The organism is Streptomyces sp. NPDC046203 (assembly GCF_040646255.1).
In the GTDB taxonomy this organism is placed as follows: Bacteria; Actinomycetota; Actinomycetes; order Streptomycetales; family Streptomycetaceae; genus Streptomyces.
Genome location: NZ_JBEYZX010000002.1, coordinates 172,788 through 230,458, shown reverse-complemented (window position 1 = coordinate 230,458; position 57,671 = coordinate 172,788). Strand labels below are relative to the sequence as shown.

Here is a 57,671-nt window from a genome sequence, read left to right as displayed (position 1 = left end):
GCGCCTCGTGCGCGAACCACGCCTCGCCCTGGCCGCGTACGGCCATCAGCGCCAGGCCCTCGCCGGTCACGGCCCGCTTGAGCAGGCCGCCCAGGCCCTGGCTCTTGTGCTCGAACTGAAGGTTCCCCCGGAACGCGACCATCGAGCCCTGCCGGGCGTGCATCTCCCCGTTGACGGCGTACTTGACCGACTTGGTGTTCTGCAGGGTCATGCCCGGCACCGTGGCGGCCTCGGCAAGGTGCTCACTCGCGAACAAATCACTCTTCATGACAGGCATCCTGTCCCGTACGCACCGGATCCCACAAGGAAAACCCGGGGCAGGCTCCGCCGGGCACGGTGGCAGACTTGCCGGGTGAGCAGCAACGACACCGAAGCCCGCGAGGACCACACCGACCGCGAAGACCGCGAAGGTCACGACCTCCGCGACGAGAAGCCCGAGTTCGTCCTCCCCCTGGTGGTACGGATCGAGCGCGGCGCGCCCCCGGCCCGTACCGACGCCCTGGAGACGTCCGCCCGCGCGGTCCTGACGATCCTGTCCGACGAGCGGTCGCTCGGTGAGGGACCGTGGGCCCAGGCCATGACGGACTGGCAGGACGCCCGGATCCGCAAGGTGGTACGGCGGGCGCGCGGCGCGGAGTGGCGCAAGGCGACGACGCTGCCCGGCATCACGGTGACGGGCGCCACGACGGGCACGGCGGTGGCGGACGCGGCGAGCGCCGGGAACACCGGCGGGACGGACGGGACCGGCGAGCCGAGCGAGGCAGAGGGGACGAACGAGCCGAGCACGACGGAGGCTCCGGCGGCGGCCGAGGTTCGGGTCTTCCCGCCGGTCCCACTGGACGGCTGGCCCAAGGAGCTGATCAAGCTCCAGGTGTCGGGTACCGACCTCGACGACCCGGCCGAGCCGGGCCCCGTCCCGGACGGCGCGGCGGTGCTGTGGCTGAACCCGGAGCTCGCCATGTCGGCGGGCAAGACGATGGCCCAGACCGGGCACGGCGCCCAGCTCCTGTGGTGGCGCCTGCCGGACCCCGCCCGCGCGGCCTGGCGCGCGGCCGGTTTCCCGCTCGCCGTCCGCACCGCCACTCCGGAGCGCTGGGCGCGCCTGACGGCGAGCGACCTCCCGATGGTCCGGGACGCCGGCTTCACGGAGATCGCGCCCAATTCGATGACGGTGATCTCGGAGTTCCCGGCGGCGGGCGTCGCAGCACGCTGACCCGCCGGGGCCGGGCTCGGGCGAGGCGCGCCGTACCTGCGACTCCAGTGCGGCATCCGACAGGTGTACGGAGTCGGATCCGCCGGACGGGCGGCAGCGGGCCCGCGCCCACGGCGGCGCGGGGCTCATGGGGCTCGCGGGGCCCCCGAGGCGTACACAGCGGCGAACCTCAAATGAAGCTCTGAACGTCTCTTGATCCGGATTCGAACGCGTGCTTCCGGGCCATCAGGTCTGGGACCGTACCGGCCGAGAAGGGGGACGACGGCATGGGGGAGACGGAACGGAAGCGGGCGCCGGGAGCGCCGGCGCAGTTGGGGGTCGGGATCGGGTGGCGGCCGGAGATCGCGGACGCGGTCGAGGCCCTGCCGGGGATCGACTGGGTCGAGGTCGTCGCCGAGAACCTGTGCGCCGACCATCTGCCGGACTCGCTGGTCCGGTTGCGGGCCCGCGGGACGACCGTCGTACCGCACGGCGTGTCGCTGGGCCTCGGCGGCGCCGACCGGCCGGACGCCGGGCGGCTCGCCGCGCTCGCGCGGAAGGCGGAACTGCTGGGCGCGCCGCTGGTGACGGAACATGTGGCGTTCGTACGGGCCGGGGGGCCGCTGACCGCCACACCGCGCCTGGAGGCGGGGCACCTGCTGCCCGTGCCGCGCACCCGGGACGCGCTCGACGTGCTGTGCGAGAACGTACGGATCGCCCAGGACGCACTCCCGGTGCCGCTCGCCCTGGAGAACATCGCGGCCCTGATCGCCTGGCCCGACGAGGAGCTGACGGAGGCGCAGTTCCTCTCGGAACTGGTGGAGCGTACGGGAGTACGACTCCTGATCGACGTCGCCAATCTGCACACCAACCACGTCAACCGGGGCGAGACCCCCGCCCAGGCGCTGGCCGGGCTGCCGCTGGACGCGCTCGCGTACGTACACGTGGCGGGCGGTCTGGAACGGGACGGGGTGTGGCACGACACGCACGCCCACCCGGTGCCCGAGCCGGTCCTCGACATCCTGGCGGACCTCGCCGCCCGGGTCGCCCCGCCGGGCGTCCTGCTGGAACGCGACGACAACTTCCCCACGCGCGAGGAACTCGCCGCCGAACTCGCCACGATCCGCACGACGGTGGCCGCCGCGCGGCCACGACCGCTACTGATCGGCGCGGGCGCCCGGGTCTCGGGCGGCGCGATGCCGGACCCGGCTCCGGTCCGGGTCACGTCTGTCCCCCCGGCCACGCCGGTCGCACAACCCTCGCCCGTACCCGCGCCCGCGCCCGCAAGGGACCACGGGCGGGATCACGGCCGGGTCGGCACCCTGCGTGCCCGGCAACGGGTCGGGGTCGCCCAGACCGCGCTGCTGTCGTCGCTGGTCGCGGGCACTCCGGCGCCCGAGGGGTTCGACGCCCGGCGGCTCGGGGTGCAGAGCCGGGCGCTGACGGGCAAACGGGCCGACGTGGTGGGGAAGGTGGCACCGGAGCTGCCGGAGATCCTCGGCGCGGAGTACCGGCCGGCGTTCCTCGCGTACGCCCGCAACCGGCCCATGACCGACGGCTACCGCCACGACGCCCTCGACTTCGCCGAGGAACTGCTGTTCGCCGGCCGCCCCGAGGATCCGGCCACACGCCGACGGCTCGCCGCGTGGTGGCGGGAGCGCGCGGGCACCCGGCCCCCGGGGCCGATCGCCCGGCTCGCCCACCGGATCCGTACGAGACTGCGCCCGCACCGGGCCTGACGGGCCGGGGCCGACAGACCGAGGGAAGGGGTCGGTCCGCTCTTCGCCGAGGGGCGGCCGGGTAGCGGTACCCGGCCCTCCCTCGGCCCTCCCCAGCCTTCAAGTCCCCAGCCCGGACGGCACATCGAGGACCCGCCCCGCCGCCCGGCCCGAGAACGTCCGCGACCTGCCGACCGGGCCGCCACCACGCGGACGGACAACGAGCGGATCCAGGGTGCCGACGGCGAGACGACCGACGCACGGGACTCACCGAGCGCGGCGGTCGTCCGTACCCTCCCCAGCCCTCAGCCCCAGGACGGCGGTGGCGGTCAGTGCCACCGCGCGGTCCTCGTCCTCGGCCAGCTCTTCGAGGGCGTGCGTGGCCGCGGGCCCGGGGATGTCGGCGAGCGCCTGGGTGAGCCGCCGGCGCGCGGGGGGTTCCAGGGTGCCGGTGGCGAGGCGGCCGACGAGCGCGGCCGTGACGCGTTCCGGTGGTACGGGTCCGCCGGCCAGCGCGCTCAGCGCGTCGGCGGCGTCGACATCGCCCCGGCCCTCGACGACCAGATCGACGAGGGCCGGTACGGCGTCGGCCACGCCCCGCGTCCCGAGCGCCAGGGCCGCGTACCCGCGCACCGCGCCGTCGGGATGCCCGAGAGCGTCCCGGAGCAGGGCGGTCGCCGTGTCGCCCGGGATCTCGGCGAGGGACCGGACGGCCCGGACGCGTACCTCGGCCTCCGCCGCGCCGAGGCCCTGGGCCAGCAGCACGGCCGCTTCCCCGCCCGAGGGCGCGAGGGCCCAGCGGAGGGCTCCGGCGACGTTCGGTTCCGGCTCCCTCAGGACCGCCTCGACCAGCGCCTCCACCGGCACGGGCACCTCCTCGGCCGCGGCCAGGGCCGCGCGCTGACGTGCCTTCGGGTTCTTCGAGCCGAGCGCCTGGAGCAGTGCGGTGACCTGGAGGACGTCCTCCCAGGCGGCGGGTTCGGCGGCGTCGATCCGGCGCAGCCGGGTCAGCAGTTCCGTCTCCGCCGCGATGCGCTCTCGCGTACGGCGGACGAGGTCGTCGACGAGCCCGGCGGGCGTGAAGTCCGGGTCGTCGAGCGCGCGCCCCACCTCGCGCAGCGACAGGCCCAGGGAGCGCAGGCTCTCGATGTGGAAGATCCGCCGGATGTTCTCGGCGGAGTACTCCCGGTAGTCGGAGCCGGTCCGCCCGGTCGGCCGCACCAGGCCGAGCGCCTCGTAGTGCCGCAGCATGCGGGCGCTCACCCCGGACCGCCGCGCGACCTCACCGATCAGCACCGTCCACCGTCCTTCCGCCATACCGTCCGGGTTCCGTCCGGGTTCCGTCCGAGACCCCACCCGAGGCACCGGCCCCACCTTCGGGCCCACCGCCCTCAGGCCCACCGCCTCCGCCTCCGCCTACCCAGCCTCGGGCACGTCAGCCGCGCCTTCTCCCCCGGACTCGTCTCCGGCCCCGTCTCCGGGCTCGTCTCCCGACTCGCCCCCGGCCCCGTCGTCGCCCCGCCCGCCGAGGGCCACGATCCGCTTCGCCTCCTCGATCGCGGACGCGAAACCGGCGTCCGGGTCGTGCCACAGACGTTCCGTCGCCTTCGCGTGCGTGCGCACCCCGGGCTCGGGGGCGTTCCCCGCGGCGGCCAGCAGCGGCTGGATCACCTCGCCGAGCGCGATCAGCGCCCGGCTGAGGCTGAGTTGCGTCTCGTGCCCGCCCCACCCGAGCCGTTTCGCCAACTCTACGGCGAGCGCGTGCTCCTCCCCCTCGGGTACGAGCGCGACCGCCGCCCGCCACGCGGTACGGGCCACCTCGTCGTCGGGGTCCGCCAGGAGCGCCGGGGTGATCACCGGCCAGGCCCGCCGGTCCCCGATCTTGGACAGGGTGTGCAGCGCCTGGCTCCGCGCCCGTGGCACGTCCGAGCGCACCTCGCCGACGAGCAGCGGAACCGTCTCGTCCGCCGCGTGCCGGGTCAGCGCCCAGGTCAACGTCTCCCGTACGGAGAAGTCGGGTTCCTCTCGGCACCGCTCCACGAGCGTCCCGACGTACCCCGGGTCGGGCCGCGATCCGATCTCCAGCGCCGCCCGTACCCGGACCGACAGGTCCCTGTGCTCCAGCGCCCGGAGAAACGGTGCCCTGGATGTGTCCGCCTCCGATGCCGACATGGTCATGGGGCCACCTCCTCGGGACCCAGCCAAAGGCTTGTCACCGTGTCAAGGTCAAGCGCGACCTCGCCCCTTCCACCGGAACCGGAGCAGCCCCGACCGCCCCCGACCGTCCCCGCCCACACCCGGCGCCCCCACACCCACCCGCCCCCGCCCCACACCCGGCGGAGCGCGAGGGAAGCGCGCGGCCGGTGCGCGGGCCCGGCCGCGCCCCCGCCGCGCGTACGGCGTTCGGGGACAGTCCGGCGACACCCGCCCCCGGTGCTTTACACCGGCCCCCGGGCGGCGAACCCTCCCCCTGGGAGGCGTCTGTCCCGCCCCCGCCGGAAGGTCTCCTCGAAGGATCCCCCATGAAACCGGTCGCGCTGCTGTTGTCCGCCCTCCTCACCCCGGCCGCCGTCGCCACCCCCACCGCGGCCGCGCCGGGCGGGCCGGCCCCGTCCCCCGAGAGCCTGGGCGTCGCGGTCGCGACGCGGGTCGCCGAGACGCGGGGCATCCGGTTCGGGGCGTGTCCGGCGGCCGAGAAACTGCCGAAGACGGTGGAGTGCGGGACCGTGGAGGTCCCGCTGGACTACGCGCACCCGGACGGCACCCGTATCCCGCTCACCGTCAGCCGGATCAAGGCGTCCGGCCCGGCCGGGCAGCGGCAGGGCGCCCTGGTCTTCAACCCGGGCGGGCCCGGCGCCTCCTCCACGTCCTTCCCGCTCGCCGCCGAGCTGCCCGCCTGGCAGCGGATCGCCGCCGCGTACGACCTGGTCGGCTACGCCCCGCGCGGCGTCGGCCGGTCCGCGCCGGTGTCCTGCGAGGACCCGGCCCGCCGCCCCCAGGAGCCGACGCTCGCGCCGACGCACCCCTCCGAGGACTTCAAGCGGGAGCGGATCGAGCGCGCCAAGGCGTACGCGCGGGGCTGCGCCGAGCGCACCGGCCCGGGGCTGCGGCACTACCACTCGCTGAACAACGCCCGCGACCTGGAGGTGCTGCGGGCGGCGCTCGGCGAGCGGCAGCTGACGTACATGGGCGGGTCGTACGGCACGTACTTCGGCGCCCTGTACGCGACCCTGTTCCCGCAGCGGGTGCGGCGGATGGTCCTCGACGCGCCCGTGAACCCGACGCCGGGCAAGATCTGGTACGAGAGCAATCTCGACCAGTCGCTCGCCTTCGAGCAGCGCTGGGCGGACTTCCGTACCTGGGCGGCGAAGCACGACCGGGTGTACGGCCTCGGGAAGACGGCCGCCGAGGTGGCCGCGAGTTACGAGAAGGTGCGCGCGAAGCTCGCCGCCACGCCCGCCGGCGACCGGGTCGGGCCGGGGCAGCTGCACCGGGCGATGCTCGCGGGGATGTACAGCGACCGGTACTGGCCGGCCCGGGCGGGCGCGCTCGGCGCGTATCTGAAGGGCGACCCGAAGCCACTGGTGGAACAGGCCGCGCCCGCGCCCCACGACACCGAGGCCGCCAAGGACGGCGAGGACGCCCAGGGCCGCAAGAACGGCAAGGGCGGCGAGGACGCCAAGAGCGACAAGGCCGGCGACGGCCCGGCGAGCGACCCCGGCAACGGAACCGCCGTCTACACGGCGGTGGAGTGCAACGACGGCCCCTGGCCGGAGGACTTCGCCGTCTGGGACCACGACAACACGCTGCTCGCGCGCCGCGCGCCGTTCGAGACCTGGGACAACGTGTGGGCGAACCTGCCCTGCGCCTACTGGCCGGCCCCGCGCCAGACGCCGCTGGACGTGCGCACCGGTCCGGGAGTGCTGCCGCCGGTACTGATCCTCGCGGCCGAGCGGGACGCGGCCACTCCGTACGAGGGGGCGCTCGAACTGCACCGCCGGCTCGCGGGGTCCGCGCTGGTCACCGAGCGGGGTGCCGGGACGCACGGGACGGGGGGCGGCCCCAACGCCTGTGTGAACAGCTATCTGGAGCGCTACCTGCTCACGGGCGAGGTGCCCGACGAGGCCGTGGGCGGCGACGGGGTGAGCACCGAGGAAGAGACCGAGGTGCCGGCGGCCACGGCCGCGGGGCCGCTCGCGGATCCGTCCGCGTACACGGCCCAGAAGACGCCGGTGCGGCGCGCGTCATGCGCGCCGCACCCGGAGCCGGACCCGGTGTCGCTGGAGCGGCAGGCGGATTCCCGCGAGCCGTCTGATCTTCCGGGTCAAGGGGTCACCGCCCGGCTGGGCGCCGGACGGTGACCGGGTCGGTGGGGCTGGAAGGCCGTCAGGCCAGGCCCGCCACCAGCTCGGCGACACTGCGGCGCCGGCCGGTGTAGAACGGGATCTCCTCGCGGACGTGCAGTCGCGCTTCGGAGCCCCGCAGGTGACGCATGAGGTCGACGATACGGTGCAGCTCGTCGGCCTCGAACGCCAGGATCCACTCGTAGTCGCCGAGCGAGAACGAGGCGACCGTGTTGGCGCGCACGTCCGGGTAGCCGCGGGCCATCTTGCCGTGGTCGGCGAGCATCCGGCGGCGGTCCTCGTCCGGCAGCACGTACCAGTCGTACGAGCGGACGAACGGGTACACCGACACGTAGTTGCGCGGAGTCTCGTCGGCCAGGAAGGCCGGGATGTGCGACTTGTTGAACTCGGCGGGACGGTGCAGCGCCATGTTCGACCACACCGGCTCCAGGGCACGGCCCAGCTTGGTGCGGCGGAACAGGTTGTACGCGTCCTGGAGCTCGTCGCTCGTCTCGGCGTGCCACCAAATCATGAGATCGGCGTCGGCGCGCAGCCCGGAGAGGTCGTAGGTGCCACGGATGGTGATGTCCTTGGCGGCGAGCTGGTCGAACAGCTCCTGGACCTCTTCGGCGTAGCCGGCCCGATCCTCTGGAAGAACATCGCGCAGCTTGAAGACGGACCACAAGGTGTAGCGGATGACCTCGTTGAGGTCCTTCGCCTTCTTACCGGCGTTCGGGATCTTTTCGGGCGCACTCATGGCTCTATTCTCGCCCTTCACCGAGAGTGCCCCGCACCGGGGTCACCCGTTTCCGACGTGGCGATGATCTCGTCCGCGGCGCGTTCGCCCGAGGCGACGCACGCGGGGATTCCGACGCCCTCGTAGACGGCGCCCGCCAGGGCCAGACCGGGCAGATCCGCGACGGCGGCGCGGATCCGGTCGACCCGGGCCAGGTGACCCACCGGGTACTGGGGCAGACCGCCGATCCACCGGGTGACGGTGGAGGCGACGGGCCGGGCGGCCAGCCCGGTGGCGGCGCCCAGGTCCTTCAGGGAGACGTCGACCAGGTCGGCGTCCTCGCGTCCGACCTGCTCGGCCTCGCCGTGCCGGCCGACGGAGGTGCGCAGCACGAAGAGGTCGGGGGCCCCGTCGGAGATCCACTGCCACTTCTGGCTGGCGAAGGTGGACGCCTTGATGGTGTGGCCGTCGACCGGCGGGACGAGGAAGCCGGAGCCGGGCAGGGCGGGCAGGTCCGCACGCCGGAAGGCCAGGGTGATCAGGGCCATGGAGGCGTACTCGACGGAGCCCAGCTCGGCGGAGGCGGCGGGCGCGAGCGAGGCGAGCAGCTCGGCGGCGGGCCCGGCGGGGGTGGCGAGCACGACGGCGCCGGCGGTCAGGACGCGGTCCGGGGTGGTGATCTCCCAGCCGGTGGGGTCAGTGGATCCCGTGGGGCCAGTGGAGCCCGTGGAGCCGGTGGAACCCGTGGGGCCGATGCGGCGCAGGCCCGTGACCGGGGTACGGGTCAGGATCGTGCCGCCCGCGGCGCGTACGGCGTCGGCGACCGCGCCGGGGAGCGTGCCGACACCGCCCCGGATGCCGGCGAACGCGGATCCGCCGAGGCCGGGGGCGGAGCCGGATGCGGCGGTGGTGCCGGGACCGGTGCCGGAGCCGAGGCCGGTGCCGGCGCCCGCGGCGTCGCTCGGGGTGGCGGCGCCCGCCCGCTGGACGGCCTTGACGGCCTCGGCGAGCGTGGCGTTCTCCCGGGCGGCGCGGAACAGCGCGGGAACGGCGGCACGCATCGAGATGCGGTAGGCGTCACCCGCGTACACCCCGCCGAGGAGCGGCTCGACGAGCCGGTCGACGACCTCGTGGCCCATGCGTTCGGCGACGTACGCGCCGATGGCGATGTCGTCGCCGATCTCGGTGGGCGGCAGCTCGCGGTCGAGGCCGATACGGGCCACGGCCTCGGCGGACAGCAGGCCCTCGACGGCGCGGCCGTCGCCGGGGACGCCCATGACGTGGCCCTTGGGCATGGGCACGAGCGCGCCGCGGGACCAGACGGAGGCGGTGGTGGTGGCGGGGGCCTGGAGGCGGTCGCCGAGACCGACCCGCTCGGCGAGCGCGATGGCCTCGGGGCGACGGGCGAGCAGGGATTCGGCACCGAGATCGACGGGGGCGCCGGCGATCTCGCCGGCCATCAGCTTGCCGCCGAGCCGGTCGCCGGCTTCGAGGAGGGTGACCCGCTTGCCGGCCGTGACGAGGCGGTGGGCGGCGGCGAGTCCTGCGATGCCGCCGCCGATGACCACGACGTCCGGTGCGTCCGTTGTCTGCGCGTTCGCGTTCATGGTCCCACTCTCTCAAACGGCTTCGGCGCTTCGATCCGAGGCCTGACCGTGACCACTTCGCGACCGGGAAAGGGCAACCGGCGGACGGGCCCCATCCGTCAAACCCGCGCCACGACACATCGGACGACCGCCTTGGGGGGCCTTGATGCACGGCTCGATTGTGGAAACGAACGCGGAATCGAACGCGGAGACGGGGGAAGCGCGAGGAAGACGGGAAGCGGGGGACGTACGGGGGACCTGGGACACCGGGGACGCACGAGGCGCACGGGACACGGGGGATGTACGAGGTGCCCGGGATACGGGAGACGCACGAGGTGCGCGGGAAGCGCGGCGGAAGAGGCACCGGGCGGCGGCGCGGGCGGGGGCCGGCGCGGCGGCGGCACTGCTGACGGGCTCGCTGGTGCTCACCGGCTGCGCCGGGTCCGGCGGCGCCTCCGATGCCTCCGACGCCCCGGCGAACGCGAAGGCGGTCCAGCCCGCGCAGGGCGCCGAGGGAGCGGCGGCGGACCGGGCGGCCGGCCCCGGTCAGGCGGCAGCGGCGACGAAGCCTCCGACCGGGAGCAAGGGCGCGCCCTCGTCCCGTACGCCGGTGGCGGAGCGGCAGCACATCATCCGTACCGCCGAACTGTCCGTCCGGGTCCGCAGCGTGGAAGCCTCGGCGGCGTCCGCCCGCGAGCTCGCGGCGAAGGCGGGCGGCCGGGTCGAGACGGAGACGACCCAGCGCGAGGACGGCGACCTCCGCCACAGTGACGAGAGCCAGGCCATATCCCGGTTGGTGCTGCGCGTCCCGGAGGACCGTTACGACGAGATCCTCGCCGAACTCGCGGGCAGCGGCGAGCTGTTGTCGCGCAAGGCGGACGCGAAGGACGTCACCGACCAGGTGGTGGACGTCGAGAGCCGGATCGCGACCCAGCGGGCGAGTGTCGCGCGGGTACGGAAGCTGATGGACCAGGCGACGCGGCTGAGCGACGTGGTCTCCCTGGAGGGCGAACTCAGCAGGCGTCAGGCCGACTTGGAGGCGCTGCTCGCCCAGCAGACCTCGCTGAAGGACCAGACGTCCCTGGCGACGATCACCCTGATGCTGAGCGAGAAGCGGACCGGCGCGGCCACCGGGAAGGACGACGACGGCGACCGGCCCGGGATCGTCGACTCGCTGGCCGGCGGCTGGCACGCGCTGGTCGCCTCGGTCGGCTGGCTCCTGGTCGTCCTCGCCGCCCTCGCACCGTGGCTCGGGGTGGCGGCGCTCGCGTACGCGGTGTGGCGGTGGCTGGTCCGGCCCCGGCTGCGGCGCCGCCCGCGTCCGGCATTCGCGGGACCGGCGGCGGGAGTTCCCGGCGCGCCGCTCGCCGGGTCGGGGCTGCCGCACTGGCCCGGTCACGGCCCGGCCAGGGCGGCGGACCCGGCCCCGACGCCGACCCCGACCCCGGCCCCGGCCCCGGCCCCGGCCCCGGCCCCGGCGGATCCCAAGGCGGAAGCGCACGGAAAGGCAGCGCCCGGGGCGGAAACGCCCGTCAAGGGCTCGCCCGGGGCCGCCGGCGTGACCGACGTGGCCGACGTGGCCGACGTGGCCGACGTGGCCGGATCACCCGACTCCGCCGGGCCCTCCGCGCCCGCCTCCGGCGGGGAGTCCGCAGAATGACCCCATGAGCGAACGCCTTGTGGTCATCGGCGGGGACGCGGCAGGCATGTCCGCCGCGTCACAGGCCCGCAGGCTGAGGAAGCCCGGGGAACTGGAGATCGTCGCCTTCGAGCGCGGCCACTTCAGCTCGTACTCGGCCTGCGGGATCCCGTACTGGGTCGGCGGTGACGTCCCGGTCCGGGACGCGCTGATCGCGCGCGCCCCGGAGGAGCACCGCGCGCGGGACATCGATCTGCGGATGCGGACCGAGGTGACCGAGCTGGATCTGCCCGGGCAGCGGGTGCGGACCGTGGACCTGGAGTCGGGCGCGGAGGCGTGGACCGGCTTCGACAAGCTGGTGATCGCGACCGGCGCCCGCCCGGAACGGCCGGCGCTGCCCGGGATCGACGCGCCGGGCGTGCACGGGGTGCAGACCCTGGACGACGGACAGGCGCTGATCGAGTCGCTGTCCCGGGCGCGCGGCCGGCGGGCCGTGGTCGTCGGCGCCGGGTACATCGGCGTGGAGATGGCGGAGGCGCTGCTCGGCCACGGCTTCGAGGTGACGGTCCTCAACCGGGGCGAGCAGCCGATGGCGACCCTCGACCCGGACATGGGTCGTCTGGTGCACCGGGCGATGGACGGCATGGGCATCCGTACGGTCGGCTCGTCGCCGGTGACCGGGATCCTGACCGGCGACGACGGCCGGGTCCGGGCGGTGACGACGGCCGCCGGCGAGTATCCGGCCGACGTGGTCGTCCTGGGCATGGGTGTGGCGCCGGAGACCACGCTCGCGCGGGCGGCGGGGCTGCCGCTGGGGACGTCCGGCGGTCTGCTCACCGATCTGTCGATGCGGGTGCGCGGGCAGCAGAACGTCTGGGCGGGAGGTGACTGCGTGGAGGTCCTGGACCTGGTGTCGGGCAAGGAGCGGCACATCCCGCTGGGCACCCACGCCAACAAGCACGGCCAGGTGATCGGCTCGAACGTGGGCGGCGACTACGCGACGTTCCCGGGCGTGGTGGGCACGGCGGTGTCGAAGGTGTGCGACCTGGAGATCGCCCGGACCGGTCTGCGGGAGAAGGACGCCCGGGCGGTGGGGCTCCAGTACGTGACGGTGACCGTCGAGTCCACGAGCCGGGCGGGCTACTACCCGGGGGCGGCGCCGATGACGGTGAAGATGCTGGCCGAGCGGCGGACGGGACGGCTGCTCGGGGTGCAGATCGTGGGCCGCGAGGGTGCGGCGAAGCGGGTGGACATCGCGGCGGTGGCGCTGACGGCCGGAATGACGGTGGAGCGGATGACGGCCCTGGACCTGGGGTACGCGCCGCCGTTCTCCCCGGTGTGGGACCCGGTCCTGGTGGCGGCGCGCAAGGCCGTCGCGGCGGTACGGGCGGCGGGCTGAGGCCCCGGCCCCGCGCGGGGCCGTACCGCCGTACCACCGGGGCCCTGCCCCGATCCGTACCGCCGGAAGACACGGAACCGCGCCGGGGACCTCGTCCCCGGCGTGGTTCCGGTCGCCTCAGCGGACGGTGTGGGTCCGGATCAGCGGGCGGTTCAGCGAGCGGTGCGGGTGTGCACGTAGTCGACGAGCCGGGTCAGGGCGTCCGGGTCGGTGGTCGGCATGACGCCGTGACCCAGGTTGAAGACATGGCCTTCCAGGCCCTGCGCGGCGGCCAGCACCTCGTCCGTCTTGGCCTCGACGGCTTCGCGGGTGGAGAACAGGACGGCCGGGTCGAGGTTGCCCTGGAGCGCCTTGCCGGGGCCGACGCGGCGGGCGGCCTCGTCGAGCGGAACCCGCCAGTCGACGCCGACCACGTCGGCGCCCGCCTCGCCCATGAGGCCGAGCAGCTCGCCCGTACCGACACCGAAGTGGATGCGCGGGACGCCGTAGCCGGCGACGGACTCGAAGACCTTGACCGAGGACGGCATCACCGAGCGGCGGTAGTCGGCGGGCGCGAGCGCGCCGACCCAGGAGTCGAAGAGCTGGACGGCGGAGGCGCCGGCCTCGATCTGCACCTTGAGGAAGGCGGAGGTGATCTCGGCGAGGCGGTCCAGCAGGTCGGCCCACAGCTGCGGGTCGCCGTACATGAGCGCCTTGGTGTGCTCGTGGTTGCGCGACGGGCCGCCCTCGACGAGGTAGCTCGCGAGGGTGAACGGCGCGCCGGCGAAGCCGATGAGCGGGGTGGAGCCCAGCTCGCCGGTCAGCATGCCGATGGCCTCGGTGACGTACGACACGTCTTCCGGGGTGAGGTCGCGCAGCCGCGCGAGGTCGGCGCGGGTGCGGATGGGCTCGGCGATGACCGGGCCGACACCGGGCTTGATGTCGAGGTCGATGCCGATGGCCTTGAGGGGGACGACGATGTCGCTGAAGTAGATGGCGGCGTCGACCTTGTGCCGGCGGACCGGCTGAAGGGTGATCTCGGTGACCAGCTCGGGTCGCATGCACGACTCGAGCATGGGGATGCCCTCGCGGACCTTCAGGTACTCGGGCAGGGACCGCCCCGCCTGCCGCATGAACCAGACCGGCGTATGCGGCACCGGCTCGCGCCGGCACGCCTTCAGGAACGCGGAGTCGTAGGTCTGCGGCTGGTGCTTCGTCTGCTGCTGGCCCGTAGGGCGATCCATGGCACTCACGCCCAGAATCTTCGCATGTGGCGAGAAGCCGCTCGCCCGGCCCGGGTGTCCCTCCCCGCACGAGGGCCCCGTTCCGCCTACTCTTCCCCGCATGGCTGCGGCTCAGGGACATTTTTCCGATCATTCCGACGGCATTCGAGGGACAGAAGGGACAGAGACGGGGACGGGGAAGACGGCGGGCGACGACAAGGTGGATGCCACGGACCCGGTTGCCTCGGGAAGCGCCACGGAGAGTGCTGCGGGAAGTGCCGCGGGGAGTGCTGCGGGGAGCGGGTCCGGGAGCCCGTCGGGGAGCGGGTCCGGGACCCCCGCGAAGAGCCCGTCGGGGAAGACGGCCGCGAGCACGACAGGAAGCACGTCGGGGAACGCCTCGGGTAGTGCCGCCGAGCCGGACGCGGTGCCGTCCGCCTTCCGGCGGGCGGTCGAGGGGCTGCGCGCGGTGCGGCTGCGGCCGGAGATCGAGGCCGACCCGACCCGGCCGCCGCAGCGGCTGGCCCCGTACGCGTACGCGCTGGAGGCGGCGGTCATGGACGGCGAGGACGAGCTCGCCGACGGACGCCTGGTGCTGCTGCACGACCCGGCCGGGCACGACGCCTGGAAAGGGACGTTCCGGCTGGTCACACTGGTGCGGGCGGAGCTGGAGCCGGAGATGGCGGCGGACCCGCTGCTGCCGGAGGTGTGCTGGTCCTGGCTGACCGGGGCGTTCGAGGCGCGCGGTCTCGCGTACGAGGAGGCCAGCGGCACCGTCACGATGGCGGGCTCGCACTACTTCGGCGGGCTCGCGGAGCGGGCGCCGGCGACCCAGATCGAGATCCGCGCCTCGTGGACGCCCCGGGAGGGGGCGGGCGGGGTACCGGACACCGGGACGCACCTGGCGGCCTGGTGCGATCTGCTGTGCCAGGTCGCGGGGCTGCCGCCGTCGCCGCCGGAGTCGCCGAAGGGCCCCGGCGCGGGGACCACGTCCGGCGCGGGGGTCGTGTCGCTGCCGCAGCGACGGGGTCCGCAGCAGCAGTGACCCGGTAGCGGGCAGGGCCGGGCCGCTGGGCCGGGACCTCCGAGCCGGGGTCGGGGCCGGGGTCGGGACCTCTGGGCCGGGGCGCCGATTCCCGCGTAGCGCACGACATCTACCGGCGCCCGCAAGACCCGCGCCTGGGCGGCACCGTGCCGCGACACGCGCGGGACACCCGGGCCCGCATGCGGGGGCCGGGCCGTGGGCAGGGACAGGGGCGGGAACGAAGACAGGGACCCGGGGCGGGTGCCTGGGGACGAGCCCCGGGACTGGGCCCGGGAACAGGGGCCGGGAACAGGGGCCGGGGACAGGGACCGGAGCGGGGACGGACCGGAGAACGGGCACAGGGGCCGGGACGGAGTCGGCCCAGGAGCCGGGCCGAGGCGATCCGAGGTGGCCCGGGGTGATCCGAGGCGGCCCGAGGGGATCCGAGGCGGCCCGAGGGGATCCGAGGCGGCCCGAGGGGATCCGAGGCGGCCCGAGGGGATCCGAGGCGGCCCGAGGGACTCCGGAGCGGCGGCGGGACAGGGGTGCGGACGGGGCTGGGGCGGCCCGAGGGGATCCGGCGCGGGTCCGAGTCCGGCGACGGGGTCAGCGCGGGCCCGTGGACACGCCCCGCGACACGCCCGGGATGCAGATGTGGCGAGGACACGCCGAGGGGCACTTTTCGGACACTTTCGAGCGAGCCTGGGCCAGGGAACGGCACAAGGCTCGTACGATGACCGATCACGCGTCCGATTTGCCCCCCTTGTCGCTCACCAAATCGTGATCTTTCCCTAAAGGCGGACGCCCCCGCTGCCGAAGGAGTCAATGACCCCTTCACACACGGGTCCGCCCCTTGGCTTCTTCCCCGAGCCGTCTCCGTCCCGCACCTTCCCCCCAGGAGGTTTGGTGTCCGTTCTCCTCGAGCAGCCCGCAAGCCTGGTCGCCTACCGCCCGAACAAGCCGACGGCCATGGTCGTCGTGGCCGATCCGCGCGTCCGTTCCACCGTCACCCGTCACCTGTGGGCGCTCGGCGTACGCGACGTCATCGAGGCGTCGTCCATCGCGGAGGCGCGTCCCCGCGTCGGCAACCCACGCGACATCTGCGTCGCGGACGTCCACCTCCCCGACGGCAGCGGGCTCACCCTGCTGTCCGAGACCCGCGCCGCGGGCTGGCCCAACGGCCTCGCCCTGTCGGCCGCCGACGACATCGGCGCCGTGCGCAACGCGCTGGCGGGCGGGGTCAAGGGGTACGTCGTCACCGGCACCCGTACGAACATCGGGCACCCCACCCGTCCCGGTGCCGCCCCCATCGGCGCGGCGGCCGCCCGCCTCGGCCACCGCCGCCCCCCGGGTGCCCCGAGCCACCCGGGCGGCTACCGCGAGCTGTCCGGCCGTGAGGTCGAGGTGCTGCGGCTCGTGGCCGAGGGCCAGTCGAACAAGGCGATCGGCGTCTCGATGGGCCTTTCGGCCCTCACCGTCAAGTCCCACCTGGCCCGGATCGCCCGCAAGCTGGGCACCGGAGACCGGGCCGGCATGGTCGCCGTCGCCCTGCGCACCGGGATCATCCACTGAGGGCGAACCCCCGCCCCACAGCGCGTCACAGCAGGTGAAGACCGTCGAGCGCCCGTCGACGGAACGTTCCCTCTGCCCGGTCGGCCCGGGCCGTTCAGGACCGTTCCCTCGATGGGCGCTTGCCACGGACGGATACCCTTGACAGGTGACCGACGCCCAAGACACCGCGAGTGACACCACAACTCGAACCACCGAGGGCGCCCCCTCGGACGCCGAAGTCCCTGCGCACGGGCTGCCGACTCCCCTGCTCGAACCCCGCGAGGGCGTGCCGCCCGTCGTCGCCAGCCAGGACGCCCTGGACGACGTGATCGCCGCCTTCGCCGCCGGCCGAGGGCCGGTCGCCGTCGACGCCGAACGCGCCTCGGGATACCGCTACGGACAGCGCGCCTATCTCGTCCAGATCCGCCGGGAAGGCGCGGGCACCGCCCTGATCGACCCGGTGGGCTGCCCCGATCTGTCCGGTCTCGGCAAGGCCCTGACCGGCACCGAATGGATCCTGCACGCCGCGTCCCAGGACCTGCCGTGCCTCCGCGACATAGGCATGCGCCCCTCCCGGCTCTTCGACACCGAGCTGGCCGGCCGGCTCGCCGGCTTCCCCCGGGTCGGCCTCGGCGCGATGGTCGAGTCCGTCCTCGGGTACGCCCTGGAGAAGGGCCACTCGGCCGTCGACTGGTCGACGCGCCCGCTGCCCGACCCCTGGCTGCGTTACGCGGCGCTCGACGTCGAGCTGCTGGTCGACCTGCGCGACCGGCTGGAGGCGGAGCTGGACCGGCAGGGCAAGCTCGGCTGGGCCCTCGAAGAGTTCACCGCCATCGCCTCGGCGCCGCCCGCGCCGCCCCGCAAGGACCCGTGGCGACGCACGTCGGGCATGCACAAGGTGCGCCGGCGCCGCCAGATGGCGGTCGTACGGGAGCTGTGGACGGCCCGTGACCGGGTGGCGCAGCGGCGTGACGTCTCCCCCGGCAAGGTGCTGAGCGACGCCGCGATCGTCGAGGCGGCGCTCGCGCTGCCGCCGAACGCGAACGTGCTGTCCTCTCTGTCCGGCTTCGGGCAGCGGATGAGCCGGCGCCAGCTGGAGCAGTGGCAGGCGGCCGTGGACCGGGCCAAGGCGCTTCCGGAGTCGGAGCTTCCGCAGCCCGGCCAGGCCCTGACGGGGCCGCCCCCGCCGCGCGCCTGGGCGGACAAGGACCCCGCCGCGGCGGCCCGGCTCTCCTCCGCCCGCGCGGCGGTCTCGGCCCTCGCCGAGGAGCTGCACCTGCCGGCCGAGAACCTGATCACGCCGGACACCGTGCGCCGGGTCTGCTGGGAGCCGCCGTCCCTGGCGGGTCCGGACGCGATCGCCGCGGCCCTGAGCGGGTACGGGGCGCGGGCCTGGCAGGTCCAGCTGGTGACCCCGCTCCTGGTGACGGCGATGACGGAGAAGTCCTGACCGGCTGGTCCTGACCGGCTGGTCGCGACCGCCCGGTCCAGCCGCGCGGCTCCGACCGCGTACTTCTGAGGCTCCCCGTACCGCGGGGACCTCGGCGGAACCCTTGTGAGGCCCCTGACGCTCCGGCGCCAGGGGCCTCCGTCGTACCCCTGCGGACGCATGTCACGGACGTACGTGTCCCCGCCCTCCCAGTCCTGTGTCCTGTGTCCCGTGTCCCACGTCCTGTGTCCCGGTTCTGTCACCGCCGGCCCGGGGCTCTATGGACCGCCCCTCGCGCCGCCTATTTTTTCGAACATGCTCAAAAAGAGGCTCACGCGCACGACACGCCCGACCCACGAGGACCACGTGGACCACGAGGACTACGCGGACTGGGTCGCCGCCTTCCACGCCGAGCGGCGGCGCCGCGACACACTCGGCGACCCCCTCTGGGGGCAGGGCTCCCGGCTGCCGGCGGCGCTGGTGCGCAGTATCCAACGCTTCCAGGTCGGCGAGGACGGCGACGGCGCACAGCTGCTGGCCAAAGCCCGGCGGGCCGGGATACCCGGATACGGCGAGGCGGCGGCCCTGTTCATCGCCGAGGAGCGCGATCACGCGCGCATGCTGGCGGCGGCCGGGGCCGGGACGCTGGACGGGCACTGGACGGACGCCGCGTTCGTCCGGCTGCGGCGGACACTCGGGCTGCGGACGGAAGTGCTGGTGCTGATGGTCGCGGAGGTAGTGGCGCTGCGGTACTACCGGGCGCTGCGCGACGGTACGGACGATCCGCTGGTCACGGAGGTCGCGGGAAGAATCCTGGCGGACGAGGAGCGGCACGTGCCGTTCCACTGCCGGCGGCTGCGCGCGGATCTCGGCGGCGGCCCGCGGCCGGTGCGGCGCGGGACGACCGCCGTCTGGCGGGGGCTCGTGGCCGGGGCCGCGCTGGTCGTGGCGTACGACCACGGTCCGGCGCTGCGCGCGCTCGGGGTCTCCCGTACCGCCTTCTTCCGGGACGTCGTCGGCTCCTCCGCCCCGATGGCCGCCATGATGGACGGCCGGCTTCCGGTACCGGATCGAATGCCGGATCGAAGTGTGACCTTCACCGCTCCCGGCCCCGGGGGTGGGCAGCTTGGTTACTCGTAAGTAGCATGGGGTGGGCAAGCGCGCGCTTAGGTGCGCGTCCGGGCCGCGCGCCCGGCAGCTGTAGTGCCATCCCGCACCTGGAGGAGAGCCATCGTGCCTCGTACCGTCAGGGACGTCGTCTTCGTCGACGGCGTCCGTACCCCGTTCGGCAAGGCGGGCCCGAAGGGCATCTACCACGAGACCCGCGCCGACGACCTCGTCGTCAAGGCCATCCGGGAGCTGCTGCGCCGCAACCCCGGTCTCGACCCCGCCAAGATCGACGAGGTCGCCATCGCCGCGACCACGCAGATCGGCGACCAGGGCCTGACGCTCGGCCGTACCGCCGGAATCCTGGCCGGTCTGCCGCAGTCCGTGCCGGGCTACTCGATCGACCGTATGTGCGCCGGCGCGCTGACCGCCGTGACGACGACGGCCGGTTCGATCGCCTTCGGCGCGTACGACGCCGTCATCGCCGGTGGTGTCGAGCACATGGGCCGCCACCCCATGGGCGAGGGCGTCGACCCGAACCCGCGTTTCGTGTCGGAGAAGCTCGTCGACGAGTCCGCCCTGTTCATGGGCATGACCGCCGAGAACCTGCACGACCGCTACCCGAGCATCACCAAGGAGCGCGCCGACGCCTACGCCGTGCGCTCGCAGGAGAAGGCCGCCAAGGCGTACGCCGACGGCAAGATCCAGCAGGACCTGGTGCCGATCTCGGTCCGCCGCACCTCCCCCGAGGCCGGCGAGACGGGCTTCGGTCTGGTCACGGCCGACGAGCCGATGCGTCCGGGCACCACGATGGAGAGCCTGGCGGGCCTGAAGACGCCGTTCCGCGTCCACGGCAACGTCACCGCGGGCAACGCGGCCGGTCTCAACGACGGCGCCACCGCCTCGATCATCGCCTCCGAGGACTTCGCCCGCGAGAACGGTCTCCCGGTGAAGATGCGCCTCGTCTCGTACGCCTTCGCCGGCGTCGAGCCCGAGGTCATGGGCTACGGCCCGATCCCGGCCACCGAGAAGGCGCTGGCCCAGGCCGGTCTGTCCATCTCGGACATCGGTCTCTTCGAGATCAACGAGGCCTTCGCGGTCCAGGTGCTCGCGTTCCTGGAGAACTACGGCATCGCCGACGACGACGCCCGCGTCAACCAGTACGGTGGCGCGATCGCGTACGGTCACCCGCTCGCTTCCTCCGGCGTCCGTCTGATGACGCAGCTGGCCCGCCAGTTCGAGGAGCAGCCCGAGGTCCGTTACGGCCTCACCACCATGTGCGTCGGCTTCGGCATGGGCGCCACGGTCATCTGGGAGAACCCGAACCACAAGGACGCCGGAGGCAGCAAGTGAGCACCACCGCCGAGCTTCTGAAGGGCGCCGCAGAGCTCTTCCCGGACGAGGTCGTCACGACCGCCCACGTCCGTCACTTCGAACTCCCGGCAGGTGCTGGGCGGTTCGCGCTGATCACGCTGGACAACGGCTTCGATCACACCAAGCCGACCACCTTCGGTCCGCAGTCCCTGGCCAACCTGGCCAAGGCGATCGACCAGGTCGAGGCCGAGGCCGCGAACGGGGAGATCGTCGGCGTCGGCATCACCGGCAAGCCGTTCATCTTCGCCGTCGGCGCCGACCTCAAGGGTGTCGAGCTGCTGAAGCAGCACTCCGACGCGCTCGCCATCGGCAAGGGCGGTCACGACGTCTTCAAGCGCCTCTCCGCGCTGGCCGTCCCGACCTTCGCGTACTACAACGGCGCGGCGATGGGCGGCGGTGTCGAGGTCGGTCTGCACTGCGCCTACCGCACCGTCTCCAAGGCCCTGCCGGCCTTCTCGCTGCCCGAGGTCTTCCTCGGTCTGGTCCCCGGCTGGGGCGGCTGCACGATCCTGCCGAACCTGATCGGCGCGGAGAAGGCCGTCTCGGTCGTCATCGAGAACTCGCTGAACCAGAACCGCCAGCTCAAGGGCAAGCAGGTCTTCGACCTCGGCATCGCCGACGCGATCTTCGAGGGCGCCGACTTCCTGGAGCGCTCGCTCGTGTGGACCGCGCAGGTCCTCAAGGGCGAGATCACCGTGGAGCGCCCGGAGATCGACCGCGGCGAGGGCTGGGACGCGGCCATCGCCAAGGGCCGTGCGATCGCCGACTCCAAGGTGCACGGCGCGGCCCCGGCCGCCTACCGCGCCCTCGCCATCATGGAGGCCGCGAAGGACGGCGACCTCCAGAAGGGCTTCGACGCCGAGGACCAGGCCCTCGCGGACCTGATCATGGGCGGCGAGCTGCGCGCCGGCATCTACGCCTTCAACCTGGTGCAGAAGCGGGGCAAGCGCCCGGCCGGCGCGCCGGACAAGTCGCTGGCCCGCCCGGTCACCAAGGTCGGTGTCGTCGGCGCCGGTCTGATGGCCTCCCAGCTGGCCCTGCTCTTCCTGCGCCGCCTCGAGGTGCCGGTCGTCCTGACCGACATCGACCAGGAGCGCGTCGACAAGGGCGTCGGCTACGTCCACGCCGAGATCGAGAAGCTGCTCGGCAAGGGCCGGATCAACCAGGACAAGGCCAACCGCCTCAAGGGCCTGGTCTCCGGTGTCCTCGACAAGGCCGAGGGCTTCGCGGACGCGGACTTCATCATCGAGGCCGTGTTCGAGGAGATGTCCGTCAAGCAGACGGTGTTCGCGGAGGTCGAGGCGGTCGCCCCGGCGCACGCGATCCTCGCCACCAACACCTCCTCGCTGTCCGTCAGCGAGATGGCGTCGAAGCTGAAGCACCCCGAGCGCGTGGTCGGCTTCCACTTCTTCAACCCGGTCGCGATCCTGCCGCTCCTGGAGATCGTGCGCGGCGAGCAGACGGACGACGCCTCGCTCGCCACCGCCTTCGGCGTGGCGAAGAAGCTGAAGAAGACCGCGGTCCTGACGAAGGACGCCCCGGCGTTCGTCGTGAACCGCATCCTGACCCGCTTCATGGGCGAGATCCAGAACGTCATCGACGAGGGCACCCCGGTGGCCGTGGCGGAGAAGGCGGTCGAGCCGCTGGGTCTGCCGATGTCCCCGCTGGTCCTCCTGGAGCTGGTCGGCCCGGCGATCGGTCTGCACGTCTCCGAGACGCTGAACCGCGCCTTCCCGGAGCGCTTCAAGGTCTCCCCGAACCTGAAGGCGGTCGTCGAAGCCGGCAAGCGCGGCTTCTACGTCTACAAGCCGGAGAACGGTTTCAAGCCGGAGCTGGACCCCGAGGTCGCCGCGCTTCTGAAGCAGGGCGATGTCGTCCTGACGGAGGAGCAGGTCCGCGACCGCGTCCTGGACGCGGTGGCGCAGGAGATCGGCCTGATGCTGGACGAGGGTGTCGTCGCCGAGGCGCAGGACATCGACCTGTGCCTGATCACGGGTGCCGGCTGGCCCTTCCACCTGGGCGGCATCACGCCGTACCTGGACCGCGAGGGTGTCTCCGAGCGTGCCGTCGGCCGGCGCTTCCTGGCGCAGGGCGTGGCGAGCGTTCCCGCGTAAGCAGCGTGCGTCGTACGGCGGTGGCCGTACAGCAGTAGGCGTACGGCAGTGGTCGTACGGCAGTAGTGGTACGGCAGTAGTCGGATGCCCGTTCCTCACGGTGTGAGGGGCGGGCATCCGTCATATGCCGCGTTGTCGGTTCGGAAGGACCGATGTGGCGTGCTGCTCCCCCTGCGACGTGCTGGGCCGGTATCCGGACAACCGGACCACTCGATCATTCCTATGAGATTCGAAAATCCCTCTATAGTGCGGATCCTTCCCTCCACTTGAACGGACCGGCCCCACCCTGGTCCCCCTCCGCACACCCACCTCGTTCCGATCCGATCCGACTTGATCCGGTCCGGGGCATGAGACCAAGGGAATCAACGGACTTGAGCAGGATGAGCCACGACGTCATGGAGCCGGGTACGCGCGCCGAGCGGCGGAACGCGGGCAGGCGCCCCAAGAAACGCCGGACCGGTCGCATCATCCTGCTGACGCTGCTGGTGCTCGTCCTCGCCACGGGAGGCTGGCTGTACTGGCTCTACTCCAGCCTCGACTCGAACATCAAGGCCGTCGACCTGGACAAGGAACTCGGCGTCAACCGGCCGGAGAAGGTGCCCTCGACCGGTCAGAACCTGCTGGTGCTCGGCTCCGACTCGCGCGCCGGGGACAACGCGGCGCTCGACAAGGCGGCGGTCAGCGGGGCGCGTTCGGACACGGCGCTCGTCATCCACGTACCCGAGGGCCGGTCGGGGGCCGTCGCCGTGAGCATCCCGCGCGACACCCTGATCACCCGGCCGGAGTGCAAGCGCCGCGACGGGTCCGAGGCTCCCGAGGCCCGCCAGGTCATGTTCAACTCGGTCTACGCGCAGTTCGGTCCGGCGTGCGTCGTCAAGACCGTCGAGAAGATGTCCCGCATCCGGCTCGACCACTACATGGAGATCGACTTCGCCGGCTTCAAGGACCTGGTCGACGTGATCGGCGGCGTGACCATCGACATCGACAAGGCCATCAGCGACAAGCACTCGGGCCTCGAACTCGCGGCGGGCGCCCAGCACTTGGACGGCACCCAGGCCCTCGCGTTCGCCCGTACCCGCTACGGCATCGGGGACGGCAGCGACCTGGGCCGCATCGGCAACCAGCAGAAGTTCCTCACGGCGCTGCTCGCCGAGGTGAAGCGGCAGGACCTGCTCGGCAGCCCCACCAAGACGTACAAGATCGCGAACTCGGCGACCGAGGCGCTCACCACCGACTCCGGCCTCGCCTCGCTGACTTCGCTCGGCGACTACGCCCGCAGCCTGAACGGCGTCGACCCGACGAACATGGAGACGATCATGCTCCCGGTCGCGTACGACAAGACGGACCCGAACCGCGTCGTCGCCCACGAGCCGAACGCCTCCCGGCTCTGGACGGCGATCCGCGAGGACACCGACATCCCGGAGTCGGCGAAGAAGTCCCCGGCCACCGGCGGCTGACCCGCTGTGATGTCCGCCTTCGCCGCCGCTGTCATGCTGGGGGCATGACTCTCCCTCTCCTGGTCGTGGACGGCGCCAACGTGGTGGGCTCCGTGCCCGACGGCTGGTGGAAGGACCGCCGCGGAGCCGCCGAACGGCTCCGCGACCGCCTCGCGGCCCGCGGCGGCCCGGCGGACGGCCCGTACCCGGGCCCGTACGAGATCGTCCTCGTGGTGGAGGGCCGGGCCCGGGGCGTCACCTCGGTCCCGGGCGTCCGCGTCGAGGAGGCCCCGGCCGGCGGCGACGACCTGATCACGGACCTGGCCCAGGCGGCGGCCGGCCGCCCGTGTGTGGTGGTCACGGCGGACCGGGAGCTGCGCCGGAGGGTGGAGGAGTGGGGGGCGCGGTGCGTGGGGCCGAGGGCGCTGAGGTGAGGTCCCCACGGGGGCGGGGGAGGTCCCCGATGCGGGCTCACCGGCTCCGGCCTCGGGGGCATCCCCGCGTGTGCGGGGAAGACATCCTGCCCGAGTGGGTCGGTTGGGCGAAGTACGGAACACCCCCGCTCCTGCGGGGAACCCGATGTGCGGCCACTCGGTCAGGCGTCGAGCGGCTTCGCCTCATGCGCCGCCGCGATCGCGTCGATCCTCCGCGCGAGATCGAAGTCGGCTGATGTCAACCTGTGGCCGGCGTCATGGGTGGTGATCCCGAACCGCACCGTCCCCCAGCGCAGGTCGATGTCGGCATGGTGGCCGATCAGTCGCTCGACATCCGCAACGTGCACGATCATCGCCACGCCACCGTGATAGCGAATGGCGAACGTACGGGTGATCTCATTGTCCGCGCGGAGCCATCCCGGCACCTCGGCGAGCGCCGTCTCGATCTCCGCCTCGGTCAGAGGCACAGGGTCTGCCATGTCAGTATCCCTCCGTATCCCTCCGTCACGGACGCCAGGACCTCCGCCAGCTCCTGACCGACGGGGGCATCCTGCCACGGCTTCATCACCCGCTCCAGACCGCTCAGTTCGCGACGCATGCGCGCCGGCCCCGTCTCCACAGCGATCACGGCCACGTCCCGCGCGATCTCGACTGCCTGACACCTGACCGTGAACGCCGACCGCGCGGCCTGCGCCTCGTGGGCGCTGTGCACCGGCTGGAGCGCCCGCCTGGTGAAGAAGGTGGGCACGCTGGATCTCGCCGACACGAAGTGGGAGCTGGAGATCGACGCCACAACGGCCCCCAAGGAACAGGTGTACGGGCACAACCGTCTGCATGTAGGACGGTTCTCGATGCCGGACAACGAACTCATGGACCGGGCGCGAACACTCCTGCCCACCCTCGCCGGCTGATCCTCGGGCCGCCCCGGCCGGACTCTCTCCCCCGGCCGGGGCTACTGCTTGGGGTCACGGACGATGCTGTCCGGGATCCCTCCCGGGGCTGCGCGCCTGGCAGATCATCAGGTGGGATTGGTGGCCAGCCCGAGGACGGAATGCCCCCGCGCCTGCGGGGAAGACCGCCGCCCCGCTGACTCGGATCACTTGATCCAGAACGTCTCCATCGGCAGGCCACGACCCGTGGTGCCGATTTCCATGACCCGCCAGTTGTTCACGAAGTAGCTGGGCCCGGGCAGCCAGCCGATGTTCCTGACGTAGGCATTGCCGTCCGGCTCGCCCCTGGACGTGTCGAAGTAGACCCGCATGGCTTCCATCGGGTTGTAGTACCCGGTGGTTCCGGTGGTGCCGATCTGGATCTCGTGGTTGTTGCTGGCGCACTCATAGTGGTCGTCCCAGCCGTAGTTGGACCGGTGGGCCTTGGCGCAGACCTTGAAGGTTTCGACGGCGGAGTTGACGTGGATACGGACGGCTTCGATGTTCAGCGCCCGTCCTCGGGTGCCCGCCCATTCACCGTCGCAGTTCCATTCCATCCAACCGATGTCCTGCACGTGCGCCTGGTAGCAGATGGTGCCCGTGGGCGCGGACCGCGCGCTGGCCTGAGTGGCCCCGGCACCGAGGGCGGCAGCCGTCATGGAAAGTGCGGCAAGTATGCGTGTCGCGCGCTTGAGCATGGTCATTTCCCCCGTGCGTGGTGTGTGGCCGGTGCGAATGGATGAACACGGCCGGAGCCGTCACGGCTCCTTGATCACTCTAACGCGCGACCTGAGATCGGCTGCCAACTGCCGCCGCCTGTAGTCCGTTTCCGCCCCGGCCGACCGGATCATCCAACCTGGGGGGCGCGGGTAGTCGAGGCGGTCAGCCGACCTTGGCCGCTTCCTCGGCACGTACCGATCGGGTGCCGGCGAGGCGGTAGGAATCGGTGCCGGTCTCGATGATGGCGTTATTGAAGGGGAGACGGTCGACGACGGCCGCACAAAGGCGGGGGTCAGTGAACGTCGAAACACCCCCGCGCCTGCGGGAAAGACCTGACGATCGAGCAGACCGGAGCCCTGCGCCGCGGAACACCCCCGCGCCTGCGGGAAAGACTCCTGCTCCTTGATGAACCGTCCGAGCTCCTCCGGAACACCCCCGCGCTTGCGGGGAAGACTCTTCCTGACCTGCACGTCAAGAATGACTTTGCCCGCTCTTTGCCGTCACCAAGTGACAGGAAGCCACTCGTTCGGCCACGCTCCCCCACCCTAACTCCCGGCCCCACCCCTCAAACCCGCGGCCCCGGCTCCCCCGCCCCACCAGCCCCACCATCCCCCGCCTCGTTCAAGCGGCTGTGCCTGCGGCCGTAGAGGAAGTAGACGACGAAGCCGATCAGCATCCAGACCGCGAAGCGGAACCAGGTCTCGCCCGGGAGGTTGAGCATCAGCCACAGGGAGGCGGCGATCGAGAGGATCGGGAGGTAGGGGACCCAGGGGGTGCGGAAGGAGCGGGGGAGGTCCGGGCGGGTGCGGCGGAGGACGATGACGCCCGCGGCCACCACCACGAAGGCGAAGAGGGTGCCGATGTTCACCAGGGTCGCGAGTTCGTTGATGCTGGTGAAGCCGGCGACGATCGCGATGATCACGCCGAGGAGGATGGTCGGCCGGTACGGGGTCTTGTAGCGCGGGTGCGTGATGGAGAAGAAGCGCGGCAACAGTCCGTCGCGGCTCATCGCGAAGAACACCCGGGTCTGGCCGAGCAGCAGGATCAGACAGACCGTCGTCAGGCCGATCGCGGCGCCGAAGCTGATGACGCCCGCGTAGAAGGGGTGGCCGACGGCCTTGAAGGCGTCGGCGAGCGGGGCGTTGACCGACAGTTGGCTGTAGTGCTGCATGCCGGTGACGACCAGGGCGACCGCCACGTACAGGAAGGTGCAGATGAGCAGCGAGCCGAGGATGCCCCGGGGCATGTCGCGCTGCGGGAGCTTGGTCTCCTCGGCGGCGGTGGCGACCACGTCGAAGCCGATGAAGGCGAAGAAAACCACGGAGGCGGCGGTGAAGATGCCCATGACGCCGAAGTTGGTCGGGGTGTAGCCGGAGATCAGCTGGATCAGTGGCGCGGTCCAGTCCGAGCCGCCGCCGGGCGGGACCGTCGCGGGCGGGATGAACGGCTTGTAGTTGTCGCCGACGATGAAGAAGAGCCCCGCGATGATCACGATCAGGACGACCGCCACCTTGATGGCGACGACGACGGTTGTGATCCGCGCCGACAGTTCCATGCCGAGGACGAGGACGGCGGTGAGCACCAGGACCAGGACGAAGGCGAGGATGTCGAAGGTGCCGCCGGGCACGTCGGGGCCTTGCAGGAAGAGCGGCAGGTGCCAGCCGATGTTGTCCATGAGCGACTGGACGTAGCCGGACCAGCCCACGGCGACGACGGCCGTGCCCAGGGCGAATTCGAGGACGAGGTCCCAGCCGATGATCCAGGCGGGCAGTTCGCCGATAGAGGCGTACGCGAAGGTGTACGCCGATCCGGCGACGGGGACCGTCGAGGCGAACTCCGCGTAGCACAGGGCGGCCAGCGCGCAGACGATGCCGGCGACGACGAAGGCGATGGAGGTGGCGGGGCCCGCGTTCTCCTTGGCGACCTTGCCGGTGAGGACGAAGATGCCGGTACCGATGATGACGCCGACGCCGAAGACGGTCAGGTCCCACGCGGAGAGGGACTTCCTGAGCGCGTGTTCCGGCGCCTCGGTGTCACGGATGGACTGTTCCACCGATTTGGTACGGAATATGCCGGTGCGCGTGCGAGTCCTCTCATCCGTGCTCACGTCGTACCTCCCTGCCTGGGGGCGCTGCCGTCTGCCCGTGCTTCAGGCCAGAATGCACGCGGACCGCCCGGTCGGCACTCCGGGACGAGACCGCCGCACAGGACGCACGGGACGCACGGGACGCATGGCCCACACCGGCGCCCTTGGCCCCGCACCCCGGCGCCCCTCCCCCTGCCACCCACCCGCGCGCCACCGGGCGCGCGTCCGTCCGGGTGGGGTGTTTGGCTGGGTGGTACGGGGAGACGGCACCGGGCCGCCCTCCCGCACCGACCGGACAAGCCGCGATCGGACAATCCCCCGGGACATCTCAGGTGAAGCCGACGAAGGACGACGTCACCGCCTTCCGCCTCCGCGCCCATCACCTCGACCGGCGTACGGACCGGAACGGCCTCCCCGCCGCGGCCGGCCGCTGCGGCATCCAGGACAGCCCGCCCGGGTCGGCGGGGACGGCGCTGCACGCCCGTGTACGGGACCTCACCCGGGAAGGGCTGGACGACGCGATCGCGCGCGACAAGAGTCTGCTGCGGAGCTGGTGTATGCGCGGCGCGCCGTTCTGTGTCCCCACCGCCGACGCGCCCGTGTTCACCACCGGCGTGCTCCCACCGGACGAGGCGGCGCTGCGCCGCTTCCTCCCCGGCGCCGGGCCGGCGGTGGACCGGCTCGGTCTCGGCCTTACCGAGGCCGCCGACCTGACCGCCGCCGAGATCGAGGACGTCCTGGCCGGCCGCCGGCTCGCCATCAGCGAGCTGGGCGCGGAGGTCGCCGCGCGGATCGCCCCTCGGCTGCCGAAGAAGCGACGCGCCATCTGGCAGGAGGAAGGCCCCTACGCCGCCGGCCAGCCGCTCGGCGAGGCCGTCGTCCATTTCTGCGTCCGCGTCCTGACGTTGCGGGGCGTGCTCTGCTTCGCTTCGCGCGACGGCGCCGCTACGCCCTTCATCCTGGTCGGCGAGTGGCTCGGGGAACCCTTCCCGGACATCGGCCCGGAGCGAGCGCGCGCCGAACTCCTGCGCCGTTATCTGCGCTGCTACGGGCCCTCCACCCGCGCGGACTTCGCGGCCTGGCTCGGCGTGCGGGCCGGTGACACCGGGCCCTGGTGGGGTGCGGTGGAGGACGAGATGGCACCGGTCGGCTTCGGCGGCCGTACGGCGTGGATGCTCGCCGAGGACCTGGACGCGCTGGGCTCCGTACCGGACCCGACGGGCGTACGCCTTCTGCCGCCGGGCGATCCGTACACCCACATGCGCGACCGCGCGACGATCGTCGACCCGGCGTACCACCGCGCGGTGTGGAAGACGGTCGGCAGTCCCGGCACCGTGCTGGTGGACGGCAGGATCACCGGCGTCTGGCGTGCCCGTACGAGCGGGAGGAGCGGCGCCGGCGGTACGAGCGGCGCCCGCGATACGAATGACCCCGGCGGTACGAGCGGCCCCGGCCGTACACGCGGACGAAAGGTGACCATCCGTGTCACGGCCTTCGGCCCGATGCGGGAGCGGGACAGGAAAGCGCTGCGCGCCGAGGCCGAGGGGGTCGCGGCGCTGCGGGGCGCGTCTTCGGTGGCCGTCGAGTTCGACACCCAGTGACGTCCGAACACCCGAACAGGTGAATGAGAGAAGGAGCGAAGAGACGAAGGGGTGGATACCGCCGGAAGGTGCACCGGCCGCCGGCTCCCCACACCAGGGACAGCAGGCATGGGAAGGGCCGGTCGGCTCTCCCTGAAGAGTGCCGACCGGCCCTGGGTGAAGCAGGGGTGGACCCGTCAGGATGGACGACGGGTCGGGGACCCGGGATCCAGGGCCCGGGTTCCCGCCCCGGGGCCGGGTCATGGCCCGGACTGCGAAGGGCCAGGGGCCGAGGGGGGTCAGGGCCTGGGAGGGGATCCCGTCAGTTCCGGGCCGGCCCCGCCAACGTCACCGAGGCCCATCGCCTCGCCGACCTTGCCGAGGCCCATCGTCTCGCCGACCTTTCCGGGACCTGTCGGACCCGGGCCGGCTCCCTCCCCCGGGCCGACTCCGTCACCCCGTCAGGTCTCGCCGGCCCCAGGCCGCCCCTCGCTCCGCCACCTCGCCGAAGCTCCGAGCGCCGAGCACCGAGCGCCGAGCACCGACCTCCGCGTACCGGCCTCCGGTCAGTCCCGGACCGGCTCCGCCACCTTCTCCTTGGCCGCCTTGTCAGCCTTGTCAGCCTTGTCAGCCTTGGCCTCGGCCGTCTTGCCGGCCGACCCGTCACCGTTCGCCCGCGCCGTACCGGGCTCGAAACGGCCGTCCAGCCGCGAGACCAGTCCGGTGACCTGCCGGGCGATGTCCGGGGCCGTCAGGCCGATCTCCGCCAGCACCTCGCCGCGCGAGGCGTGGTCGAGGAAGCGCGGCGGGATGCCGAAGTCGCGCAGCGGTACGTCCACACCCGCGTCGCGCAGCGCCTGCGAGACGGCCGAGCCGACGCCGCCGACACGGCTGTTGTCCTCGACGGTGACGACCACCCGGTGCTGCTCGGCCAGCGGGGCGAGGGCCTCGTCGACCGGCTTGACCCAGCGCGGGTCGACCACGGTGGTGGAGATGCCCTGCTGGTCGAGGAGACCGGCGATCTCCAGGCACATCGGGGCGAGCGCGCCGACCGAGACGAGCAGGACGTCCGGCCGGTCGGTGCCGGCCTCGCGCAGCACGTCCATGCCGCCGACCCGGCGCACCGCCGGAACGGCCGGACCGACCGCGCCCTTGGAGAAGCGGACCACGGTGGGCGCGTCGTCGACCTCGACGGCCTCGCGCAGCTGCGCGCGGACCTGGTCGGCGTCGCGCGGCGCGGCGAGCCGCAGCCCCGGGACGACCTGGAGGATCGACATGTCCCACATACCGTTGTGGGAGGCGCCGTCGGTGCCGGTGACGCCGGCCCGGTCCAGGACGAAGGTGACACCGCACTTGTGCAGGGCCACGTCCATCAGGACCTGGTCGAACGCGCGGTTGAGGAAGGTCGCGTAGACCGCGAACACCGGGTGCAGTCCACCGGTCGCCAGACCGGCGGCGGAGACCGCCGCGTGCTGCTCGGCGATACCGACGTCGAACACCCGCTCGGGGAATTCCTTCGCGAACTTGTCGAGACCGACCGGCTGGAGCATGGCCGCCGTGATGGCGACGACGTCCTCGCGCTCCTTGCCGAGCGCGACCATCTCGTCGCCGAAGACGCTGGTCCAGTCGGCACCGGAGGAGGAGATCGGCAGACCGGTGTCCGGGTGGATCTTGCCGACGGCGTGGAAGCGGTCGGCCTCGTCCTGGAGCGCGGGCTGGTAGCCGCGGCCCTTCTCGGTGAGGCAGTGCACGATGACCGGGCCGCCGAAGCGCTTGGCGCGGGTCAGCGCGGACTCCAGGGCCTCCATGTCGTGGCCGTCGATCGGGCCGACGTACTTCAGGCCGAGGTCCTCGAACATGCCCTGCGGGGCGATGAAGTCCTTCAGGCCCTTCTTCGCGCCGTGCAGGGTCTCGTAGAGCGGCTTCCCGACGACCGGCGTGCGCTCCAGGATGTCCTTGCCGCGGGCGAGGAAGCGCTCGTAGCCGTCCGTGGTGCGCAGGGTGGCCAGGTGGTTGGCGAGGCCGCCGATGGTGGGCGCGTACGAACGCTCGTTGTCGTTGACGACGATGACGACCTGACGGTCCTTGGCGTCGGCGATGTTGTTGAGCGCCTCCCAGGCCATGCCGCCGGTGAGGGCGCCGTCACCGATGACGGCGACGACGTGGTCGTCCTTCTTCAGGATCTTGTTGGCCTTGGCGAGACCGTCGGCCCAGCCGAGGACCGTCGAGGCGTGCGAGTTCTCGATGACGTCGTGCTCGGACTCGGCCTGCGAGGGGTAGCCGGACAGGCCGCCCTTCATCTTGAGCTTGGAGAAGTCCTGGCGGCCGGTGAGCAGCTTGTGGACGTAGCTCTGATGACCGGTGTCCCACAGGACGCGGTCGCGGGGCGAGTCGAAGACGCGGTGCAGGGCGATGGTCAGCTCGACCACGCCCAGGTTGGGACCGAGGTGCCCGCCGGTCTTGGAGACGGCGTCCACGAGGAAAGTCCTGATCTCTCCGGCCAGCTGCTCCAGCTGTTCCGAGGAGAGCCGGTCCAGATCTCGCGGTCCCCTGATACGGGTCAGCAGGGCCACCCGTGCCTCCTTGCGTTTGAACTGGTCGAGCTTGCCGATTGGTCGAGTCTAATGTTCCGCCCTGGCCCGCGGGCATCGGGTTGGCGGATCGCCACCATCCGGATGGCCGACAGCACACTGGTCCGGCCGGCCCCCGCGCTCATCCGGACGCAGCAGCGCCCGGCGCCGGTTCGGGCGCCGGGCGGAGTGTGACGCGCTCGACGAGAGACGCGTCACGATACTGCCGGGGACTTTCCGGGCGTACCCGGACAAGAGTGGCCGTGAATCAGGGGTGGATCAAGCGCGGCCGGCCGTCTTCTGGGTACGGCGGGAGAGCGAGTCGATCACGACGGCGGCGAGCAGCACCGCGCCGGTGATCATGTTCTGGATCGAATTGGACATCCCGATCATGTTCAGGCCCTGCTGAATCGACTGGATCACGATCATGCCGAGCAGCGCGGACCAGACCTTGCCCCGGCCGCCGAAGAGGCTGGTGCCGCCGATCACGGCCGCGGCGATGACCAGCATCAGGGTGTTGCCGCCGCCGAGGCTCTTGGTGGCGCCGCCGGACAGGCTCGCGATGAAGAGCCCGCCGAAGGCGGCGAGGGTGCCGGAGATCGCGAAGACGGCGATACGGACCCGGTCGACGTTGATGCCGGCGCGGCGGGCCGCCTCGGCGTTGCCGCCGACCGCGAACACCTTGCGGCCGAAGACGGTACGGCGGGCGACGAAGTCGGCGCCCACCAGGACGGCCAGGAAGAGCACGAGGGCGAGCGGCAGACCGCGGGCGCCGGCGGGCTCGTTCATGACGTACGCCGCGACCAGGACCAGGACCGCGAACAGACCGCTGCGCAGCAGGATCTCGGCCATCGGGCGGGCGGGCAGCCGGGCCGAGCGGCGGCGGCTCCGCTCGCGCAGCTGGGTCAGGATGTGCAGGGCGATGGCGACCAGCGCGAGACCGTAGGCGGCGATCTTGTCGGCGAAGAAGTAGCCGGTGAGGTTCTCCACCACGCTGCCGGACGGCGCGTTGATGGAGCCCTCGCCGCCCATCAACCATTCCTGGAGACCCATCCAGCCGAGGAAGCCGGCCAGGGTGACGACGAAGGCCGGCACGCCGAGCTTGGCGAAGAAGAAGCCGTGCAGCACACCGATGACGGTGCCGCTGAGGATGGCGAGCGCGAGCGACAGCCACTCGTTCACGCCGTTGCTGACCTGGAGGCCGGCCCAGACGGCGGCGCCGACGCCGGCGACCGAGCCCAGGGAGAGGTCGATCTCGCCGAGGACGAGGACGAAGACGATGCCGACGGCCATGATGCCGAGGCCGGAGGCGTAGACGGCGACGTTGGCGACGGAGCCGGCGGAGAGGAAGTTCTCGTTCTGGAGCTGGAAGACGATCGCGATGACGATCAGGCCGAGGATCACCGGGAGGGAGCCGAGCTCGCCGCCTCGGATCTTGCGGGTGAACTCGGCCCAGTAGCCCTTGAAGCCCTCCTCGCGGACGAGGAGGCGGGGGTCGACGGCCGGGGTGGTCGCTGCCGGGGAGGGGGCCGCTGCCGGGGCGGGGGTCGGGGTGGGGGTCGGAGCCGGGGCGCCGGCCTGGGCCGGGACGGTGGCGGACGACTTGGCGGACGACTTGGCGGCGGCGTCCGGTGTGGTCGCGGCCTCGGGCGTACCGTCGGCGGGGGTCTTGGCGAGGTCGCTCATCGGGCGTCCTCCTTCACTGCCGTACGGGCCTGCCTGCGGGTCACGGCGTTGTCCGTGGCGCCGGTGATGGCGGCGATGATCTCTTCATGGCTGGTCCCGGCGACCGGGAAGACGCCGTTGTTGCGGCCGAGGCGGAGCACCGCGACCCGGTCCGCGACGGCGCGGACGTCGGCCATGTTGTGGCTGATGAGGATGACGCCGTGGCCGCGCTCGCGCAGCCGCTCCACGAGGTCGAGCACCTGGGCGGTCTGCTCGACGCCGAGGGCGGCGGTCGGCTCGTCCAGGATGACGATCTTCGGGTCGCCGATCAGGGCGCGGGCGATGGCCACGACCTGGCGCTGGCCGCCGGAGAGCGCCGCGACGGGGATCCGGACGGACGGGATCCGGATCGACAGAGTGTCGAGCAGTTCCCGGGCCCGCTGTTCCATGGCGATCTCGTCGAGGACCGGGCCGGTGCCCAGTTCGCTGCCGAGGAAGAGATTGGCGACGACGTCGAGGTTGTCGCAGAGCGCCAGGTCCTGGTAGACGGTGGCGACGCCGAGGTTCTGGGCGTCGTGCGGCTTGGTGATCTGGACGGGACGGCCGTCCCATTCGATGGTGCCGTCGTCGATCGGGTGAACACCCGAGATCGTCTTGACGAGGGTCGACTTGCCGGCTCCGTTGTCGCCCACCAGGGCGACGACCTCTCCGGCATGGATCTCCAGGTCGACATCGGTCAGCACCTGTACGGCGCCGAACCGCTTGGAGACCCCGCGCAACGCCAGCACGGGCGCGGCAGCGGACACGTGAATCATCTCCTTCGCCCGCCCGGACGGGCGGGGCGTGGGGGGCAGGGAGAACGGCGGGGTGTGACGCGCGAGCGGAGGAAAGTCCGGCGCCCCGCCCCCGCTTGCGGGGCGTGGAATCGGGGCGGGTGCGCCGGACCGGACCGGGGTGCCGCTCGTGCCGTGCGTGCCGTTCCGCGAAGCGTACGACCGGTACGGCGCGTACAACTCGCGCAGCTCGTACGACTCTTACGACTCGAACAACTCGCTTGAACCGCAAGGCTGTTGAGCTTGTACGTCTCGTACGCCTCGTGCGGGCCGTGCGGGTCGTACGGGCCCGTACGGCTCGTACGGACCGCGCGGCCGTTGAACTCGCGCGGCTCGTACGACCCGTACAGCTCGCACTGCTTGCACGGCTTACGCGGCTCGCACGGCTTACGCGGCTTGCGCGGCTTGCGCGGCTTGCGCGGCTCGTACGGCTCTCGTCGCTCGCGTCACTCGGCGGCGGCAGCCGACCGGGTTCGTCCGGCCGACCGCCGGGCCGGGGCTACTTGATGCCCGCCGCCTCGCAGGCCGCCTTGAACTCGGCGGTGCAGATGTCGGCCGCCTTGTAGACGTCGTCGGCGATGACCGTGGAGGCGATGTTCTCCTTGGTCACGATCTGCGCGTCGTACAGCTTCGCCGGGATGTCCTTGAACTCGCCGGTGAGGCTGGTGACCTTGAGCGGGGTGAGGTCGTCGAACTTCTCGCCCTTGAGGATCTTCACCGCGATCTCCGCGGTGGTCTCGGCCTCGGGCTTGATCTGCTTGTAGATCGTGAAGGACTGGTCGCCCTTCAGAATGCGCTGCAGACCGGCGAGTTCGGAGTCCTGGCCGCCGACCGGGACCTTGATGCCCTGCTTGGCGAGGGCGGTGATGGCGCCGCCGGCCATGCCGTCGTTGGCGGAGTAGACGCCCTGGAAGCCGCCCTTGCCCAGCGAGTCTATGGCGGCACCCATCTTCTTGGCCGCCTCGTCCGGGGACCAGTCCGGGATGTCCTGCTCGTAGACGATCTTCTTCACGCCGCTGTCGAGGACGCTGTGGGCGCCCTTCTTGAACAGCGGGGCGTTGGGGTCGGTGGGCGAGCCGTTGATCATGACAACGTTGGCATCCTTGGCCTTGTCGCCCAGCGCCTTCACGAGACCCTCGCCCTGGAGGCGGCCGATCTTCTCGTTGTCGTACGAGACGTAGGCGGCGATCGGGCCCTCGGTGAGGCGGTCGTACGCGACGACCTTCACGCCCTTCTTCTCCGCCTGCTGGATCCAGGGCTTGGTCGCCTTGTAGTCGACCGCGTCCAGGATGATCACCTTCACGCCCTGGGTGACGAGCGCGTCGAACTGCTTCTTCTGCGTCTCGGTGTCCTGGGCCGCGTTGTTGTACTTGACCACGCAGTCCGAGCACAGGGACGTGATCTTCGCCTCGATGATCGGACGGTCGAAGGTCTCGTAACGCGTGGTCTTGTTCTCCGGAAGGAGCAGGCCGATGGTCTTGCCGTCGCCGCCCGCGTCGTCCGAGCCGCTGTCGCCGGCCTTGCCGCAGGCGGAGAGGGAGAGGGCCATCGACAGTGCGGCCGTGCCGATGACGACGCGACGCGTCATTGCGTTCATGTGGGGTTGCCTCCCTGACGAGGCCGCGACGTCGCGGCCGAGGTGGCTGGCAGTCAACTCGGCCCCAGAGTCGGCGTCAAGGAGTAAATTCTTAACGAGATGACAACGGTGCCATCCGTTATCTAAGTGAAGGCATCCGCGACCTCGTTCCGCTCCCCGACCCGGCGGTCACCACGGGAGCCACCACGGGAGGCGCCACGGGAGGCGCTCCGGCGGTCGCCCCGGCCGTCGCCCCAGGAGTCACCCCCGTGGTCACCCCGACGATCACCCGACGGCCGGTATCCCGATGGCGGGCATCCCCGCTGTGGGCGTCCCGGCCACGGGCATCCCGACGGTGGGCGTCCCGGCTCCGGCTCCGGCTCCGGCTGCGGCTGCGGCTGCGGCTGCGGCTGCGGCTGCGCTCACGGTGCGCCCAGCGCGTTCTCCAGGAGCGTCGAGTCGCCCGTCTCGCTCAGCACGAGCGCGAGCGCGCCGAGCACCTCGGCCCGGCCGCCCAGCGCCCCCGGGGCGAGGACGAGCCGGCGGGCGGCGCTGGGGATCGCGTAGCGCGCGACGGAGTCCCGGATCGGCGCGAGCACCAGCTCGCCCGCCTCCGCGAGATCGCCGCCGAGGATCACCCGGCTCGGGTTCAGCAGATTGCAGAGGCTGGCCACGGCGCTGCCGATGTGCCGCCCGACGTCGGCGATCACCCGGCGGCAGCCGGGGTCGCCCTCGCGGGCCAGCTGGACGACCCGTTCCATGGTCAGATCGGGGCCGTGGGTGGGCTGGAGCAGTGGCAGGACGTAGCGGGCCGCGGCGAAGGTTTCCAGACAGCCGCGGTTGCCGCAGCGGCACACGGGGCCCGACTCGTCGAGGGTGATGTGCCCGATCTCGCCGGCCGTGCCGCCCGGCCCCCGGTAGACCCGGCCGTCGATCACCAGACCGGCGCCGACCCCGCCGGCGACCTTGATGTACGCGAGGTCCGTGACGCCCCGGCCGCTGCCCCAGACCAGTTCGCCGAGCGCGCCCAGGTTGGCATCGTTGTCGACGTGCACGGGGACGCCGAGCCGCTTCGAGAGCTCGTCGGCGGGGCTGATCCCGCTCCAGCCCGGCAGGATGGACGTCGAGCCGAGGGTCCCCGAGGAGACATCGATGGGGCCGGGCACGCCGAGGCCGACGCCGACGAGCTTGTCCCGGCGGATCCCGGTCTCCTCGATCAGCCCCTTGACCAGGCTTTCCGCCCGGTCGAAGCCTTCCGCGGAGGAGGCGTCCACATCCAGCGGCTCGGTCTTCTCGGCGAGCACCTGGTGGGCCAGGTTGCCGATCGCGACGCGCAGGTGCGTATGGCCGAAATCGACCCCCACGACCACGCCCGCGTCGCCGCTGAGCGAGACGCTGCGGGCCCGGCGGCCGCCGGCGGAGGTCGGGGTGACCTCGACGGTCCCGCCGTCCTTCAGCTCCCGCACGATGTTGGAGACCGTGGCGGCGGACAGACCGGTCGCCCGGGCGATCTCCGCCTGGGTGAGCGATCCCGCCATACGGACGGCCCGGACGACCCGTTCCAGATTGGCCCGGTGCAGAGAGGACTGCGAACCCGGAGTCTCCATCGACTCAACTCCACCCTACGTCGCGTACAAGTTGTGAACTCCAAGCTCCGCTGTCGGGCTCGTCGTCGTCAAGTCCTCGACGGTGGCCGCATGCGGAAGCAAAAGGTCCGGCCCCGGGGCCGATGCCCCGGGGCCGGACCGTGTACGCGCCCGTCCGTCACCCGCCCGCACTGCGTCGATCGGGTGACGGCCTTGCGCCGGCCGCTACTTGAGGGTGGCGGAGGTCAGACCCGCCTGGACCTGCCGCTGGAAGGAGAGGTAGACCACCAGCATCGGGATCATGGCGATGGTCACACCTGCGAACAGTACGGGCAGGTCCGTCTCGTACCCCTGTTGCTGCTGGAGCTGGATGAGGCCCTGGGTGAGCACGTACCGCTCCGGGTCGCCGCCCTTCTGTGGCTGCATGAGCACGGTCGGCAGCAGGAACTGGTTCCACTGCCCCAGCGTGTTGAAGATGCCCACGCTGATCAGGCCCGGCTTGGCCATCGGCAGCATCACCTGGAAGAAGGCCCGGGAGTGCGAGGCCCCGTCCAGGATCGCGGCCTCGAAGACGGCCGTCGGCAGCGTCCGGAAGAACGCGTGCATGAAGAAGACGGTGAACGGCAGCGAGTACGCGACGTACACCAGGATCAGGCCCTGGTAGGTGTTGAGCATCCCGAGCATCTTCACCATGAAGAAGAGCGGGACGAGGGCCAGGAAGACCGGGAACATCGCGCCGGCGACGAAGAAGTAGTAGATGATCCGGTTGCCCGCGAACCGGTAGCGCGCGAGCACGTACGCGGCCATGGAGCCGAACAGCATCGTCAGCGGCACCGAGAACACCAGGACGATCACGGTGTTCAGGAAGTAGTCGCCGATGCCCTTGTCCCAGGCGCGGCCGAAGACGTCCAGGGACCAGTTCGACGGCCAGCCGAAGGCCGATCCGGCGATCTGTCCGTCGGTCTTGAAGGAGCTCAGTACCAGCCAGATCAGCGGCAGCACGATGAGCAGCGCCCACAGGGCGAGGAAGCCGTGCGAGAAGACGTTGAGGACGGTGCCCTCGCGGGCCGGGCCGCCGCCGGGCCCGGGGCCGTTGCCCCGGCCGGTGCCGCGCTGCCGCGGGACGCCGGTACCGCCGCCTTGGGCGGGGGTCGTTCGGGGGGCTGCTGCCTCAGGGGCCGTGCTCGGGTCGGCGGCCGTGCTCGGTCCGGCGGCCGGTGCCGCGGCCGCACTCGATCCGGCGCTCGATCCGGTGCTCGGTCCGGTGGTGGTTCCGTCGGTCGGCCCGGTGGCCGGAGTCCGGTCGGACTTGTCGTGGTGTGCGGTCATCGTCGGTTCTCCCGCTCAGAACTCGAGGCGCTCGCGGCGGGTGGCGCGCAGCGTGACGACGGACAGGATCAGGGTGAGCAGCAGCATGACGACGCCCATGGCGCAGGCGTAGCCGCTCTTGCCGAAGATGAGGAAGTTCCGCATCATCACGGTCGACATGACCTCGCTGTGGTGGTCCGGGCCGCCGCCGAACTCGCCGCCGGGCGCGGTCATGGTGGAGACCAGGATGAACATGTCCATCGCGACGATGCCGAGGTAGACCCAGGCGGTCTGGACGGAGTCCCACAGCAGCGGCAGCGTGATGCGGAAGAAGGACTGGGCGCGGCCGGCGCCGTCGATGAGCGCGGCCTCGTAGATGTCCCTCGGGATGGACTGCATGGCGGCGGAGAACAGTACGAGGTAGAAGCCGACGCCGTGCCAGACGACGACCGCGAGCAGGGCCCACAGGACGTAGTTCGGCTCGTTCAGCCACTCGACGGGCTGCTCCGCGTCGACCAGGCCGATCTTGATCAGCAGGCCGTTGAGCATGCCGCCGGAGTCGCTGCGGTACACGGCACCGAAGAGCACCGCGAGGATCGCGAGGGAGAGGACCTGCGGGAAGAAGTAGACGATCTTGTAGAACTTCGACCCGGCGACGCCCGCGACCCCGCCCGCCCGGCCGCGTCCGCCCGCGTTCAGCATGAACGCGAAGAAGAGCGCGAGCAGGATGGTGATCACCGGGACGAACACCAGATACAGGATGTTGTGCCAGACCGCGCCCAGGAAGACGTCGTCCTTGGCGAGCGCGACGTAGTTGTCGAGACCGACGAAGGAGAAGTCCTGCGACTGTCCCTGCCAGTCGGTCAGCGAGTAGCCGAACGTCTGGATGTACGGCCAGATGACGAAGACCAGATAGAGGGCCACGGGGATGAGGAGGAATCCCGTGACGAACGTGTACTGCCCTTTGCGCATGGCGTTCCTGTCCTGGTGTTCCCGAGTGGGGGGTGACCGCGCGACCGCGCGGCGGCCGTACGTACGACCGAGTGGCGGCCGTACGGCCGTGCGCGGGCCGGCGGCGTGACCGGGTGGCCGGGTGGCGGCGGGACCGGGTGGCGGCTGCACGGCGGCGACTCGTACGACCGGAGTGACGGTCGTACGACGGGCTGCCGACCGTACGACCGCGAGCCGGACGCACGACGTGAGCCGGCCGTACGACCGTGAGCTGGACGGCCGTCGGCCCGAGGGCGCTACGTCCCAAGGGTGCGACGGCCGCCGTCACTTACCGTGTGACCGCGTGACCGCGTGACCGCGTGCCCGTGTCGTCAGTCGCGGCGGTTCTTCTTGGCGGCCGGGGTCTTGGCGGCCTTGTCGACGGCCGCCTGGGCGCGCTTCAGCCACTCGGCGGGCTGGATGCGCTTGGCCATCAGCTCGTTGGAGGCGTTCTGGATCTCGGTGTCCATCTCGCTGTACCACTCGGTGTACAGGAAGCGGAACGTGTTGGTCCCGGCCTTCTTGGACGCCTCGACGGTGGACTGGGTGCCCGGACGGAGCTTGACGTTCGGGTCCACGCCGTCGGCGAGGATGGTGAGCGAGTTCGCCTCCTTGGCGAAGAGCGACGACCACTCCTTGGAGAGCATCATCCGCATGAACTCCTGCGCCTCGGGCAGGTTCGCGCCCTTGGAGGGGATGATGAACGGCTCGCCGGAGCCGGCCCGGATCGCCTCGTACGGCATCGCGCTGCCCGGCAGCACCGGCATCGGCATGAACTTCATGTCGAAGTCGTCCGGGGTCTGCTTCAGCTGCTCGTTCTCCAGCCAGGAACCGCTGGTGATGAAGGCGGCCTTGTACTGGTTCCAGCGAGTCTGCGACTCGGTGTGGGTCAGGCCGTTGGTGCCGGGCATCAGGTAGCCCTTCTCGACCACCTCGTACACCGCCTCGACGGCCGCCTTGGCGGCGTCGGAGCCGACGAACGCCTTGGGGTCGAGGTTGTCGATCGCCTTCATCGCGTCCAGACCGCCCTTCTTGGCGATCAGGTCCATGATGGCGACGTTGATGTAGTACGGGAACTTGCCCTGGTGGGCGAGGCCGCCGATGCCCTGCTTGGTGGCGTCCTTGCAGATGGCCAGGAAGTCGTCCCAGGTCTTCGGCTCGCTCCAGCCCTTCTCCTTGAAGAGCTTGCCGGAGTACCACAGGCCCCACACCGTGTAGATGTAGTTGAGGGCGACGGTCTTGCCCTCCAGGATGCCCGCGTCGAGGGTGCCGGGGATCAGGGTGTCGCGGACCTTCTTGCTCGGGTCGTCGATGGAGGGGGCGTCGAGGACCGCGGCGAGGTCGAGCAGCTGGCCGTTCTTGTTCAGAACGTCGATCTTGATCTTCTGGGCGCCGGAGTCGTCGATGATGTCCGGCGGGTTGCCCGCGTTGAAGCGGGGCTGGAGCTTGCCGGTGATCTCCTGGGTGCCGGTGTGGGACGCGGTGACGCCCCACTTCTTCTGGAAGCTCGCCTCCCACGCCTTGGCGTAGTCGTCGCCGTATCCGCCCTTGAAGACGACGACGTCGAGCTTTCCGCCCTTGGCCACGCCGAACGGGTTGTCCTTGGTCTTCTCACCCTTGGGCTTGTTCGACTTCTCGTCACCGCCGCCGCCGGAGGCGCACGCGGACAGGAAGCCCATGGCGGGCACGGAGATCAGACCGAGTGCGGCGGAGCGCTTGATCAGATCGCGGCGTCCGACGCCCCCCTGCTCGGGGGTGCCGCTCGGGGTGCCGTTCGAGGTGCCGTTCTGGGCGGAGGTGGATCCCATGCTCAAGTCCTCGCCTTCATTCAGGACTCAGGCGGTGTACCGGTCGCCCGTACCGAGTTCGCCTCAGGCGAAGGGCCCCGCCACCGCGGTCAATTGCAGCTGGGTCGTGCAGGCGTCGGGCCGTCGCCGACTGCTCGGAACGACGGGCGGGACGCCGACAGGTATAGTCCACTTCCCTTCGCCGGAGCAAGATCGATGCGGTGTTTACCCGGCAGTCGTCTCCGAGTTGAGACCTCTGTTCGCCAACTGGCCGATACGCGCGCCGAATCGGCCGGATCACGTGCGTGGCGTACCGCCAACGACCTTGACATTCCTGGATACTTGCCTGCTTTCCCCACTCCTGAAACTCTCCCGCACCTCCACACCCGCACTTGTTTCCGGACATACGGAAGGGCCTCCTCCCTTTCGGTGGGAGGGGGCCCTGGTGCCGCTGTCGGCCGGCGGTCGGCGGGTACAGCGCCGTGCGGGCGGATCACGGGGCCCGGCCTATGGCTGCCCCGGAACCGCCGGAGGGGCTGTGCCCGGGTTTCCGGTCACAGCCCCTCCGGGTTGCTCACCATGTCCATACGGCTCGACGCCCTCAGACTCCCGCATAGGTGTACAGGTGGTCGACGTCGGAGAGTTCCGCACAGTCTTCGCCCACGACCTCCACCATCACGGAGACGGGCGAATCCAGTCGGCTGGTCGCGCTCAGCCTGTGGTGCATCATCTCCACGCGCGCCGACCACGCCTCGGCCGAGCGCTCCGCGCTGACCACGTCGCCGAGCCCGACCGGCCCGTCCATACAGCAGACCACACAGACGACGGTCCCTGGCGACGTCTCGGCGAAGTGGTCGCGGTCGATCTGCAACGCCCCGCCGGCCTTCATGATTCTTCGCCTCTTCCACGAACTGGTCGATCCGGTCTCGGGTCGGTTTCGGTACGTCCCACACGAGGAGGCCGTCGAGATCGCCCTTTCCGATCCTGCCGCCCGCGTGGATGTCCATGCGACGAGGGCCTCCCGGGTATAGGCCACGGGTGCCAAAATTCTGGTGCTCTTCTCGAATTCGCCGAGCATCGAACCGAGTTCGGCTTCCGCCTCGGCGCGGATCACGCCTCGGCCGGTTTCAATCCCGGTGGGAGCCGGCGCGGAGCGGGCAAACAGCAGTCTCGCCTGCACCCCCGGACGGCCACCCCGTCGAACCATCCGCCCTCACGCGGCACTTCAACGCGCTGCTCCGCTGCTCCCGCCAGACGGCCCTACCTGCTTGCCCATACCGTCGAATCCGTACACCCGGCACAAGCATGCCGACTATTCGATCTCCGTCATCCCGATCGCAAACGGAACGCTGCGAAGAAACTCAGCCGTACGCGGATCAGCCTCGGAAGTAGCCATGCGCTCCAAAAGTTCCACGAACTCGCCTCTCTCATCCTCGGAAAGCTGGAGAAGCTCGTATCCCATACTTTCCAGACCACGGACTGCCGTATCCGGATCGACCTCATCAGGTTCACATTCCTCAAGCAGCATCATCGCTGCGATGATTGATCGAACGAGGGGCTCGGGATTCATTTTTCTGGCCAATCCTTTCAGTACCGTCCTGGCGGCGCCCGCTCTCCACCCGCTCGCAAGGACAGAAGAACCCCGCACCTGGTACCAGGTGCGGGGTTCTTCATCGTCGCGGGACACTCGGCTCCGCCCCGTCGAACAGAGCAGATCGCCCGCGATCATGCTCGCAGACGTGCCCTCCGCCCCGCCATACGCGAGCGCCCCGCCCCCGTACGCGAGTACAGGGGCGGGGCGCTCGTTCAGGTCGGATCAGGAACCGGCGAGGTGGCGCAGCACGTACTGCATGATGCCGCCGTTGCGGTAGTAGTCCGCCTCACCGGGGGTGTCGATGCGGACGACCGCGTCGAACTCCACACCGGTGTCGGTGGTGACCTTGACCGTGCTCGGGGTGGTGCCCTCGTTCAGCTCGGTCACGCCGGTGATGGAGAAGGTCTCCTCGCCGGTCAGGCCCAGCGAGTCGGCCGACTGGCCGGCCGGGAACTGCAGCGGCAGGACGCCCATGCCGATGAGGTTCGAGCGGTGGATGCGCTCGTACGACTCGGTGATGACGGCCTTGACGCCGAGGAGGGCCGTGCCCTTGGCCGCCCAGTCGCGGGACGAGCCGGAGCCGTACTCCTTGCCGCCCAGGATGACCAGCGGGGTGCCGGCGGCCTGGTAGTTCTGCGAGGCGTCGTAGATGAACGACACCGGGGCGCCGTCCTGGGTGAAGTCGCGGGTGAAGCCGCCCTCGGTGCCCGGCGCGATCTGGTTGCGCAGGCGGATGTTGGCGAACGTACCGCGGATCATGACCTCGTGGTTGCCTCGGCGCGAGCCGTAGGAGTTGAAGTCACGACGCTCCACACCGTGCTCGGTGAGGTACTTGCCGGCCGGGGTGTCGGCCTTGATGGCACCGGCCGGGGAGATGTGGTCGGTGGTGACCGAGTCGCCCAGCTTGGCCAGGACGCGGGCACCGGCGATGTCGGTGACCGGGGTGGTCTCCATCGTCATGCCCTCGAAGTACGGGGGCTTGCGGACGTAGGTCGACTCGGCGTCCCACTCGAAGGTGTCGCCGGTCGGGATCGAGAGCGCCTGCCACTGGGCGTCGCCCGCGAACACGTCCTGGTAGGACTTGTTGAACATGTCCTCGCCGATGGCGCCGGCGACGACCTCGTTGACCTCGGCCTCGGTCGGCCAGATGTCGTTCAGGTAGACCGGCTGGCCGTCCTGGTCGACACCCAGGGCGTCCTTGGTGATGTCCACCTTCATGGAACCCGCGAGGGCGTACGCGACGACCAGCGGCGGGGAGGCCAGGTAGTTCATCTTGACGTCGGGGTTGATCCGGCCCTCGAAGTTACGGTTGCCGGAGAGCACCGAGGTGACCGCGAGGTCGTGGTCGTTGACGGCCTTGGAGACCTCCTCCGGCAGCGGGCCGGAGTTGCCGATGCAGGTGGTGCAGCCGTAGCCGACGAGGTTGAAGCCGACCTTGTCGAGGTACGGGGTCAGGCCCGCCTTGTCGAAGTAGTCGGTGACGACCTTCGAGCCCGGGGCGAGGGTGGTCTTGACCCACGGCTTGCGGGTCAGGCCCTTCTCCACGGCCTTCTTCGCGACGAGGGCCGCGGCGACCATGACGTACGGGTTCGACGTGTTGGTGCACGAGGTGATCGCGGCGACGGTGACGGCGCCGTGGTCGATCGTGTAGGTGCTGCCGTCGGGGGCGGTCACGGTGACCGGGTTCGACGGGACGCCGTTGGAGGCGGCCGGGGCGTCGGAGGCGGGGAAGGACTCCTCGCCGGCCTCGTCGGCGGTGGAGACGTAGTTCAGGACGTCGGTCTTGAACTGCTCGGAGGCGTTGGCGAGGACGATGCGGTCCTGCGGACGCTTCGGGCCGGCGATCGACGGGACGACCGTGGAGAGGTCGAGCTCCAGCTTCTCGGAGAAGTCCGGCTCGGCCTTCGGGTCCAGCCAGAGGCCCTGCTCCTTGGCGTACGCCTCGACGAGCGCGACCTGCTGGGCGCTGCGGCCGGTCAGACGCAGGTAGTTCAGGGTCTCGTCGTCGATCGGGAAGATCGCGGCGGTGGAACCGAACTCCGGCGACATGTTGCCGATGGTGGCGCGGTTGGCGAGGCTCGTGGCCGCCACACCCTCGCCGTAGAACTCGACGAACTTGCCGACGACACCGTGCTTGCGCAGCATCTCGGTGATGGTGAGCACCAGGTCGGTGGCGGTGGTGCCGGGCTTGAGCTGACCGGTCAGCTTGAAGCCGACGACGCGCGGGATCAGCATGGAGACCGGCTGGCCGAGCATCGCGGCCTCGGCCTCGATGCCGCCGACGCCCCAGCCGAGCACACCGAGGCCGTTGACCATGGTGGTGTGGGAGTCGGTGCCGACCAGGGTGTCGGGGTAGGCCTTGCCGTCACGGACCATGACGACGCGGGCCAGCTTCTCGATGTTGACCTGGTGGACGATGCCGGTGCCCGGGGGGACGACCTTGAACTCGTCGAAGGCGGTCTGGCCCCAGCGCAGGAACTGGTAGCGCTCCTTGTTGCGGCCGTACTCCAGCTCGACGTTCTGCTGGAAGGCGTCGTTGGTGCCGAACTTGTCGGCGATGACGGAGTGGTCGATGACCAGCTCGGCCGGGGCGAGCGGGTTGACCTTCGCCGGGTCGCCGCCGAGCGCCTTGACGGCCTCGCGCATGGTGGCGAGGTCGACGACGCAGGGGACGCCGGTGAAGTCCTGCATGATCACGCGCGCCGGCGTGAACTGGATCTCCTGACTCGGCTGGGCCTGGGAGTCCCAGTTCCCGAGGGCCCGGATGTGGTCGGCGGTGATGTTCGCGCCGTCCTCGGTGCGGAGCAGGTTCTCCAGGAGAACCTTCAGGCTGTAGGGAAGGCGCTCGGAGCCCTCCACCTTGTCCAGCCGGAAGATCTCGTACGACTCGTCGCCCACGCTGAGCGTGCTGCGGGCGTCGAAGCTGTTCGCCGACACGACAGTCTCCTTCATATATGTGCGCGTTCCACCACATCCTGCCGCCACGTACACGTCGTCGACCCACTAAGGTAGGGCTAAGTAAGGTAACCCTTACCGACTGGCGGCAGCGGTGCGCCTCGGCAGATATCTCGATGTCGAGATAACTCTAGTACATCACCGCCGGTCGGTCATGCGCGGCAGGGCTGTCCGGCCTGGACAGACCAGGGCAGTCCCGACCATTCCATGACATGCGCGCTCGCGCTCTCCGGTTCTCTTTGGCAAGTAGGGGCGACGGTCGGGGGTGGGGCGGGGCGCGCGGCCGGGAGTGCGGGCCGGGGCGGGGCGGGGGGCGCGAGGCCGGGAGTACGGGGCGGGGGCGCGCCCGGAGGCGCGGGGCCTCCGGGCTCTCGCGGCGGGGCGGAGGGCTCAGCAGCCGCAGACGCCCGCGACCGGGGCGGTCAGAGGGTCGGCCGTGCGGCTCTCCGTACCCCGCGGGGTCTCGTACGCGAAGCCCTCGCGCACCCAGTACTCGAATCCGCCGAGCATCTCCTTGACCCGGTAGCCGAGCTCGGCCAGGGCGAGAGCCGCGCGGGTGGCGCCGTTGCAGCCAGGGCCCCAGCAGTAGGTGACGACCGGCACCGACGGGTCCAGCAGGTCCGCGGCCCGCTCGGGGATGAGCGCGGTGGGCAGATGGACGGCGCCGGGGATACGGCCCTGGTCCCAGGACTCGGTGGAACGGGAGTCGAGGACCACGAAACCCGGGTCGCCGCCGACCGAGAGCGCCCCGGCGACATCGGAGACGTCGGCGTACAGGCGCAGCGAGGCACGGAAATGGGCGGCGGCCTCGGCGGGCGGGGCGGGGGCGGCGAGCAGGACGCGGTTCGGGGCCGGGGCGGACGTGAGCGAGTCGGTGGTGGTGGTCATGGTGCGGGGCCTTTCCTGGTGACGGATGCGCGGAGCAGGGGCGGGACGGGCGGGCCCGGCCTGCCGGCCCGGCCGCCCGGCCGCTCTCCACGACCACGAAACTACGCGGCGTAACCGGCACTCTGAAGGCGTCTTCCACGGCCTCCGATTGAACCGCCAGGGGAATCCGTGTTACTTCTCCCGCATGACCGCGTTTTCCCCTGACGCCACCGACTGGCGCATCCTCGAAGTCCTCCAACGCGAGGGCCGGGCCAGCTTCGCCGACCTCGCGCGCGCCGTCTCCATGTCGGCGAGCGCCGTCACCGAGCGGGTACGCCGGCTGGAGGAGGCGGGGATCATCAGCGGCTACGCGGCGGTCGTCGACCCGGAGAAGGTCGGGCTGACGATCATGGCGTTCGTCCGGCTGCGCTACCCGAACGGCAACTACAGGCCCTTCCACGACCTGGTCGAGGCGATGCCCGAGATCCTGGAAGCCCACCATGTGACCGGCGACGACTGCTTCGTCATCAAGGTCGCCGCACGGTCCATGCGTCACCTGGAGGAGATCGCGGGCCGCATCGGCGGTCTGGGCTCCGTCACGACCAGCGTCGTCTACTCCTCCCCGCTCCCCCGGCGCCCCGTCAGCCCCTGAGGGCGGGGCGGGGCGGTACTGCGGTGCGGACCGGCCGCCGCCGGATCGCGGGATCCGGCGGCTCACCCGCTCGATTCACCCACTCATGCCACCCCGCTCACTCGTTGATGGCCTCGACACCCTGGGCCTTGAGCTCCGCCAGCCTGTCCCGCATCTGCTGGAGGACCTCCGGCGGGTGCCCCTGCCAGTGGCGGACCTCCGCGACGATCCGCAGCGGCAGCCGGGTGCGGTAGGACCGGGTCGGGTTGCCGGGGAACTTCGTGTCCGTCAGGTTCGGGTCGTCCTCGAAGAAGCCGGTGGGCTCGACGAGATAGATCCGCTGGTCCTCGTCCGCCCCGGCGGCCAGTTCCGCTCCCCAGACGGCGGCGTCCAGCGTGGCGGTCAGATAGACGAAGTTCGCCCTGTCGCCCTTGCCGAAGTTGGAGCCGTACCCCGGCTCCAGCAGGTCTCCGACGGCGAGATCGGCCTTCGTGCCATGAAAGAAGGGGCCGGGGTCCTTGCTGCCCCACCGGATCGGTTCGCTCATCCTGCGCTCCCCACGCGAGTCGGCTGGTTCCGGGCCACGGTAGCGGGGGCCACGGCGTACGTCCGGGCGTGCCAGGCTCACGGCTGCGGAAGACGGAGCGCCCGCGCCCCCGGAAGGGGACGCGGGCGCTCCGGCCGTACCCGAGGCGGACCCCCGGATGTCAGGTGTCAGGTGTCAGGTGTCAGGTGTCAGGTGTCAGGTGTCAGACGTGGTGCCGACCGGCCGTCTCCTTGGCAGAGGACTCGGCGTGGTCGTAGCCGTCGTCCCCGTACTCGTGGCACTCGCCGTACTCGCACGGCGGCTTGACCTCCCTGATCACCGTGATGGTGGCCTGGGCCGGGTCGCTGGTGACGTTGTCGCCCTCGGGGTCGGTGCCCGTCGCGGTCGCGGTGTTGGTGACGGAGCAGGTCTCCTGCCCGCCGCCACCGTTGCCACCGTTGCCGTCGTCGCCGCCCTTGCGCGCCTTCGGCGCCCTGGCGTCACGGTGGCAGTCGGTCAGCGCGTCGTCCGTGATCGTGTACGTACCGTGGCAGGTCGTGCTCGCGCCGGGGGCCAGGCTCGTCGCGTCACAGGTGACCGGGGAGACCCGGTCGTCGGCGACGGTGATGCCGCTGAGGTCGGCGTTCCCGGTGTTGGTGACCGTGTAGGTGTACGTGACCGTGTCCCCGACCCGGAACGGGCCCGCCGAGTCCGCCCGCTTCGCCAGCGACAGCGCCGGCTGCTCGGGCGGGACGGTGACGGGGACGTCGGTGGTGCAGGCCGCCGCCGAGGTGCAGGCGCCCTCCGCGCCGGGGGTCACCGCGTTGCGCAGGAGCTGGTCACCGGTGTCCGGGTCGTCGACCGTCACGCTGTACGTGATGGTGACGGTCTCGCCGACGGCCAGCGGACCCGACCAGTTCAGCGTGGTGCCGGTGACCGTGGCGCCGCCCGTCGCGTCGTTGTTGTACGTCGCGTCGTCCAGCACGCCCGACAGGTCGTCGGTGAACGAGGCCGGGTCGGCGTCCGTGAACGGGGTGGTGCCGATGTTCCGTACGGACACCGTGTACGTCACCTGGTCCCCCGGCAGCGCCGTGCTCGGCGACACGGTCTTGCGCACGGTGAACCCGTGCGTCTGGACGGTGGTCTCGGTGCTGCACACGTCCGGGGTGGCGCAGCTGCCGTACTGCCCCGGGGTCACGGTGTTGCTGATCACGGTGGTGGCCGTGATGGTGTCGTGGACGGTGAGGGAGTACGTCAGCGTCTCGGTGGCGCCGATGGGCAGGTCCAGGTCCCAGACGAGGTTGCTGCCCTGGAGGGTGCCGCCGTTGCTGGCGTCCCCGTTGTAGTCGGCGAGGACGAGATCGCTCGCGAGGGCGTCCACGATGTGCGCCGGGGGCGCGTGCGGGGTGCCGGTGCCTCCGAAGTCGACCTGGCCGGTGTTGGTGACGGTCACCGTGTAGTGGAGGACATCGCCGGGGGCGGCGGTCGTGGCGTCCACGCTCTTCGTCACCGTGAAGGCGGCGACGGGGACCGTGGTGGTGCAGTCGTCGGCGCTGGTGCAGCTGCCGGTCGGGCCGGGGGTCACGGCGTTGCGCAGGACGTGGTTGCCCTGGTCGGGACCGTTGACCTCGACCGTGTACGTCACGGTGTGGGTGGCGCCGGCGGCGAGCGGGCCGGACCAGGAGATGCCGCCGTCGACGAGCTGGGCGCCGCCGGTCAGGGAGTTCGGGTCGACCTTGGCGTCGTCGGTGACGTCGCTCAGGTCGTCCGTGAAGGTGGCGGGGTCGGCGTCGGTGTAGTCCACCGTGCCGGTGTTGGTGATGGTGACCGTGTACGTCACCTGGTCACCGGAGCCCACGAATCCGTCGGGACCGACGGACGCGGTCTTCTGAACGGTGAAGGACGGCGGCGTCTCGCCCGCCGGGCAGGCCGTGGAGTCGGCGGTGTTGTTGGTCGGCTCGGGATCGGACTCGTTGCCGGTGACGTGGGCCGTGTTGCTGATCCCGTCGGTGACGCAGTCGGTGCCGGGGGTGGCCGGGGCGGTGCCGGTGATGGTGACCACCGGGGCGTCGGCGCCGTTGGCGAGCGCGGCGCCGGTGCACTGCACGAGGTTCTGGCCGTTGTCCGTGACGATGGCGCAGCCGTCCGTCGTCGTGGCGGGGTTGAGCAGGTTGTCCGGCAGGGTGTCGGTGACGATGTAGCCGGAGGAGTCGCCGGGCCCGTTGTTGTGGATCCGCAGGGTGTACGTGATCGTGTCGCCCGGCGACCAGGTCGACGGTCCGTCCTTGGCGATGACGAGGTCGGCGGGCTCGCCGGGGACGGCGGCGCCGTCGTTCTGGCTGTTCGCCGGCCCCCTGGTCGAGGAGAGGATGGTGACCGTCGGGGTGGCGGACGTCGGGTTGTTGATACGGAGCTGGTAGACGGTGCCGGTGACGTTGTTCGAGATGCCGATGTTGCCGTTGCCGTAGACCCACTGGGCCCCGTACGGGTTCGCCGGGATGCCGGTCAGGGGGACGGAGATGACGGCGCCGGTGGTGGGGTCGATCCGGTAGAGCTGGTGGCCCTCGCCGTACACGCCCCAGATGTAGCCGTCCTTCCAGACGATGTCCGACATGTTCGGGACGTTGGAGGAGAGCACGATCCGGTGCGACGTATGGGTGGGGACGTCGACGGCGTACAGGCTGTTGTCGGTCTCGGACTGGCGGACGTAGAGGGTGTCCGCGGTGGCCCCGTCGCCGAAGGTGCCCTGGTTGTAGCTGAAGGTGCCGCTGGAGGGCAGGCCGACCTGTCCGGTGTTGGTGGCGACGCCGCCCTGGCCGATGCGGGCGAGGCCGTCGTTGTTGTTGATGGCGTAGAGATACCGGTCCGCGGCGCGGAAGCCCATGGCGTTGTAGCCGAAGCCGGCGGTGCCCTGGGAGACGAAGTGGACCTGGCCGACGCCCTGGACCGCTTCGTAGAGGGTGGTCGGCTGGCCGGGGGCCGTGCCCTGGGCGACGAAGACCAGGCCGGGTCCTTCGGGGAAGGGATCACCGGCCGCGGCATATGCCTGTTGCTGCCATGGCAGCAACAGGGCCGCGGCCAGTCCCGCGGCCCCCGCCAGTCCCCACAAACGGCGCAGCATCCCGTCTCGCTCCTTTGATCGGCGGTGTCCCGAACGGCAGTCACAGGACATCAAAGGACATAAAAGCCGCATAACGACCACCGCTGCCCGGGCATGCATCCCTGACACACCCCTGGGGGCCCGGTGTCAGCCATATGACCGATCGGCCTGGGGGGCGGGGCACCGGAAGCGCGGCGGGAGCACGGCGGCCGGAACGCGCGTCAGAGGGACCAGAGGTGCAGCGCGTTGTCGGCCGAGGAGGTCGTGTACCAGGTGCCGTCGCCCAGAGCGGTGGGCGGGACCTCTATGGGGAAGGGATAGTCGACCACTTCGGCATATGCCATACGGTCCGCACCGACGAGCCAGTGCCGGAGGTTGTCGTGCTCCTCGTCGCTCTCGACCGTCCCGGCGATGACGGTGTCCTCGTCGACGAAGCCTCCCGCGTAGTCGAAGTACGCCTCGTTCGGCTCCTCGTCCTCCTCGCTGTCCTCGCGCTCAGGGACGTCCTCGGGGCCTCGCGACGGGATGCCGGACGCGTCGAGCGCGGCCGCCACCGCGCCGTCGGCGAGCCGGTGGACGGCGAGCGTCTCCTGATCGTGGGTCACGGTGAGCAGCCGATCGCCGCCGGGGCTCACCGCCAGCAGGACGAGATCGTCGTCGCCGAGGCTGTCGACGGTGAGGGTGCGGCCGTCGTAGTGGCCCCACCGCAGCGGGGAGCCGTCCTGCCCTTCACCGATGGTCAGCCCCATCCGCGCGGAGTCCGGGTGCGGTACGTGGCTGGAGCCGGCCGCCGCGGTGCCCGTCTCGACGCGCGCGAGCACCGTGCCGTCCGCCGCGTCCAGGACAAGCCACTCCTCCTCGCCGGGGGTGGGGGCGGGGGTGGAGGCGGGGTCGGGGTCGGGACCGAGGCCGGGGCCGGGGCCGGGGCCGGGGCCAGGGCCGTCGCCTGCGAGCGGGCCACGGACATGGGCCCAGACGAACGTGCCGTCGACGGAGAACTCCACCGACCCGCGCGGCGCGTACCGGTGCGCGCGGTCGTCGGGATGCGGGACGACGAGGGCCGGGGTGACGGAGTTCGGGGTTACGGGATGCGGGGTTACGGAGTACGGGCCGGTCGCCCCGGCCGCCGCCTCACCCTCCTCGCAGCCCGCCCAGCAGCCGTGCGCGAGTTCCCAGCGCACCGCGCCGGTGCGGTCGACGGCCCGCAGACCGTGCGGTCCCGAGAACACGGCCAGGTCGAGGGTGGGCGACACGGCCGCGTCCCGGTACCGGCGCGGCCAGGGCGCCGGGAAGCGGACGGGCTCGGCCGTGGCCGGCGCCGTCGTCTCCCGTACGAGCAGTTCCGTCTCACCTCGCTGGACGAGCAGCCGCGCGCCGCCCGGCCACGGCGTCAGCCAGGGGGCGCCCTCCGCGTCGGCGAAGGGCAACGGGGCGGTGAGCGTGGCGACGAGACGGGCGGGGCGCGGCACGGGGGCTCCGAGGGGTGGGGGTGGGGATGTCGGCTTGAGGGTGGAGGTGTCGGCTTGGGCGGACGGTTGGGCGTCGGGACCTTACGACACGTGCCCGGCCGGACGGCTCTCGGGTGGCGTCGTCTCCAGAAAGTCCGTCAGGGTCGCGGTGAAACGGGCGGGATCGTCGAGCCAGGGGTAGTGGCCCGCGCCGGGCTGGACCGTGTGGACGAGGCGGGCGGCACACGGGAAGAGGGGGACGAGCGAGGCGACCGCGGACGGCGGGCTGTTGAGATCGTACTCGCCCGCGAGCAGCAAAACCGGGGCGGTGAGACCGGCGAGGGCGGCCCGTGTGGCCTCCGGGGTGAAAGCGCCCTCCGCGCCGAACCGGGCCACGGCCTCGGGGTTCGCGGGCCGCGCCGAGGCGTGATGGCGGCGGGCGGCGGCGTCCCAGCGGCCGTACCGGAAGGGGGTGATGGCCTCCCAGTCCGTGCCGGCGCCCGCGTTGACGGCCTCCAGGGCGGCGTACGCGGCCGGGAACCACGGCTCGCACCTCCGCCGCCGCGCGAGGGCGAGCCGTTCCTCGGCCGGGATGTCGACGCCGACGGCACGGGTGCCCGGGGCGACGAGGAGGAGCCGGCCGACGCGGCGCGGGTGGCGGGCGGCGTACTGGAGCGCGACATTGGCGCCCGCCGAGTGGCCGAGCAGGTCGATCCGTTCGACCCCGAGCCCGGCACGCAGCGTCTCGATGTCGTCGGCGAGCCGGTCGCAGCGGTACGAGGCGGGATCCGCGGGCACGGCGGAGCGGCCGGTGCCGCGCGGGTCGGGCAGCAGCAGGGTGCGACGGGCCGTCAATCCGCCGAGGTCACCGAGGTAGCCGCAGTCGGTGGGGCCGCCGGGGACGCAGAGGAGCGAGGCGCCGGAGCCGGTGACGCGGAGGGCGAGCCGGGTGCCGTCGGGCGCGGTGACGAAGTCGGGGGCGATGGCGGAGTCGGGGGCGGCCGGGAGGGACGGGAGGGACGGATGAGCCGAGGAAGTCATAACCAGGTTGTACAACCCGGTTATGGACTTGTCGAGACCTTGGCCGGGCGCTGTATAACGGGGTTGTGGCGACGTCGGCGACGGACAGGGGCGGGAACATGACGGGTACGCCGGCAGAGCCGGGAGCGGCCGATGCAACCGGATCGGCCGGGGTGGACCCGGCGGAGGAACGGCTCGCCAATCTGTTCGCCGGACTGAACGAGGTCATCCGCGCCGGCGAGGAGACCCGGCGGCTGCGCGCGGAGATGATCCGGCGGCTGGCCGCCGCCGGCTGGACCCAGGACCGGCTCGCCCGGCTCGCCGGGATGAGCCAGCCGGCGGTCTCCAAGCAGGTGACGAGAGCCGCCGGCCCGGCCGGCGCGACGGCGGAGCCGGACGGGCTCGCGCTCGACCAGGGCGACGCGCCCTGGCTCGAAGGACGGTTGTGGGGCCTCGCCGAGGAGATCGCCGACTGGGTCGCCGCGTCCCGGGAACCCGGCGGCGGTGCGGCCCACTGCGCCCGGCTGACCCAGGCCCTGGCGCGCGGCCGCAAGCGGTTCAGCGAACGGAACGTGGACGCGTTGCGCCGGCTGGTCGAGGAGGACCTCCGTACCCATCGGGCCGTCCTGGACCCCCGTCACCAGGGCACGTACGACCGGATCGCCCGCGCCCTCGACACCCGCGCGACGCCCGGATCGCACAGCGAGCACACCGCCTCGGCCCGCCGGACGCTCGCCCGCCAGATCCAGCGGATGCGCCTGCGGGAGGCGGACGAGGCGACGGCGGACACCACGACGGCGGGTGACACGAGAGGCTGCTGAGGCGGACCCGTACGCGCCGGGGAGGTACGTACCTTGGCCGTACGCCCTGACCCGTACGCCACCGGCCGCACCCCGCCCCCGTACCCCTTACTCCTCCGCACTACTCCGTACGGAAGCGGCGCGATTGCCGTGAACCGCCCGCGAGGTGACGATCGAGGCATGTTCAGCGGCGCGCACATGGTCATCTACACCCGGGACGCGGAGGCGGACCGCGACTTCCTCAAGGACGTCGTCGGCTTCGACCATGTCGACGCGGGGCGCGGCTGGCTCATCTTCCGGCTGCCGCCCGCCGAGATCGCGGTGCATCCCACCGACGGCGACCCCTGGCACGAGATCTACCTGATGTGCGAGGACGTCGCGCAGGCCCTGCGCACCCTGGAGGACCGGGGCGCGGACATCTCACGGCCCGTCACCGATCAGGGCTGGGGCCTGGTCGCCGCCGTACGCCTGCCGAGCGGCACTGAACTGCCCCTTTACGAACCGCGTCACCCCATTGCCCACACTCCGTCACCCTGACAGACCACCCCACCGCTCGCACCATCTCATATCTGAGATACCGTGACGCCATGACAGACGACTACCTCGAGCGCATCGGCAAGCTCATCCGTGACGCCCGTCAGCACCGCGGCTGGACCCAGACGCAGCTCGCCGAAGCACTCGGCACCAGCCAGAGCGCTGTCAACCGGATCGAGCGCGGCAACCAGAACATCAGCCTTGAGATGATCGCCCGTATCGGCGAGGCTCTCGACAGCGAGATCGTCGCTCTCGGTTACGCCGGCCCGATGCATCTGCGCGTCGTGGGCCGCCGCCGGCTCTCCGGCGCCATCGACGTCAAGACCAGCAAGAACGCCTGTGTCGCGCTGCTGTGCGCCACGCTGCTGAACAAGGGCCGCACGGTGCTGCGCCGGGTCGCCCGCATCGAAGAAGTCTTCCGCCTCCTCGAAGTCCTCAACTCCATCGGTGTCCGCACCCGCTGGATCAACGACGGCGTCGACCTGGAGATCGTGCCGCCCGCCGAGCTCGACATGGAGTCGATCGACGCGGAGGCGGCCATCCGCACCCGCTCCATCATCATGTTCCTCGGTCCGCTGCTGCACCGCATGGACCGCTTCAAGCTGCCGTACGCCGGCGGCTGCGACCTCGGCACCCGCACGATCGAGCCGCACATGATCGCGCTGCGCCGCTTCGGCCTCGACATCACCGCCACCGAGGGCCTCTACCACGCCGAGATCGAGCAGGGCGTCTCCCCCGACCGCCCGATCGTCCTGACCGAGCGCGGCGACACGGTGACCGAGAACGCCCTGCTCGCCGCCGCCCGCAACGACGGCGTCACCGTCATCCGCAACGCCTCCTCCAACTACATGGTCCAGGACCTGTGCTTCTTCCTGGAGGCGCTGGGCGTACGGGTCGACGGCGTCGGCACCACCACGCTCACCGTGCACGGCGTCCCGCAGATCGACGTCGACGTCGACTACTCCCCCTCCGAGGACCCGGTCGAGGCGATGAGCCTGCTGGCCGCGGCCGTCGTCACCGAGTCGGAGCTGACGATCCGCCGGGTGCCGATCGAGTTCATGGAGATCGAGCTGGCGGTCCTGGAGGAGATGGGGCTCGACCACGACCGTTCCGCCGAGTACGCCGCCGACAACGGCCGCACCCGGCTGGTCGACCTGACGGTCCGCCCCTCCAAGCTGGAGGCGCCGATCGACAAGATCCACCCGATGCCGTTCCCGGGCCTCAACATCGACAACGTCCCCTTCTTCGCGGCCATCGCGGCCACGGCGCAGGGGAAGACGCTGATCCACGACTGGGTCTACGACAACCGCGCGATCTACCTCACCGACCTCAACCGCCTCGGTGGCCGCCTCCAGCTCCTGGACCCCCACCGCGTCCTGGTCGAGGGCCCCACCCGCTGGCGCGCCGCCGAGATGATGTGCCCGCCGGCCCTGCGCCCGGCCGTGGTCGTCCTCCTGGCGATGATGGCCGCCGAGGGCACCTCGGTGCTGCGCAACGTCTATGTCATCAACCGCGGTTACGAGGACCTCGCGGAGCGCCTGAACTCGGTGGGCGCGCAGATCGAGATCTTCCGGGACATCTGACCCGACTCCGGCCCCGGCCCTGACCCCGGCCCCCTCCCCGAACGCACCGACCCCCTTCCGGAACCGCGCCGAAGCGGGCCCCGGAAGGGGGTCGGACAAAGGGTCGGGCCCGAGGGGCCCGAAGGAGGGCGGGAAAAGAGGTCGTCCGTACGTTCGTCCGCGCGGTCGTCCGTACGGGGCGGCCTCAGACCCGGCAGCCGCCGGCGGCCAGGGCGTCCCTGACCTCCTGGGCCACCCGGACCGCGTCCTCGGGGTTGTTCACCACGTCGGTGCAGTTCATGTCGATGACGAGGACTTCGCTGGCCGAGTAGTGCTTGTGCACCCAGTCGTCGTAGCCGGACCACAGCGTCCGGTAGTACTCGACGAGGCTCTCGTCCTGCTCGAAGTCACGGCCGCGCAGCCCGATGCGGTGCATCACCGTGTCGAAGTCCGCCTTGAGGTAGACCATGAGGTCGGGCGCCTTGCGGTACGGCAGGCCGTCGATCTCGCGCATCATCTCGTCGAGCAGACCCTCGTACACCTGCATCTCGAGGGAGCTGATCCGCCCCAGGTCGTGGTTGACCTTGGCGAAGTACCAGTCCTCGTATATGGACCGGTCGAGGACGTTGTTGCCCTCCTTGTACGCGTCCTTGATCGCGGCGAACCGCGTCTGCAGGAAGTAGAGCTGAAGGAGGAACGGGTAGCGCTTGGCCTGGATCT

At 71.4% G+C, this 57,671-nt stretch carries 46 protein-coding genes and 1 pseudogene (2 of these 47 cut by a window edge); 19 read left to right on the top strand and 28 right to left on the bottom strand.

Features of this window, described 5'->3' with window-relative positions; translation table 11 throughout:
• Nucleotides 1-268: the 5' portion of an AIM24 family protein gene (locus ABZ990_RS02740; protein ID WP_361224149.1), read on the bottom strand. 407 nt of this gene lie to the left of the window's left edge; only the first 268 of its 675 coding nucleotides appear in the window; it begins with the start codon at nt 266-268; its stop codon lies off the left edge, out of view.
• Nucleotides 269-451: 183 nt separating this feature from the next.
• Between ABZ990_RS02740 and ABZ990_RS02735 the strand changes: the two genes are divergently transcribed.
• Both ABZ990_RS02735 and ABZ990_RS02730 read left to right on the top strand, forming a co-directional pair.
• Nucleotides 452-1,213, top strand: a complete 762-nt coding sequence (locus tag ABZ990_RS02735; protein WP_361224451.1) for a peptidyl-tRNA hydrolase — start codon at nt 452-454, stop codon at nt 1,211-1,213.
• A gap of 266 nt (nt 1,214-1,479) precedes the next feature.
• Nucleotides 1,480-2,931, top strand: coding sequence for a DUF692 domain-containing protein (locus ABZ990_RS02730; protein WP_361224146.1), 1,452 nt, complete (start codon nt 1,480-1,482; stop codon nt 2,929-2,931).
• A gap of 246 nt (nt 2,932-3,177) precedes the next feature.
• On the opposite strand, the gene ABZ990_RS02725 is transcribed toward ABZ990_RS02730, so the two are convergent.
• Nucleotides 3,178-4,206 (bottom strand): HEAT repeat domain-containing protein, encoded by a 1,029-nt coding sequence (locus ABZ990_RS02725; RefSeq protein WP_361224143.1) that lies wholly within the window; start codon nt 4,204-4,206, stop codon nt 3,178-3,180.
• 120 nt (nt 4,207-4,326) lie between these two features.
• Nucleotides 4,327-5,088 (bottom strand): HEAT repeat domain-containing protein, encoded by a 762-nt coding sequence (locus ABZ990_RS02720; RefSeq protein WP_361224140.1) that lies wholly within the window; start codon nt 5,086-5,088, stop codon nt 4,327-4,329.
• 344 nt (nt 5,089-5,432) lie between these two features.
• On the opposite strand from ABZ990_RS02720, the gene ABZ990_RS02715 reads away from it, so the two are divergent.
• Nucleotides 5,433-7,271: an alpha/beta fold hydrolase gene (locus ABZ990_RS02715; RefSeq protein ID WP_361224137.1), complete on the top strand. Its 1,839-nt coding sequence runs from the start codon at nt 5,433-5,435 to the stop codon at nt 7,269-7,271.
• 25 nt (nt 7,272-7,296) lie between these two features.
• Here ABZ990_RS02715 and hemQ read toward each other — a convergent pair whose 3' ends face one another.
• Both hemQ and hemG read right to left on the bottom strand, forming a co-directional pair.
• The gene (gene hemQ / locus ABZ990_RS02710) at nt 7,297-8,010 is read right to left on the bottom strand and encodes a hydrogen peroxide-dependent heme synthase (protein WP_361224134.1); all 714 of its coding nucleotides are present in this window, start codon (nt 8,008-8,010) and stop codon (nt 7,297-7,299) included.
• A gap of 17 nt (nt 8,011-8,027) precedes the next feature.
• Entirely contained in the window at nt 8,028-9,596 is a 1,569-nt protein-coding gene (gene hemG / locus ABZ990_RS02705; RefSeq protein WP_361224132.1) for a protoporphyrinogen oxidase, read from the bottom strand.
• 400 nt (nt 9,597-9,996) lie between these two features.
• On the opposite strand from hemG, the gene ABZ990_RS02700 reads away from it, so the two are divergent.
• Both ABZ990_RS02700 and ABZ990_RS02695 read left to right on the top strand, forming a co-directional pair.
• Nucleotides 9,997-11,235, top strand: a complete 1,239-nt coding sequence (locus ABZ990_RS02700; RefSeq protein ID WP_361224129.1) for a DUF4349 domain-containing protein — start codon at nt 9,997-9,999, stop codon at nt 11,233-11,235.
• A 4-nt stretch (nt 11,236-11,239) separates the two neighbouring features.
• A complete protein-coding gene (locus ABZ990_RS02695) occupies nt 11,240-12,613 on the top strand; it encodes an FAD-dependent oxidoreductase (RefSeq protein WP_361224126.1) in 1,374 nt (457 codons plus the stop codon).
• 152 nt (nt 12,614-12,765) lie between these two features.
• On the opposite strand, the gene hemE is transcribed toward ABZ990_RS02695, so the two are convergent.
• Nucleotides 12,766-13,836, bottom strand: a complete 1,071-nt coding sequence (hemE, locus tag ABZ990_RS02690) for a uroporphyrinogen decarboxylase (RefSeq protein ID WP_361224448.1) — start codon at nt 13,834-13,836, stop codon at nt 12,766-12,768.
• Between the two features lie 406 nt (nt 13,837-14,242).
• On the opposite strand from hemE, the gene ABZ990_RS02685 reads away from it, so the two are divergent.
• The 8 genes from ABZ990_RS02685 to ABZ990_RS02650 all read left to right on the top strand — a co-directional run bounded on the left by ABZ990_RS02685 (nt 14,243) and on the right by ABZ990_RS02650 (nt 24,284).
• Nucleotides 14,243-14,860: a DUF3000 domain-containing protein gene (locus tag ABZ990_RS02685; RefSeq protein ID WP_361224123.1), complete on the top strand. Its 618-nt coding sequence runs from the start codon at nt 14,243-14,245 to the stop codon at nt 14,858-14,860.
• 885 nt (nt 14,861-15,745) lie between these two features.
• Complete coding sequence (locus tag ABZ990_RS02680; RefSeq protein ID WP_015037008.1) at nt 15,746-16,411, top strand: response regulator transcription factor; 666 nt, start codon at nt 15,746-15,748, stop codon at nt 16,409-16,411.
• 145 nt (nt 16,412-16,556) lie between these two features.
• Nucleotides 16,557-17,840: a ribonuclease D gene (locus ABZ990_RS02675; protein WP_361224120.1), complete on the top strand. Its 1,284-nt coding sequence runs from the start codon at nt 16,557-16,559 to the stop codon at nt 17,838-17,840.
• A gap of 294 nt (nt 17,841-18,134) precedes the next feature.
• Nucleotides 18,135-18,959 (top strand): ferritin-like domain-containing protein, encoded by an 825-nt coding sequence (locus ABZ990_RS02670; protein WP_361224117.1) that lies wholly within the window; start codon nt 18,135-18,137, stop codon nt 18,957-18,959.
• A gap of 93 nt (nt 18,960-19,052) precedes the next feature.
• On the top strand, nt 19,053-20,279 hold the full coding sequence (locus tag ABZ990_RS02665; RefSeq protein ID WP_361224114.1) for an acetyl-CoA C-acyltransferase: 1,227 nt from the start codon (nt 19,053-19,055) through the stop codon (nt 20,277-20,279).
• On the top strand, nt 20,276-22,414 hold the full coding sequence (locus ABZ990_RS02660; RefSeq protein WP_361224112.1) for a 3-hydroxyacyl-CoA dehydrogenase NAD-binding domain-containing protein: 2,139 nt from the start codon (nt 20,276-20,278) through the stop codon (nt 22,412-22,414). Before ABZ990_RS02665 ends, ABZ990_RS02660 begins: the two co-directional genes overlap by 4 nt.
• Before the next feature lie 380 nt (nt 22,415-22,794).
• A complete protein-coding gene (locus ABZ990_RS02655; protein WP_361224445.1) occupies nt 22,795-23,871 on the top strand; it encodes an LCP family protein in 1,077 nt (358 codons plus the stop codon).
• Nucleotides 23,872-23,915: 44 nt separating this feature from the next.
• Nucleotides 23,916-24,284: an NTP pyrophosphohydrolase gene (locus ABZ990_RS02650; RefSeq protein WP_361224109.1), complete on the top strand. Its 369-nt coding sequence runs from the start codon at nt 23,916-23,918 to the stop codon at nt 24,282-24,284.
• 161 nt (nt 24,285-24,445) lie between these two features.
• Here the strand turns inward: ABZ990_RS02650 and ABZ990_RS02645 are convergent, their stop codons facing one another.
• Both ABZ990_RS02645 and ABZ990_RS02640 read right to left on the bottom strand, forming a co-directional pair.
• Entirely contained in the window at nt 24,446-24,763 is a 318-nt protein-coding gene (locus tag ABZ990_RS02645) for a 4a-hydroxytetrahydrobiopterin dehydratase (protein ID WP_361224106.1), read from the bottom strand.
• Nucleotides 24,742-24,882: a hypothetical protein gene (locus ABZ990_RS02640; protein ID WP_361224103.1), complete on the bottom strand. Its 141-nt coding sequence runs from the start codon at nt 24,880-24,882 to the stop codon at nt 24,742-24,744. Before ABZ990_RS02640 ends, ABZ990_RS02645 begins: the two co-directional genes overlap by 22 nt.
• A gap of 70 nt (nt 24,883-24,952) precedes the next feature.
• Here ABZ990_RS02640 and ABZ990_RS02635 point away from each other — a divergent pair, with 70 nt between their 5' ends.
• Nucleotides 24,953-25,195, top strand: a complete 243-nt coding sequence (locus ABZ990_RS02635) for a hypothetical protein (protein WP_361224101.1) — start codon at nt 24,953-24,955, stop codon at nt 25,193-25,195.
• A 185-nt stretch (nt 25,196-25,380) separates the two neighbouring features.
• Here ABZ990_RS02635 and ABZ990_RS02630 read toward each other — a convergent pair whose 3' ends face one another.
• The 3 genes and pseudogenes from ABZ990_RS02630 to ABZ990_RS02620 form a co-directional block, all read right to left on the bottom strand.
• Nucleotides 25,381-25,872, bottom strand: a complete 492-nt coding sequence (locus ABZ990_RS02630; RefSeq protein WP_361224098.1) for a hypothetical protein — start codon at nt 25,870-25,872, stop codon at nt 25,381-25,383.
• 223 nt (nt 25,873-26,095) lie between these two features.
• Nucleotides 26,096-26,236: pseudogene (locus ABZ990_RS02625) on the bottom strand (AAA family ATPase); the annotation flags it as partial.
• A gap of 262 nt (nt 26,237-26,498) precedes the next feature.
• Complete coding sequence (locus ABZ990_RS02620; RefSeq protein WP_361224095.1) at nt 26,499-28,040, bottom strand: amino acid permease; 1,542 nt, start codon at nt 28,038-28,040, stop codon at nt 26,499-26,501.
• A 311-nt stretch (nt 28,041-28,351) separates the two neighbouring features.
• On the opposite strand from ABZ990_RS02620, the gene ABZ990_RS02615 reads away from it, so the two are divergent.
• A complete protein-coding gene (locus ABZ990_RS02615) occupies nt 28,352-29,620 on the top strand; it encodes a winged helix DNA-binding domain-containing protein (protein ID WP_361224092.1) in 1,269 nt (422 codons plus the stop codon).
• A gap of 545 nt (nt 29,621-30,165) precedes the next feature.
• Here the strand turns inward: ABZ990_RS02615 and dxs are convergent.
• The 12 genes from dxs to ABZ990_RS02555 form a co-directional block, all read right to left on the bottom strand.
• Nucleotides 30,166-32,172, bottom strand: a complete 2,007-nt coding sequence (gene dxs / locus ABZ990_RS02610; protein ID WP_361224089.1) for a 1-deoxy-D-xylulose-5-phosphate synthase — start codon at nt 32,170-32,172, stop codon at nt 30,166-30,168.
• Nucleotides 32,173-32,448: 276 nt separating this feature from the next.
• Entirely contained in the window at nt 32,449-33,855 is a 1,407-nt protein-coding gene (locus ABZ990_RS02605) for a sugar ABC transporter permease (protein WP_361224086.1), read from the bottom strand.
• Nucleotides 33,852-34,649 carry an ATP-binding cassette domain-containing protein gene (locus tag ABZ990_RS02600; protein WP_361224083.1) on the bottom strand — a complete coding sequence of 266 codons (798 nt, stop codon included), beginning with the start codon at nt 34,647-34,649 and terminating at the stop codon, nt 33,852-33,854. The genes ABZ990_RS02605 and ABZ990_RS02600 overlap by 4 nt, the downstream gene beginning before the upstream one ends.
• A 517-nt stretch (nt 34,650-35,166) precedes the next feature.
• Nucleotides 35,167-36,255, bottom strand: coding sequence for a substrate-binding domain-containing protein (locus ABZ990_RS02595; protein ID WP_361224442.1), 1,089 nt, complete (start codon nt 36,253-36,255; stop codon nt 35,167-35,169).
• A 410-nt stretch (nt 36,256-36,665) separates the two neighbouring features.
• A complete protein-coding gene (locus ABZ990_RS02590; protein WP_361224080.1) occupies nt 36,666-37,850 on the bottom strand; it encodes an ROK family transcriptional regulator in 1,185 nt (394 codons plus the stop codon).
• Between the two features lie 204 nt (nt 37,851-38,054).
• A complete protein-coding gene (locus tag ABZ990_RS02585) occupies nt 38,055-39,158 on the bottom strand; it encodes a carbohydrate ABC transporter permease (RefSeq protein WP_361224077.1) in 1,104 nt (367 codons plus the stop codon).
• Between the two features lie 15 nt (nt 39,159-39,173).
• Nucleotides 39,174-40,109, bottom strand: coding sequence for a sugar ABC transporter permease (locus ABZ990_RS02580; RefSeq protein ID WP_361224075.1), 936 nt, complete (start codon nt 40,107-40,109; stop codon nt 39,174-39,176).
• A 350-nt stretch (nt 40,110-40,459) separates the two neighbouring features.
• On the bottom strand, nt 40,460-41,935 hold the full coding sequence (gene ngcE / locus ABZ990_RS02575) for an N-acetylglucosamine/diacetylchitobiose ABC transporter substrate-binding protein (protein ID WP_361224073.1): 1,476 nt from the start codon (nt 41,933-41,935) through the stop codon (nt 40,460-40,462).
• A 580-nt stretch (nt 41,936-42,515) separates the two neighbouring features.
• Entirely contained in the window at nt 42,516-43,094 is a 579-nt protein-coding gene (locus tag ABZ990_RS02570; protein WP_361224070.1) for a hypothetical protein, read from the bottom strand.
• A gap of 132 nt (nt 43,095-43,226) precedes the next feature.
• Nucleotides 43,227-43,484, bottom strand: a complete 258-nt coding sequence (locus ABZ990_RS02565) for a hypothetical protein (RefSeq protein WP_361224067.1) — start codon at nt 43,482-43,484, stop codon at nt 43,227-43,229.
• A gap of 246 nt (nt 43,485-43,730) precedes the next feature.
• Entirely contained in the window at nt 43,731-46,445 is a 2,715-nt protein-coding gene (gene acnA, locus ABZ990_RS02560) for an aconitate hydratase AcnA (RefSeq protein WP_361224064.1), read from the bottom strand.
• A gap of 408 nt (nt 46,446-46,853) precedes the next feature.
• Complete coding sequence (locus tag ABZ990_RS02555) at nt 46,854-47,351, bottom strand: rhodanese-like domain-containing protein (protein WP_361224062.1); 498 nt, start codon at nt 47,349-47,351, stop codon at nt 46,854-46,856.
• Between the two features lie 184 nt (nt 47,352-47,535).
• Between ABZ990_RS02555 and ABZ990_RS02550 the strand changes: the two genes are divergently transcribed.
• Nucleotides 47,536-47,982, top strand: coding sequence for an Lrp/AsnC family transcriptional regulator (locus ABZ990_RS02550; RefSeq protein WP_361224059.1), 447 nt, complete (start codon nt 47,536-47,538; stop codon nt 47,980-47,982).
• Between the two features lie 97 nt (nt 47,983-48,079).
• On the opposite strand, the gene arr is transcribed toward ABZ990_RS02550, so the two are convergent.
• From arr to ABZ990_RS02530, 4 genes are all read right to left on the bottom strand, one after another.
• Complete coding sequence (gene arr / locus ABZ990_RS02545) at nt 48,080-48,508, bottom strand: NAD(+)--rifampin ADP-ribosyltransferase (RefSeq protein WP_361224056.1); 429 nt, start codon at nt 48,506-48,508, stop codon at nt 48,080-48,082.
• A 202-nt stretch (nt 48,509-48,710) separates the two neighbouring features.
• Nucleotides 48,711-51,608 (bottom strand): hypothetical protein, encoded by a 2,898-nt coding sequence (locus tag ABZ990_RS02540; RefSeq protein WP_361224053.1) that lies wholly within the window; start codon nt 51,606-51,608, stop codon nt 48,711-48,713.
• A 200-nt stretch (nt 51,609-51,808) separates the two neighbouring features.
• On the bottom strand, nt 51,809-53,056 hold the full coding sequence (locus ABZ990_RS02535) for a hypothetical protein (protein ID WP_361224050.1): 1,248 nt from the start codon (nt 53,054-53,056) through the stop codon (nt 51,809-51,811).
• A gap of 81 nt (nt 53,057-53,137) precedes the next feature.
• Nucleotides 53,138-54,076, bottom strand: a complete 939-nt coding sequence (locus tag ABZ990_RS02530; RefSeq protein WP_361224048.1) for an alpha/beta hydrolase — start codon at nt 54,074-54,076, stop codon at nt 53,138-53,140.
• Nucleotides 54,077-54,174: 98 nt separating this feature from the next.
• Here ABZ990_RS02530 and ABZ990_RS02525 point away from each other — a divergent pair, with 98 nt between their 5' ends.
• The 3 genes from ABZ990_RS02525 (at nt 54,175) to ABZ990_RS02515 (ending at nt 56,972) form a co-directional block, all read left to right on the top strand.
• The gene (locus tag ABZ990_RS02525; RefSeq protein ID WP_361224046.1) at nt 54,175-54,876 is read left to right on the top strand and encodes a sigma-70 family RNA polymerase sigma factor; all 702 of its coding nucleotides are present in this window, start codon (nt 54,175-54,177) and stop codon (nt 54,874-54,876) included.
• 159 nt (nt 54,877-55,035) lie between these two features.
• Nucleotides 55,036-55,392 (top strand): VOC family protein, encoded by a 357-nt coding sequence (locus ABZ990_RS02520; RefSeq protein ID WP_361224043.1) that lies wholly within the window; start codon nt 55,036-55,038, stop codon nt 55,390-55,392.
• Between the two features lie 50 nt (nt 55,393-55,442).
• Nucleotides 55,443-56,972 (top strand): UDP-N-acetylglucosamine 1-carboxyvinyltransferase, encoded by a 1,530-nt coding sequence (locus ABZ990_RS02515; protein WP_361224040.1) that lies wholly within the window; start codon nt 55,443-55,445, stop codon nt 56,970-56,972.
• A 184-nt stretch (nt 56,973-57,156) separates the two neighbouring features.
• Here ABZ990_RS02515 and ABZ990_RS02510 read toward each other — a convergent pair whose 3' ends face one another.
• Nucleotides 57,157-57,671: the 3' portion of a deoxynucleoside kinase gene (locus ABZ990_RS02510; RefSeq protein ID WP_361224038.1), read on the bottom strand. 148 nt of this gene lie beyond the right edge of the window; 515 of the gene's 663 nt are visible here — the last part of the coding sequence; its start codon lies beyond the right edge, outside the window; its stop codon occupies nt 57,157-57,159.

Excerpts from the sequence above, each read along its gene's own strand:
- ABZ990_RS02730 (WP_361224146.1), top strand. The coding sequence starts at position 1,480 with ATGGGGGAGACGGAACGGAAGCGGGCGCCGGGAGCGCCGGCGCAGTTG.
- ABZ990_RS02720 (WP_361224140.1), bottom strand. The coding sequence starts at position 5,088 with ATGACCATGTCGGCATCGGAGGCGGACACATCCAGGGCACCGTTTCTC.
- ABZ990_RS02715 (WP_361224137.1), top strand. The coding sequence starts at position 5,433 with ATGAAACCGGTCGCGCTGCTGTTGTCCGCCCTCCTCACCCCGGCCGCC.
- hemQ (WP_361224134.1), bottom strand. The coding sequence starts at position 8,010 with ATGAGTGCGCCCGAAAAGATCCCGAACGCCGGTAAGAAGGCGAAGGAC.
- hemG (WP_361224132.1), bottom strand. The coding sequence starts at position 9,596 with ATGAACGCGAACGCGCAGACAACGGACGCACCGGACGTCGTGGTCATC.
- ABZ990_RS02695 (WP_361224126.1), top strand. The coding sequence starts at position 11,240 with ATGAGCGAACGCCTTGTGGTCATCGGCGGGGACGCGGCAGGCATGTCC.
- hemE (WP_361224448.1), bottom strand. The coding sequence starts at position 13,836 with ATGGATCGCCCTACGGGCCAGCAGCAGACGAAGCACCAGCCGCAGACC.
- ABZ990_RS02670 (WP_361224117.1), top strand. The coding sequence starts at position 18,135 with ATGCTCAAAAAGAGGCTCACGCGCACGACACGCCCGACCCACGAGGAC.
- ABZ990_RS02655 (WP_361224445.1), top strand. The coding sequence starts at position 22,795 with ATGAGCCACGACGTCATGGAGCCGGGTACGCGCGCCGAGCGGCGGAAC.
- ABZ990_RS02650 (WP_361224109.1), top strand. The coding sequence starts at position 23,916 with ATGACTCTCCCTCTCCTGGTCGTGGACGGCGCCAACGTGGTGGGCTCC.
- ABZ990_RS02645 (WP_361224106.1), bottom strand. The coding sequence starts at position 24,763 with ATGGCAGACCCTGTGCCTCTGACCGAGGCGGAGATCGAGACGGCGCTC.
- ABZ990_RS02640 (WP_361224103.1), bottom strand. The coding sequence starts at position 24,882 with ATGCGTCGCGAACTGAGCGGTCTGGAGCGGGTGATGAAGCCGTGGCAG.
- ABZ990_RS02630 (WP_361224098.1), bottom strand. The coding sequence starts at position 25,872 with ATGACGGCTGCCGCCCTCGGTGCCGGGGCCACTCAGGCCAGCGCGCGG.
- ABZ990_RS02605 (WP_361224086.1), bottom strand. The coding sequence starts at position 33,855 with ATGAGCGACCTCGCCAAGACCCCCGCCGACGGTACGCCCGAGGCCGCG.
- ABZ990_RS02600 (WP_361224083.1), bottom strand. The coding sequence starts at position 34,649 with ATGATTCACGTGTCCGCTGCCGCGCCCGTGCTGGCGTTGCGCGGGGTC.
- ABZ990_RS02595 (WP_361224442.1), bottom strand. The coding sequence starts at position 36,255 with ATGACGCGTCGCGTCGTCATCGGCACGGCCGCACTGTCGATGGCCCTC.
- ABZ990_RS02590 (WP_361224080.1), bottom strand. The coding sequence starts at position 37,850 with ATGGAGACTCCGGGTTCGCAGTCCTCTCTGCACCGGGCCAATCTGGAA.
- ABZ990_RS02585 (WP_361224077.1), bottom strand. The coding sequence starts at position 39,158 with ATGACCGCACACCACGACAAGTCCGACCGGACTCCGGCCACCGGGCCG.
- ABZ990_RS02580 (WP_361224075.1), bottom strand. The coding sequence starts at position 40,109 with ATGCGCAAAGGGCAGTACACGTTCGTCACGGGATTCCTCCTCATCCCC.
- ngcE (WP_361224073.1), bottom strand. The coding sequence starts at position 41,935 with ATGGGATCCACCTCCGCCCAGAACGGCACCTCGAACGGCACCCCGAGC.
- ABZ990_RS02565 (WP_361224067.1), bottom strand. The coding sequence starts at position 43,484 with ATGAATCCCGAGCCCCTCGTTCGATCAATCATCGCAGCGATGATGCTG.
- ABZ990_RS02555 (WP_361224062.1), bottom strand. The coding sequence starts at position 47,351 with ATGACCACCACCACCGACTCGCTCACGTCCGCCCCGGCCCCGAACCGC.
- ABZ990_RS02550 (WP_361224059.1), top strand. The coding sequence starts at position 47,536 with ATGACCGCGTTTTCCCCTGACGCCACCGACTGGCGCATCCTCGAAGTC.
- arr (WP_361224056.1), bottom strand. The coding sequence starts at position 48,508 with ATGAGCGAACCGATCCGGTGGGGCAGCAAGGACCCCGGCCCCTTCTTT.
- ABZ990_RS02540 (WP_361224053.1), bottom strand. The coding sequence starts at position 51,608 with ATGCTGCGCCGTTTGTGGGGACTGGCGGGGGCCGCGGGACTGGCCGCG.
- ABZ990_RS02530 (WP_361224048.1), bottom strand. The coding sequence starts at position 54,076 with ATGACTTCCTCGGCTCATCCGTCCCTCCCGTCCCTCCCGGCCGCCCCC.
- ABZ990_RS02525 (WP_361224046.1), top strand. The coding sequence starts at position 54,175 with ATGACGGGTACGCCGGCAGAGCCGGGAGCGGCCGATGCAACCGGATCG.
- ABZ990_RS02520 (WP_361224043.1), top strand. The coding sequence starts at position 55,036 with ATGTTCAGCGGCGCGCACATGGTCATCTACACCCGGGACGCGGAGGCG.
- ABZ990_RS02515 (WP_361224040.1), top strand. The coding sequence starts at position 55,443 with ATGACAGACGACTACCTCGAGCGCATCGGCAAGCTCATCCGTGACGCC.